Source organism: Methylibium sp., assembly GCF_013817365.1.
Taxonomy (GTDB): Bacteria; Pseudomonadota; Gammaproteobacteria; order Burkholderiales; family Burkholderiaceae_C; genus Methylibium.
The window spans coordinates 1-48,746 of sequence record NZ_JACDCU010000001.1; the positions used below are offsets into that span (position 1 = coordinate 1).

42 protein-coding genes are annotated in these 48,746 nt (G+C 64.5%); 37 read left to right on the forward strand and 5 right to left on the reverse strand.

Annotated features, from left to right (window positions below; translation table 11 throughout):
* The 15 genes from H0W38_RS00005 to H0W38_RS00075 all read left to right on the forward strand — a co-directional run.
* On the forward strand, nt 1-1,580 hold a 1,580-nt coding region (locus H0W38_RS00005; RefSeq protein ID WP_292450463.1), incomplete at its 5' end, for a DUF3400 domain-containing protein.
* Nucleotides 1,577-2,035, forward strand: coding sequence for an HIT family protein (locus H0W38_RS00010; RefSeq protein WP_292450464.1), 459 nt, complete (start codon nt 1,577-1,579; stop codon nt 2,033-2,035). The genes H0W38_RS00005 and H0W38_RS00010, both read left to right, overlap by 4 nt.
* 31 nt (nt 2,036-2,066) lie before the next feature.
* Nucleotides 2,067-2,483, forward strand: coding sequence for a DUF971 domain-containing protein (locus H0W38_RS00015; protein WP_292450465.1), 417 nt, complete (start codon nt 2,067-2,069; stop codon nt 2,481-2,483).
* A 10-nt stretch (nt 2,484-2,493) separates the two neighbouring features.
* A complete protein-coding gene (gene ubiE / locus H0W38_RS00020) occupies nt 2,494-3,225 on the forward strand; it encodes a bifunctional demethylmenaquinone methyltransferase/2-methoxy-6-polyprenyl-1,4-benzoquinol methylase UbiE (protein ID WP_292450466.1) in 732 nt (243 codons plus the stop codon).
* Nucleotides 3,226-3,452: 227 nt separating this feature from the next.
* The gene (locus H0W38_RS00025; RefSeq protein WP_292450467.1) at nt 3,453-4,421 is read left to right on the forward strand and encodes an EpsD family peptidyl-prolyl cis-trans isomerase; all 969 of its coding nucleotides are present in this window, start codon (nt 3,453-3,455) and stop codon (nt 4,419-4,421) included.
* The gene (epsE, locus tag H0W38_RS00030; RefSeq protein WP_292450468.1) at nt 4,418-5,254 is read left to right on the forward strand and encodes a polysaccharide export protein EpsE; all 837 of its coding nucleotides are present in this window, start codon (nt 4,418-4,420) and stop codon (nt 5,252-5,254) included. The genes H0W38_RS00025 and epsE overlap by 4 nt, the downstream gene beginning before the upstream one ends.
* Before the next feature lie 15 nt (nt 5,255-5,269).
* Nucleotides 5,270-6,679 (forward strand): chain length determinant protein EpsF, encoded by a 1,410-nt coding sequence (gene epsF, locus H0W38_RS00035; protein WP_292450469.1) that lies wholly within the window; start codon nt 5,270-5,272, stop codon nt 6,677-6,679.
* Nucleotides 6,680-6,684: 5 nt separating this feature from the next.
* Nucleotides 6,685-7,575 (forward strand): chain length determinant protein tyrosine kinase EpsG, encoded by an 891-nt coding sequence (gene epsG, locus H0W38_RS00040; protein WP_292444898.1) that lies wholly within the window; start codon nt 6,685-6,687, stop codon nt 7,573-7,575.
* Nucleotides 7,572-8,471, forward strand: coding sequence for an exosortase B (gene xrtB / locus H0W38_RS00045; RefSeq protein ID WP_292450470.1), 900 nt, complete (start codon nt 7,572-7,574; stop codon nt 8,469-8,471). The genes epsG and xrtB overlap by 4 nt, the downstream gene beginning before the upstream one ends.
* A 27-nt stretch (nt 8,472-8,498) precedes the next feature.
* Nucleotides 8,499-10,067 (forward strand): O-antigen ligase, encoded by a 1,569-nt coding sequence (locus H0W38_RS00050; protein WP_292450471.1) that lies wholly within the window; start codon nt 8,499-8,501, stop codon nt 10,065-10,067.
* 176 nt (nt 10,068-10,243) lie between these two features.
* A complete protein-coding gene (locus tag H0W38_RS00055; protein ID WP_292450472.1) occupies nt 10,244-12,145 on the forward strand; it encodes a hypothetical protein in 1,902 nt (633 codons plus the stop codon).
* Complete coding sequence (locus H0W38_RS00060) at nt 12,142-13,485, forward strand: oligosaccharide flippase family protein (protein ID WP_292450473.1); 1,344 nt, start codon at nt 12,142-12,144, stop codon at nt 13,483-13,485. Before H0W38_RS00055 ends, H0W38_RS00060 begins: the two co-directional genes overlap by 4 nt.
* Before the next feature lie 286 nt (nt 13,486-13,771).
* Nucleotides 13,772-14,962 carry a glycosyltransferase gene (locus H0W38_RS00065; protein WP_292450474.1) on the forward strand — a complete coding sequence of 397 codons (1,191 nt, stop codon included), beginning with the start codon at nt 13,772-13,774 and terminating at the stop codon, nt 14,960-14,962.
* A 54-nt stretch (nt 14,963-15,016) separates the two neighbouring features.
* The gene (locus H0W38_RS00070) at nt 15,017-15,970 is read left to right on the forward strand and encodes a DUF535 family protein (protein WP_292450475.1); all 954 of its coding nucleotides are present in this window, start codon (nt 15,017-15,019) and stop codon (nt 15,968-15,970) included.
* Between the two features lie 40 nt (nt 15,971-16,010).
* Nucleotides 16,011-16,526, forward strand: a complete 516-nt coding sequence (locus H0W38_RS00075; protein WP_292450476.1) for a serine acetyltransferase — start codon at nt 16,011-16,013, stop codon at nt 16,524-16,526.
* A gap of 8 nt (nt 16,527-16,534) precedes the next feature.
* Here H0W38_RS00075 and H0W38_RS00080 read toward each other — a convergent pair whose 3' ends face one another.
* Nucleotides 16,535-17,224, reverse strand: coding sequence for a methyltransferase domain-containing protein (locus H0W38_RS00080; protein ID WP_292450477.1), 690 nt, complete (start codon nt 17,222-17,224; stop codon nt 16,535-16,537).
* Nucleotides 17,225-17,507: 283 nt separating this feature from the next.
* Between H0W38_RS00080 and H0W38_RS00085 the strand changes: the two genes are divergently transcribed.
* The 15 genes from H0W38_RS00085 to H0W38_RS00155 all read left to right on the forward strand — a co-directional run bounded on the left by H0W38_RS00085 (nt 17,508) and on the right by H0W38_RS00155 (nt 35,145).
* A complete protein-coding gene (locus H0W38_RS00085; RefSeq protein ID WP_292450478.1) occupies nt 17,508-18,545 on the forward strand; it encodes a glycosyltransferase family 2 protein in 1,038 nt (345 codons plus the stop codon).
* On the forward strand, nt 18,497-19,519 hold the full coding sequence (locus tag H0W38_RS00090; protein ID WP_292450503.1) for a glycosyltransferase family 2 protein: 1,023 nt from the start codon (nt 18,497-18,499) through the stop codon (nt 19,517-19,519). Before H0W38_RS00085 ends, H0W38_RS00090 begins: the two co-directional genes overlap by 49 nt.
* Nucleotides 19,520-19,526: 7 nt before the next feature.
* Entirely contained in the window at nt 19,527-21,728 is a 2,202-nt protein-coding gene (locus H0W38_RS00095; protein ID WP_292450479.1) for a glycosyltransferase, read from the forward strand.
* Complete coding sequence (locus tag H0W38_RS00100; RefSeq protein ID WP_292450480.1) at nt 21,706-22,803, forward strand: WecB/TagA/CpsF family glycosyltransferase; 1,098 nt, start codon at nt 21,706-21,708, stop codon at nt 22,801-22,803. Before H0W38_RS00095 ends, H0W38_RS00100 begins: the two co-directional genes overlap by 23 nt.
* On the forward strand, nt 22,800-24,077 hold the full coding sequence (locus H0W38_RS00105) for a polysaccharide pyruvyl transferase family protein (RefSeq protein ID WP_292450481.1): 1,278 nt from the start codon (nt 22,800-22,802) through the stop codon (nt 24,075-24,077). The genes H0W38_RS00100 and H0W38_RS00105 overlap by 4 nt, the downstream gene beginning before the upstream one ends.
* Nucleotides 24,074-25,489: a Coenzyme F420 hydrogenase/dehydrogenase, beta subunit C-terminal domain gene (locus H0W38_RS00110; protein WP_292450482.1), complete on the forward strand. Its 1,416-nt coding sequence runs from the start codon at nt 24,074-24,076 to the stop codon at nt 25,487-25,489. Before H0W38_RS00105 ends, H0W38_RS00110 begins: the two co-directional genes overlap by 4 nt.
* A gap of 194 nt (nt 25,490-25,683) precedes the next feature.
* Nucleotides 25,684-26,382 carry a hypothetical protein gene (locus H0W38_RS00115; RefSeq protein ID WP_292450483.1) on the forward strand — a complete coding sequence of 233 codons (699 nt, stop codon included), beginning with the start codon at nt 25,684-25,686 and terminating at the stop codon, nt 26,380-26,382.
* On the forward strand, nt 26,379-27,500 hold the full coding sequence (locus H0W38_RS00120; RefSeq protein ID WP_292450484.1) for a glycosyltransferase family 4 protein: 1,122 nt from the start codon (nt 26,379-26,381) through the stop codon (nt 27,498-27,500). Before H0W38_RS00115 ends, H0W38_RS00120 begins: the two co-directional genes overlap by 4 nt.
* Complete coding sequence (locus tag H0W38_RS00125) at nt 27,497-28,747, forward strand: hypothetical protein (RefSeq protein WP_292450485.1); 1,251 nt, start codon at nt 27,497-27,499, stop codon at nt 28,745-28,747. The genes H0W38_RS00120 and H0W38_RS00125 overlap by 4 nt, the downstream gene beginning before the upstream one ends.
* Before the next feature lie 20 nt (nt 28,748-28,767).
* Nucleotides 28,768-30,111, forward strand: a complete 1,344-nt coding sequence (locus H0W38_RS00130) for a glycosyltransferase family 4 protein (RefSeq protein ID WP_292450486.1) — start codon at nt 28,768-28,770, stop codon at nt 30,109-30,111.
* A 7-nt stretch (nt 30,112-30,118) separates the two neighbouring features.
* Nucleotides 30,119-30,496, forward strand: a complete 378-nt coding sequence (locus H0W38_RS00135; protein ID WP_292450487.1) for a hypothetical protein — start codon at nt 30,119-30,121, stop codon at nt 30,494-30,496.
* Between the two features lie 17 nt (nt 30,497-30,513).
* Nucleotides 30,514-31,929 (forward strand): UbiA family prenyltransferase, encoded by a 1,416-nt coding sequence (locus H0W38_RS00140; RefSeq protein WP_292450488.1) that lies wholly within the window; start codon nt 30,514-30,516, stop codon nt 31,927-31,929.
* Nucleotides 31,930-31,938: 9 nt separating this feature from the next.
* Complete coding sequence (locus tag H0W38_RS00145) at nt 31,939-33,243, forward strand: glycosyltransferase family 39 protein (RefSeq protein WP_292450489.1); 1,305 nt, start codon at nt 31,939-31,941, stop codon at nt 33,241-33,243.
* 22 nt (nt 33,244-33,265) lie between these two features.
* A complete protein-coding gene (locus H0W38_RS00150; protein WP_292450490.1) occupies nt 33,266-34,693 on the forward strand; it encodes a GMC family oxidoreductase in 1,428 nt (475 codons plus the stop codon).
* 8 nt (nt 34,694-34,701) lie between these two features.
* Nucleotides 34,702-35,145 carry a hypothetical protein gene (locus H0W38_RS00155; protein WP_292450491.1) on the forward strand — a complete coding sequence of 148 codons (444 nt, stop codon included), beginning with the start codon at nt 34,702-34,704 and terminating at the stop codon, nt 35,143-35,145.
* A 41-nt stretch (nt 35,146-35,186) separates the two neighbouring features.
* Here H0W38_RS00155 and H0W38_RS00160 read toward each other — a convergent pair whose 3' ends face one another.
* Both H0W38_RS00160 and H0W38_RS00165 read right to left on the reverse strand, forming a co-directional pair.
* On the reverse strand, nt 35,187-36,836 hold the full coding sequence (locus tag H0W38_RS00160) for a right-handed parallel beta-helix repeat-containing protein (protein WP_292450492.1): 1,650 nt from the start codon (nt 36,834-36,836) through the stop codon (nt 35,187-35,189).
* A gap of 149 nt (nt 36,837-36,985) precedes the next feature.
* Nucleotides 36,986-37,666, reverse strand: a complete 681-nt coding sequence (locus H0W38_RS00165; protein WP_292450493.1) for a fibronectin type III domain-containing protein — start codon at nt 37,664-37,666, stop codon at nt 36,986-36,988.
* Between the two features lie 170 nt (nt 37,667-37,836).
* On the opposite strand from H0W38_RS00165, the gene epsI reads away from it, so the two are divergent.
* Nucleotides 37,837-38,856, forward strand: a complete 1,020-nt coding sequence (epsI, locus tag H0W38_RS00170) for an exosortase-associated protein EpsI, B-type (RefSeq protein ID WP_292450494.1) — start codon at nt 37,837-37,839, stop codon at nt 38,854-38,856.
* A 44-nt stretch (nt 38,857-38,900) separates the two neighbouring features.
* Here the strand turns inward: epsI and H0W38_RS00175 are convergent, their stop codons facing one another.
* The gene (locus H0W38_RS00175) at nt 38,901-40,244 is read right to left on the reverse strand and encodes a hypothetical protein (RefSeq protein ID WP_292450495.1); all 1,344 of its coding nucleotides are present in this window, start codon (nt 40,242-40,244) and stop codon (nt 38,901-38,903) included.
* 34 nt (nt 40,245-40,278) lie between these two features.
* On the reverse strand, nt 40,279-41,670 hold the full coding sequence (locus H0W38_RS00180) for an undecaprenyl-phosphate glucose phosphotransferase (protein ID WP_292450496.1): 1,392 nt from the start codon (nt 41,668-41,670) through the stop codon (nt 40,279-40,281).
* A gap of 179 nt (nt 41,671-41,849) precedes the next feature.
* On the opposite strand from H0W38_RS00180, the gene H0W38_RS00185 reads away from it, so the two are divergent.
* From H0W38_RS00185 to aspS, 6 genes are all read left to right on the forward strand, one after another.
* Nucleotides 41,850-42,410, forward strand: coding sequence for a hypothetical protein (locus tag H0W38_RS00185; RefSeq protein WP_292450497.1), 561 nt, complete (start codon nt 41,850-41,852; stop codon nt 42,408-42,410).
* Nucleotides 42,407-43,978 carry a ubiquinone biosynthesis regulatory protein kinase UbiB gene (gene ubiB, locus H0W38_RS00190; protein WP_292450498.1) on the forward strand — a complete coding sequence of 524 codons (1,572 nt, stop codon included), beginning with the start codon at nt 42,407-42,409 and terminating at the stop codon, nt 43,976-43,978. The genes H0W38_RS00185 and ubiB overlap by 4 nt, the downstream gene beginning before the upstream one ends.
* 76 nt (nt 43,979-44,054) lie before the next feature.
* Nucleotides 44,055-45,512, forward strand: coding sequence for a sodium:solute symporter family protein (locus H0W38_RS00195; protein ID WP_292450499.1), 1,458 nt, complete (start codon nt 44,055-44,057; stop codon nt 45,510-45,512).
* 28 nt (nt 45,513-45,540) lie between these two features.
* Nucleotides 45,541-45,915, forward strand: a complete 375-nt coding sequence (locus H0W38_RS00200; protein WP_292450500.1) for an FmdB family zinc ribbon protein — start codon at nt 45,541-45,543, stop codon at nt 45,913-45,915.
* A 37-nt stretch (nt 45,916-45,952) separates the two neighbouring features.
* Nucleotides 45,953-46,609, forward strand: coding sequence for a DUF502 domain-containing protein (locus H0W38_RS00205; RefSeq protein WP_292450501.1), 657 nt, complete (start codon nt 45,953-45,955; stop codon nt 46,607-46,609).
* Nucleotides 46,610-46,748: 139 nt separating this feature from the next.
* Nucleotides 46,749-48,542 (forward strand): aspartate--tRNA ligase, encoded by a 1,794-nt coding sequence (gene aspS, locus H0W38_RS00210; protein ID WP_292450502.1) that lies wholly within the window; start codon nt 46,749-46,751, stop codon nt 48,540-48,542.
* The last annotated feature ends 204 nt before the right edge of the window (nt 48,543-48,746 follow it).

Here is a 48,746-nt window from a genome sequence, read left to right on the forward strand (position 1 = left end):
CCCTGCGCGCGCTCGGCGACGACAACGTGCATGCCGCCGATCTCAGCCATGCCTACACGCCGAGCTTCGGCCTCATGGGGCACGAGTCGCTGATCATGCAGCAGAGCGACATCGGCGCCATCTCCGATTCCATCAAGGACTGCCTGCGCTGCGGCAAATGCAAGCCGGTGTGTGCCACGCACGTGCCGCGCGCCAACCTGCTGTACAGCCCGCGCAACAAGATCCTCGCCACCTCGCTGCTGGTCGAAGCTTTCCTGTACGAGGAGCAGACGCGCCGCGGCGTGTCGATCAAGCACTGGCAGGAGTTCGAGGACGTCGCCGACCACTGCACGGTCTGCCACAAGTGCCTGAGTCCGTGCCCGGTCGACATCGACTTCGGCGACGTGTCGATGAACATGCGCAACCTCCTGCGCAAGATGGGGCAAAAGACTTTCCGGCCCGGCAATGCGGCGGCGATGCTGTTCCTGAACGCGCGCAATCCGGACACCATCAAGCTCATGCGCGGGGCGATGGTCGGCGTCGGCTTCAAGGCCCAGCGCCTGGCCAACGATCTGTTGCGCCGCCTCGCGAAGAAGCAGACCGCCGCGCCGCCGGCGACGGTGGGCACCGCACCGATCAAGGCGCAGGTCATCCACTTCATCAACAAGAAGATGCCCGGCGGCCTGCCGAAAAAGACCGCGCGCGCACTGCTCGACATCGAAGATGCCGATTACGTCCCGATCATCCGCAACCCCCAGGCGACCACGGCGGACAGCGAGGCGGTGTTCTATTTCCCCGGCTGCGGCTCCGAGCGGCTGTTCTCGCAGGTGGGCCTGGCCACCCAGGCGATGCTCTGGCACGCCGGCGTGCAGACGGTGCTGCCGCCCGGCTACCTGTGCTGCGGCTACCCCCAGCGCGGCTCGGGCCAGTTCGACAAGGCCGAGAAGATCATCACCGACAACCGGGTGCTGTTTCACCGCGTCGCCAACACGCTGAACTACCTCGATATCAAGACGGTCGTGGTCAGCTGCGGCACCTGCTACGACCAGTTGCAGGGCTACGACTTCGACAGCATCTTCCCCGGCTGCCGCATCATCGACATCCACGAATTCCTTCTCGAGAAGGGCATCACGCTCGACAAGGAGAAGGCCGGTGGCTACCTCTACCACGACCCCTGCCACAGCCCGATGAAGCTGCAGGCGCCGATGAAGACCGTCAAGGCGCTGGTCGGCGATGCCGTGCTCCAGAGTGACCGATGCTGCGGCGAGAGCGGCACCCTGGGCGTGACCCGGCCCGACATCGCGACACAGGTGCGTTTTCGCAAGGAAGAGGAACTGCGCAAGGACGAGGCGGCGCTGCGAGCGTTGACGCAAGGCGCTGGCGCTACGGGCGCGGTTGCTGAGCAGGGGCCGGTGAAGATCCTGACCTCCTGCCCGAGCTGCCTGCAGGGCCTTTCGCGCTACGGCAACGATCTGAATAACGGCCTGCTCGAAGCCGACTACATCGTGGTCGAGATGGCCCGGCTGATCCTCGGCGAGGACTGGCTGCCGGCTTACGTGAAGCGCGCCAACGACGGCGGCATCGAGCGGGTGCTGGTGTGAATGCAAAGCCGCTTCGCAGCGACTGCGAGTTGTGCACGCAGCCGGGCGGGTTGCTGGTTCACCGGACCGAGGAATGGCGCGTTGTGCGTGTCGCCGATGCTGCCTTTCCCGCCTTCTACCGATTGATCTGGAACCGGCACGCGTCCGAGTTCACCGACCTCGATGCTGGCGCGCGGCAGCGCTGCATGGACGCGGTGGCTGCGGTGGAGCGCGCCTTGCGCGCCGCGCTGCAGCCGACCAAGGTCAACCTGGCGAGCCTGGGCAACGTGGTTGCGCACCTGCACTGGCATGTGATCGCCCGTTTCGACTGGGACAGCCACTTTCCACAGCCGGTCTGGGGCAGCGCGCAGCGCAGCGTTGAGCCGCCTGCGGCCGCGCGCCTGCCGCTGGCGCTCGAGGCTCTCGACGCGCAGGTGGGCCAAGCACTTGCGTCGCTTTCATCCGCACGCGACTAAACTTTGCGGGCACCCGCACCGAAAGCGACCCATGGCTGGCCTCAGCAAAGACACCCCCACCCCCACCGCTCTGACCGTTCATCAGCAGTCGCGCGTGCTGGAAGTTGCCTTCTCCGACGGCGCGCAATTCAAGCTGCCGTTCGAGTTGCTGCGCGTTTATTCGCCTTCTGCCGAAGTCCAGGGCCATGGCCCTGGCCAGGAAGTGCTGCAGACCGGCAAGCGCGAGGTCGAGATCGTGGCGCTCGAGCCGGTGGGCAACTATGCGGTCCAGCCGACCTTCTCCGACGGCCACAGCTCGGGCCTGTACGCCTGGGATTACCTGTACCACCTCGGCGCGCGCCAGGACGAGCTGTGGAAGGACTACCTCGCCCGCTTGGAGACGGCCGGGGCGAACCGCGACGCGGCCATGGCCCAGGCCGGCGGTTCGGCCTGCGGGCACCACCATTGATGAGCCGTTCATGAGCCGCACGCACTTCGGCTTCGAGTCGGTCGAGGAGGCCCACAAGGCGGCCCGCGTGCGGGGCGTGTTCGATTCGGTCGCCGAGCGTTACGACCTGATGAACGACCTGATGTCGATGGGCCTGCACCGCGCCTGGAAGGCCTACGCCGTGGCAGTGGCCAATGTGCGCGCCGGCCAGCGCGTGCTCGACATCGCCGGCGGCACCGGTGACCTCGCTCGCGCTTTTGCGCCGCAGGTCGGCAGCACCGGCCTGGTGGTGCACACCGACATCAACGAGAACATGCTGCGCACGGGGCGCGACCGGCTCATCGACGCCGGCGTGGCGCTGCCCACCGCGTTGTGCGACGCAGAAACACTGCCCTTCGCCGAAGCGAGCTTCGATCTGGTCAGCGTTGCTTTCGGCCTGCGCAACATGACCCACAAGGAGCGGGCCTTGACCGAGATGTGCCGCGTGCTCAAACCGGGCGGTCGGCTGATCGTGCTGGAATTTTCCAAAGTGACCCCGGCGCTCGCCAAGACATACGACTGGTATTCCTTCCAGCTCTTGCCTCGGCTCGGCCGCTGGGTTGCGAACGACGCGCAAAGCTACCGCTATCTTGCCGAATCCATTCGCGTGCACCCCGACCAGGCAGCCCTCAAGGGCATGATGAAGAGCGCCGGCTTTGGCCACGTCGACGTGCACAACCTCGCCGGTGGTGTGGTCGCGCTGCACGTCGGCATTCGCTGCTGACTTTGCCCTTTGAGGGCGGAGTGTGTGGTGCGCCGCAGAGCGTTCGTTTTTTCCGTTGGCCAGCTCACATAAAGCAGCAGGTTGTGCGGTTTTAACGGCCGCAAACGAGGGGGGAAGCCACGGCGAACCCCAAAGGCGGCGGCTTACACTGATGCGCTTTCCGGTGTGCGAATTTCGTGGGTCCGGCGCATCGAAAACGGGTGAACGAGTTGGGAGACTCTTTGAACATGAAGCATGCATTTTTCGAAGCGGGCGCAACCGCGGTGCGGCGCACTGCCAAGCTGGTGATATCGGCCCTTGCGCTCGGTGCACTCGTTGCCTGCGGCGGCGATGACGAGGCCGAAAAGCCGGCCTCGCAAGTGGCCGCCAAGGTCAACAAGGAAGAGTTGTCGGTCCATCAGGTGAACTACGTGCTGCAGCGCCAGCCCGGTCTGCAACCCGAGGAGGCGCCGGCCGCGAGCCGCCACGTGCTGGAGCGCCTGATCGACCAGGAACTGGCGCTGCAACGGGCCGAGGAAACCAAGATCGACCGCAGTCCGCGCGTCATGCAGGCCATGGAGGCGGCACGCCGAGAGATCATTTCGCGTGCTTACCTCGAGAAGCTCAGCGAGGAGGCGACCAAACCCACCACCGAGGAGATCCGCACCTACTACGACGCGAACCCGGCGCTGTTCAAGGAACGCCGGATCTTCAGCTTTCAAGAGATCGCCATCGAGGCCAAGCCGGAGCAGGCAGAACCCCTGCGCAAGCAACTCGAGTCCGCAAAAACCGTCAACGAGTTTCTCGAGCACCTCAAGGCCAACGACATCCGCTTTGCCGGCAGTCAGGCCGTGCGTGCCGCCGAGCAGTTGCCGCTCAACCGCCTGCCGATCGTTGCCAAGATGAAGGACGGCGAGTCGATGTTTAACGTGCTGCCGAGCGGCGTGCAGGTCGTCGTGCTGGCCAGCTCGCGCAGCCAGCCGGTCGACCTCGAACGAGCGACGCCGGCCATCGAACAGTTCCTGCTGAATGAACGAAAGCGCAAGCTGATCGAAGAAGACGTGAAGGCGATGCGGGCCGGCGCGAAGATCGAATACGTCGGCGCGTTTGCGAAGGACGGCGCGTCCGCCCCGCAGGCGCCGGCGGCAGCGCCCGCCGCGCAAACGCCGGCATCGGCCGGTCTCGACATCGAGAAGGGCTTGAGGGGTCTCAAATGAACGATTGGAGAATGGGCATGCAGATCGTTTTCCTGCGGTTTTTGGCGGGTTTAACGTTGTTGCTGATGGTCGGCACCAGTGCCGTTGCGCAGACGGCAGCGAACAAGTCGGAGCACCTGCTCGGGCCGGGCGACGTCATCCGGATCACCGTTTATCAGAATCCCGATCTGACGTCGGAGGCGCGTCTGTCGGAAAACGGCAGCATCACCTTTCCGCTGCTGGGCTCGATCGAGCTGGACGGGCTGGGACTCAACGCGGCCGAGCAGAAGATCGCCCGGATGCTGCGCGAGGGCAAGTTCGTCATCAAGCCTCAGGTCGCCGTGCAGTTGCTGGAGATCCGCAGCGCGCAAATCTCCATCATCGGCCAGGTCGGCAAGCCCGGCCGCTACCCGATCGACACGACGAACAGCAAGGTCTCCGAGATGATCGCCAGTGCCGGCGGCATTGCCGCCACCGGTGACGACGTGGTCACGCTGGTCGGCACCCGCAACGGTAAGCCGGTGAAGATCGACATCGACCTGCCGGCGATCTACGAGACCGGCGAGTCGCAACTCGATGTGCGTGTCGCCAACGGCGACATCATTTACGTGCACAAGGCGCCGAACTTCTACATCTACGGTGAGGTGCAGCGACCGGGCGTCTACCAGCTCGAGCGCGGCACGACGCTGCTCAAGGCCCTGGCGCAAAGCGGTGGCGTGACGACGCGTGGCACCGAGCGTGGCATGAAGCTGCACCGGCGCGACGAAACCGGAGCCGTGACAGTGCTGGAGCCCAAGATGAACGATGTTCTCGAGGCCGAGGACATCATCTACATCCGCGAGTCTTTGTTCTAGATTCAGGAGACTCACATGTCCGTTTGGCAAATTTTGCGCATCGTCTGGGCGCGGCGCTGGCTGGCGCTGGGCTTGTTCGTGTTGACGACTGCCGTGGGCATCGGCTTCATGCTGAGTCTGCCGAAGCAGTACACGGCCGAGTCGACCCTCGTGTTCGACGTCAAGCCCGATATCGTGGGCATATTGGCGCCGAACATGGCGACCCCCGCCTACATGCTCACGCAGATCGAGATCATCCGGAGCGACCGGGTGGCCTCTCGGGTGGTCAAGGCCCTAGGGCTGGAGAACTCGGCTACGGCGGTCCAGCAGTGGCGAGAAGCGACGGACCGCAAGATTCCGCTGGACCGTTATTTCGGCGGGCTCCTGCAACGCGGGTTGCAGGTTCAGCCGGCGCGGGGCAGCAACATCGTCGCGGTGCTGTACTCCGCGCAGGAGCCGGTGTTCGCCGCGACCGTCGCCAATGCCTTCGCACAGGCGTACATCGAGATTTCCATAGACATGCGTGTCGAGCCTGCTCGGCAATACGCAGGCTGGTTCGACGAACAGTCGAAGGTGCTGCGCAACAACCTCGCTCAGGCGCAGAGCAGACTGTCGCAGTACCAGCGCGATAAGGGCATCATCGTTTCGGCCGACCAGGTCGATCAGGAAAGCGGGCGGCTTTCGGCGCTCAACGGTCAGTTGCTGGTCGCGCAGGCCGAACTGGTAGAAGCGGCGGGGCGGCAGCGCAGCAGCGGCACCGCGCTTTCACCCGACGTTGCGCAAAGCGGCTTGGCACAAACGCTCAAGGGACAGCTGGCGCAAGCCGAGACCCGGATGGGCGAGATCAGCAGCACCTTGGGCACGAACCATCCGCAGCGCCAACAGCTGGACGTGCAGATCCGAGAGCTCAGGCAGCAGTTGGCGACCGAGATCCGGCGCGTTTCGGGCGGCACCTCGGTCATCAGCCGCAGCAGCGCGCAGAAGGTCGAAGAGCTGCGCAACATGGTCGAGGCGCAGAAGAAGCAGGTGCTCGCCTTGCGCAACGAACGTGATCAGGCGGCCGTCCTGATGCGCGACGTCGAGACGGCACAACGCGCCTATGACGGTGCCAGCCAGCGCGTGAGCCAACTCAACCTGGAAAGCCAGACCAATCAGGCCAGCGTGCGTCTGCTCAACCCTGCCATCGAACCGCTCACTCCGTCGCAGCCGCAGATTCCAAAGGGCGTGGCGCTGGCTCTGCTGGCCGGCTTGGCCGTGGGCTTGGGTGCCGCGATGGGCCTGGAGCTGCTCGACCGGCGCGTACGCAGCCCTGAAGACGTGATCTCGCTCGAAGGCGTGCCGGTTCTGGGTGTGTTGCACCCGGTCGGCTCCAAGGTGCCTGTCTTCCGCAGGCTGGCGCTCGGCGGTATGCCGCGTCCGGCGGCGCTGCCCATGGGAGCACGATGATGCGAATGAGCGTCGCTACCGTTCCGACGCTGCCGCGTGCGAACCGCACGATCGGCGCGATCCTGATGGACGCAGGCCTGCTCTCGGCAGAAGACGCCGAGCAGATCCTGCGCCTGCAGCGCCAGAACAACCTGCGCTTCGGCGAGGCCGCCATTCGGCTGGGCCTGCTCACCGAGGCCGACATCCAGTACGCGCTGGCCCGCCAGTTCGACTATGCCTATCTGCGCATGAGCGAACACAAGGCGGTGAGCGAAGAAGTCATCGCCGCCTACCAGCCGTTCAGCGCCACGGTGGAGCGGCTGCGCGCGGTGCGCAGCCAGCTCATGCTGCGCTGGTTCGACAAGGCCGAGCACCGGCAGACGATGGCGATCGTGGGGCCGTCTCGCAATGACGGCCGCAGCTACCTGGCCGCCAACCTCGCGGTGGTATTTGCGCAGCTCGGCGAGCGCACCCTGCTGATCGACGCCGACATGCGTCAGCCGCGCCAGCACGAGCTGTTCATGCTGCAGAACAAGGTAGGCCTCTCGACGCTGCTGGCACACCGCTCGCGCGAGGAAGCCATCGTGCGCATCACCGATCTGGTCGGTCTGTCTGTGCTGCCGGCTGGCCCGGTGCCGCCCAATCCTTCGGAGCTGCTCAACCGCCCCGCCTTCGATGAGCTGATCTCGCACGTGCGTTCTTCCTACGACGTGGTGCTGATCGACACACCGAGCCTGTCGAGCGGCGAAGATGCCGCCATGATCGCCGTGCGCACCGGCGCCGTGCTGGCCGTGGCCCGCACCAAGCAAACGCGCGTGGCGGCCTTCGACGACATGGTGGTCGGCCTCACCAACGCCGGCGTGGCGGTGGTCGGCACGGTGCTCAACGATGTGCCGCTGAAGAAGCCCGCCAAGTGAGCTCCCCTGCTTTTCCGCTCGAATCGCGCTCATCCTGGCTCGGTGCTCCGAATGCCGGCTGGGTGATCGCGCTGCTCGGTTGGGCGGCGATGTACCTGCCGGTGTACTGGTGGGCCGGCAACACGATCTGGCAGTCCGACGAACACGCGCACGGCCCGATCGTGCTGGCGGTGCTGGTCTGGCTGCTTTGGGGCTTGCGCGAGTCGCTGGCGCAGTCGCCCGATGAAGTTCAGTTGGGCTGGGGATGGGGCTGGCCGGTGCTGGCTTTCGGCCTGCTGCTCTACGTGCTGGGTCAGGTTCTCAATTTTTCGATTTTCTTGTTCGCTTCGCAGACTTTCGTGCTGGCTGGCGCGCTGCTGCTCCTGAAGGGCACGCGAGCCCTGCGCCTAGCCTGGTTCCCCATTTTCTACACCATCTTCATGATCCCGCTGCCGGGCGTGCTGGTGGACGCGATCACCGGGCCGCTCAAGCAGTGGATCTCGGCGATCGTGGAGAACATTCTTTACGGCGTGGGCTATCCGATCGCCCGTACCGGCGTGGTCATCGTCGTCGGCCAGTACCAGATGCTCGTGGCCGACGCCTGCTCTGGCCTGAACTCCATGTTCAGCCTCTCGGCGCTGGGCACGGTGTTCATGTACCTGATGGCGCGCAAGAGCGTGCTGCACAACGCCATCATGCTGGCTTCTATCTTGCCGATCGCTTTTGCGTCGAACATCATCCGCGTGATCATTCTGGTGCTGATCACTTACCACTTCGGCGACGAGGCGGGGCAGGGCTTCCTGCACGGCGCGGCCGGCATGGTGCTGATGCTGGTGGCGCTGGTCATCTTCTTCCTGCTAGACACGCTGCTGGCCTGGGTTCTCGGCTCGCGCCGCAAGCCGGCAGCCACCGCCTGAGCTTGCGTTTCGGCCGGGAGAGCGTTAATGCCTGAGCATCTACGGGCCCTCGTCGTCATCCTCGTGTTTGCCAGCGTGGTGTTCGCGCTAGGCCGACGGCCCGCAACGGACCTTTCGGTGTTGCCCCAGGATTTCGCGCGCCGGCGCAACCTGTGGATCGCGGTGACGGTCATTGCATTTGTTTCGCACAACTACTGGCTGTTCGCCGGCTTCACCGGGCTGGTGTTGTTGATGGCGGGGCGAAAGGAAGCCAACGTCGTTGCGCTTTTCGTGTGGCTGCTGTTTGCGGTGCCTGCTTTTTTCAAGGAAGTTCCCGGCTTCGGTGTCATCAACTATCTGATGACGATGGAGTACATACGGCTGTTGACGATTAGCCTGCTGGTCCCCGCCTACATCGGCCTGCGCAGGCAAGCTCGGGTCGAGCGGAGCGGTTGGTTACCGACGGACTATCTGCTCTTGGTCTACATGCTGATCCAGCTGACGCTGCGCTTAAACGTAGATACCGCCACCAATACCGCGCGCTACGCCGTCTACGCGCTGCTCGACGTCGGCCTGCCCTACTACGTAGCCAGCCGGTCCTTGCGTGAGCTCAGCCAGTTCCGGGACGTCGCCATGAGCTTCGTGGTAGCGGCCATGGTGCTTGCACTGATCGGAATTTTTGAATCGGTGAAATGGTGGCTGCTGTACTCGAGCCTCGAAAGGGCGCTGGATGCGAACTGGGGGTACAGCAACTACCTCGGCCGCACGGCCATCCTGCGCGCCCAGGCCAGCACGGGTCAACCCATCGTCTTCGGTTATGTAATGGTGGTGGCGCTGGCGCTATATGCATACCTCCGTTGTTGCGTCAAAAGCCGGGCACTTTGGTGGCTGGGTTTTGCCCTTCTCGGCGGTGGGCTGCTCGCCTCGTACTCCCGCGGGCCTTGGGTTGGCGCTGCGGTAGGCCTCGTCGTGTTCAGATTGGCCGGGCCGAATGCGGTGGGCGGGCTCTTAAAGGCGGCCCTCGTTGTGGGTGCGATTTGCGCGCTCGTGCTTGTGTCGCCGATGGGCGATACCGTGATCGACCTGCTGCCTTTTATAGGAACGGTGGACAAAAACAACGTGGACTACCGAGAGGAGTTGTTGACGACCGGGGTGAGGCTAATCCTGCATGAGCCATGGTTCGGCGTCACCGGTTACATGAACCAGTTGGTAGACAACGAACTGGTGATCGGCGGCATGGTCGATCTCGTGAACACTTTCCTCGGTATCGGCCTGGCCTATGGCGTGATCGCGCTGGCCTGCTTCGTCGGTGTTTTTGCAGTCACCGCTCGTAGCGCTTACATGGCGATGCGCCGCTTGCCCAACCCGCAAGACGAAGCACGCATGCTCGGTTGCGGCATCCTGGCTTGCTTCACAGGCATCGGCGTGACCATCTTCACCACCAGCAGCATCACCGTCATACCGGTCATCTACTGGATCATGGCCGGCGTCGGCGCCGGTTACGTCGCGATGCTGCGCCGGCAGGCTGCGAGTCGCACTGCGGACCGGCAGGGCCTTGCCGCTGCGTCCGCGCGCTCTCGTCGCTTCGTGCCGCGAGCGGGCGCGCGTGTTTCATGACGCTTGGCCCGCATTTAAGAGCGCTAATCCTACCGAGCCTCTTCGTTTCGTTGTGCGTGGTCGGGTCGGCTGCCTGGGCGCAAGCCGCGCAAGTTCCCGACGCGGGCGCCTCACGGCCGAGCGCTGCCGATGCATGGCCGGAGCATGTCGTCGATTGGCGTGACACCCAGGTTGACTTGTCTTTTCTGAACGAAGACGAGAAGCCGGCTGGCCGGCGCGGCTTCGTCCGAGCGCAGGGTGACGCACTCATGTTCGGAGATGGCAGCACGGCCCGCTTCTGGGGCACCAACCTGACGGCAGCGGCGCTGTTCGGCACCGAGCCGCAGGCGGTACGGCAACAGGCCCGGCGCCTGTCGCGGCTGGGCTTCAACCTGGCGCGAATCCATCATCATGATTCGCACTGGGTCAAACCCAACATCTTCGGCCCTGCCGGCCAGCACGACACGCGCCGTCTCGACCCTGCCATGCTCGAGCGCATCGACTGGTGGGTGAAATGCCTGAAGGACGAGGGCATCTACGTCTGGCTCGATCTGCACGTGCAGCGCCAGTTGCGCGCTGGCGACGCCATTGCCGGCTTCGACGAGATCGCGAAGGGTCGCCCTGGTGTCGAGTTCAAAGGCTACAACTACGTGAACCCGGAGATCCGCCGGTCGATGCAGCGCTTCAACGAGGCGTATCTCGGCCATGTGAATGCCCATACCGGCCTGGCCTACAAGGACGATCCGGCCATTGCCGCGGTGCTCGTCACCAACGAGAACGACCTGACGCACCACTTCGGCAACGCCTTGCTGCCGGACAAGAACGTGCCGCACCATACCGCTGCCTACCTGCGCGAAGCGCGAGCCTTTGCCCGCGCCCATGATCTGCCTGAAAGGCAGGTGTGGCGCTCCTGGGAGCCGGGACCTTCGAAGCGCTTCCTCAACGACCTGGAGCATCGCTTCAATGCGGAAATGATCGCCCACCTGCGCCGCATCGGCGTGAAGGTGCCGATCGTCACAACCAGCCTGTGGGGCGAGCAAATGGCATCGCTGCCGGCGCTGACCGACGGCGACATGATCGATGTCCACGCCTACGAGACGCCGGGCCCCCTGGCGCGTGACCCGCGCACCGCCGCCAATGTGGCGCACATGATCGCCGCTGCGCAGGTGGCCGACAAGCCGGTGTCGGTGACGGAATGGAACATGAGCCCTTTCCCTGCCTTCGACCGGCATGTGCTGCCGATGTACATGGCCGCCAATGCAAGTCATCAGGGCTGGGATGCGTTGATGCAGTACGCCTACGCGCAGACGCCGTTGCAGCAGCCGGGCCCGCCGTCGAACTGGCACGCCTTCAACGATCCTGCGCTGCTGTCCAGCCTGCCCGCGGCCGCCCTGCTGTTTCGCCAGAAGCACGTTCAGGCGGCAAAGACCGTCCGTGTTCTGCAGCCCACTGCATCGCAGTTGTTCGATGAGGGCCTCACGGCCGGCGGCACGGCGGCTATGCGAATCGCCGCCGAACGCGGCCGGCTGCTTACCGTGCTGCCCGAGGTGCCGCAGTTGCCCTGGCTGCGGCCGGGCGTCGTTCCGATCGGTGCACGGCATGTTGACGACGGCGCGCGGCAGCTCGCCGATGTGCGCGGGAGCGAACTGCGGTCCGATACCGGCGAACTGGGGCGCAATTGGAAGCAGGGCGTCTTCACCATCGAAACGCCTCGCACCCAGGCTGCGCTCGGCCGCGTTGGTGGGCGCAGCATCGACCTTCCGCAGGTACGGATCGCTCTGACCAATGCCGAGGCGAGCATTGCGGTGCAAAGCCTCGACGGCAAACCGATTGACGTCGCGCACAAGCTGTTCGTGTCGATCGCAACCGCGTCGTTGCCGAAGGGACCTAAACAAGCTCCATTCTTCACCGAGCCTGCCGTGGGCGTAATCGAGATCGAGGCCGCGGCCGGCATGGCGCTGCAGCGCGGACCGCATGGGGCCGGGAGCACCAGTGATCCGCAGCTCGACTACGGCGACGGGAAGTACACACTGCGCTTCGCTGGCAAGGATGTGGTGCAGTGGGTCGTGCTGAGCAGACCGGAACAAACCGCGCCATGAGCCAAGCGGCAGCAACGGTGAGCTTGAAGCTTCGCACCTTTCGCGCTGCCGGCTGGACGGTGGGCGGGCATGTCGCCAGCCAGTTGCTTCGCTTCGGCAGCAACCTGATCCTCACCCGGTTGCTGTTTCCCGAGGTGTTCGGGCTCATGGCCATCATCCAGGCGGTGATGATGGGCGTGGCCATGCTGTCCGACATCGGCGTGAGTCAGAGCATCATCCGCAGTAACCGCGCGCACGACGAGCGGTTCATGAACACGGCCTGGACGATTCAAATCGCCAAGGGCGTGTTCGTGTGGTTGGTGCTGTGCCTGATCGCCGCACCGCTGGCCTCCGCCTACGACGAACCCTTGCTGGCGTGGATGCTGCCTGTGGCCGGGCTCGCAGCCGTCATCTCGGGCTTCTATTCCACCAATGGCGCAATGGCATCGCGCAACATCGACGCCAGGCGGATCACGTTCATTTCTCTCGGCGGCTACTCGCTGACCGTTGTGGTCTCGGTCCTCCTGGCTTGGTATGAGCCGACACCCTGGGCCCTCGTGTGGGGCAACCTTATCGGTGCCGCCGCGCAGATGCTGGCCAGTCACGTGCTGTTGCCTGGCGCACGCAACGGTCTCGCCTGGGAGCGGGAGTCGGCCCGCGCCATTATTTCTTTCGGGGGCGCGGTATTGTTGAGTTCGTCCCTCAGCTTCTTTGCTGGCGAAGGCAATAAGCTCGTTGCCGGTCTGCTGCTCGACATGCGCATGCTGGGTCTGCTCGGGCTAGCCAGCACGCTCAACCTTGTCATCTGGAGTGCAATCCAATTGGTTGGCAGCCGAGTGCTGTATCCGGCCTACTCCGAGGTGATGCGGACCGAGCCGGCGCGGCTCTCCAGCATCGTCGAGCGTTCGCGCTTCGTTCAAGTGCTGCCCACGTGGGGTGCCGCCATGTTTTTCGCCGTTTTTGGGCGGCAGGTCATCGAGTTTCTGTACGACCCTCGCTACGCCGATGCTGGCGTTATCCTGCAGATTCAGGCGCTAGGTCTGATGGCAGGCGTACTGTCGATGTCATACACCGGCGTCCTTTGGGCGACTGGCAAGATCGGACTAAGCACGGCCCTGTTGGCAGCACAAGGTGTTCTACAAATCGGCGGTATGTTCGTTGGCAGCCAGATTGCAGGCCAATTCGGTGTGTTAGTTGGCAGCGCACTGTCCGGGGTACTTATGTACCCAATTACCGCAGTGGTCTATGCTCGCCAAAAACTGTTCCACGCCAAGGTGGATGTGCCGGTGATACTTGCGTCGATCGCGGCAGCAGTCGGAGTGGTGCTGAGTAACGACTGGGCGGGGGCGCGCGCATGGTGAGTGCGCCCCGATGGCGGGTCGTCCGGTCTCGCATGCAGGATGTGTGTCGGTGCGCTCACGCTGACAGTTACGCCGACGGCATCTCTCCGCTCGCCTCCGCCGAGTCGAAACAAGGCCTCACAATGAAAGTCAGGGTAGTGCGACGCATGGGTGTCAGCGTGCCGAACCACGTCGCCGTCCACAGGCGCTCGGCGGTCGAGCGCGGATACCGGACGATACGGACACAGCCACCTCTCATGAACAGTCTCGCGTCTCCGGTTGGTCCGCGGCGCATGCGGAGTGGATCATGAGAATTGCTTTCCTGATCGGCTCGGTCGACGTTGGCGGCGGTAACTACGTGGTGTGTCAGCACGCCATGCATGCCGCAGCTATGGGTCATGAAGTCGCCGTGGTCGTGCAGACATCTTTCACGAAAGCTCAGCTTGCTTGGCATCCAGGCTTTGAGCAGTTGCGATTGATACCCCTCGATCAGCTGCGCAGCGAGCGTTTCGATATCGCGGTGGCGACTTTCTGGAAAACGGTGTCGGAGCTGCACCGGTTGAACGCCGGGCAGTATGTCTACTTCGTTCAATCGATCGAATCTCGCTTCTACCCTGCCGAGCAAGTGCATATGAGGCGGTTGGTGGATCGTACTTACGATCTGCGACTGCCATCCATCACCGAAGCCACCTGGATTCGCGAGCATCTGCGGCATTTCCATGGCAGCGAGTGCCTGCTGGCGCGCAACGGCATCCGCAAAGATGTCTACACGCCGCACGGCGAACGCCACGCCCCGCGTATCTCGGGGCGGTTGCGTGTGATGGTGGAGGGCAGCTTCGGCGTGCCATTCAAGAACACGGCGCGAACGGTTCGTTTGGTGCGGCGGGCTCGCCCATGGCAGAGTTGGCTTCTCACGACAACCGGAATGTCGTGGTATCCAGGAGTCGATCGCGTGTTCTCGCAACTGCCGATCGCCGAGGTGCCGAAGGTTTATCGGTCATGTGATGTGATCGTCAAGCTGAGCTTTGTGGAAGGCATGTTCGGCCCACCGATGGAAATGTTTCACTGTGGGGGAACTGCTATCGTTTATGACGTGTCCGGCCACGACGAATACATCGTTCACGGACACAATGCGCTCGTCGCGCCGATGCACAACGAAGCCACCGTACTGGACCATCTGCGCCGACTTCAAGATTCGCCGCGGCTTCTTGAAGATTTGAAATCCGGTGCGACCGAGACGGCGTCGAAATGGCCGGATTGGCCGCAGAGCTCCGCACGGTTTTTCGAACATCTCGAGGCTTGCTACGCGGCGCCGAAGGTTTCGAGGCAATGGCTGGAAGAAGCAACGCGCGAATTGCGTGAATACTTCCAAGCCCAATCGCAGAGTGCGACGTTCGTCAAAGAAGGTCATCGCCGCGTCGGATGGTTGCGTCGCCTTAAGAATGACACGCGCGTCTATTCCAGTTTGCTTCGGTATATTGCCGATGGCTATCGATAAAGCAAGTCTGCTACAAGGTATTGTCCTAGATCGTGTTCTCAGAAGGAGTATTGGTTGACTAACGACTGGTCGGTTCTGTGGAAGCTGTCCGCAGCTGCATGCGGCCGCAGTGGCCTGGGTGCTCTCAAGCGCAGAATTGTCTTCATGGTTGAATCTTCCAAGGTCACCAGACCGCTGCAGGCGCTTCTGCATCCGGCGCCCGGCAGCCCTCTTCAGCGTGCGATAGAGCAGCGCCCGGACATGGCCGGTGTCGTCATGTGGCCCTATATCTGCGCCAACTGGAGCACCGCTGAGCGTCTGCGACGCGTCGCAGGCCACTTCGCCGTCATCGAAACCCGGCTTCCTGTGCTTGACTTCCCCGCCCAAGCCAGTTTGGTGCTTGTCGACCTGGGTGCTGTTTTCGAAAGTTTGAGCGTCGTGCTCGATCGGCCGAAGTGGTTCATGCGGGAGGGGCAGATGGCACTCAACCTGTTTCTCGGGGACGTTCGAATCTATTCGCTGGCTTTCGCGCTAGACACCGAGGCAGGACGCACGATCGCCCATGTCGGGGCGATCCAAGGCGTCGCCACCGAAGGCATCCAAGCAGACTACAAGGAACTGACCAAAGCCCTGCACGGCATGCGACCGCGCGATTTTCTTGTCGAACTGTTCCGCATTTTCTGCCGCTGTGCCGGCGTGATGACCATCCTTGCCGTGGCCGATGCCAGCCGCCAGCACCGCAGCGCCTACTTCGGTGCCGCCAAGGCGGAGAAGTTGACGCTGAACTACGATGAAATATGGATTGAACGCGGGGGCGTGCAGTCGACGCCCGATTTTTTCCTGCTCGGCCTGCAGACGCCTGCAAAGGATCTGGAAGAGATTCCCTCGAAGAAGCGGGCGATGTACCGGCGTCGTTATGAGTTCCTGGCCTCCCTCGAGGAGCGCATGCACGAAGCGCTCGGCCAGCCTCCCGCCGTGGGTGCATCACCGCAGGTCGCGGAGCCGGCGCTGGGCGTCGCGGCGGCATGACGCGAATGCATGGTTTGAGCGACATGATTGGTCATTGCGCATGAACAGCGATCCCACCGAAGCGAATGAGCAGTCGTGGAACGGATGGAGTCCGAGTGATTCGCTCGTTGCCAGCATCCGCACGTACCAGCGATATCACGAGCAAGCAGGCTTACGCGCGAGGTTGCTGCGAAGAGCAGCGCGGATCACGCATACTTTCTGGAGCATCGTGACCGCTTCGGACATCCGTCCGCAGGCTCGACTGGGACAGGGCTTGCGCATGCCGCACCCAACGGGTGTTGTCATCCATCACGATGCGGTCATTGGGAATGACTGCATCCTCATGCAGCAAGTGACGATCGGCCAATTGACCAAGCCGGGTGCGCCGGTTCTCGGCCGGAATGTCTATGTCGGCGCAGGTGCCAAGGTGCTCGGCGCCATCACAATCGGCGACGGTGCGCGCATTGGTGCGAATGCCGTCGTCCTGATAAGCCTTCCGCCTCATTGCACCGCGATAGGCATCCCTGCACGGATCGTCAGAACCGACAATTCCGGGCAGGACGGCATCGCTCAGTGACCCGTTGCTTATATTGCGGCGCTGAAATGCGAAACGCCTGCGAGGTCCGCGTTGCCCCCCGCAGCCCAAAAGCCGACGTCATATCGGCTGTTGCGCGACAGGATGTGTCGCTGCGCCGGCCAGTGATCGATCCGCACCAACTGCTCGGAAGCGTCGAGCACTCGGCTATGCACCGGATTGAGGTAAGCGATGCGCAGCCGGCGCGGTTTCTGGGCGAGCGTTTGGTCCAGTCCGCGAATCACGCTTGTCATCGTCCCTTCGCCGAAGGGATGAAACATGAAGATCACGGTCGTTTCCGCGTGCGCATAACTTTCGGCCGACTGACAAACGAATTCGACATTGCGATCACGCCAGCGGTCCTTGGCGCGATTTCGATCGGCCTGCTCGACCAAGCTCCCTTCGATTTCGACGCCGATGGCGCGTTTGGCGCCGAGCCACGCGGCACTGAACACGGTGCGCCCCAGCCCGCAGCCCAGATCGACGAACACGTCGTTCGCTGCAAGGCCGATGTGACTCAAGATCCGAAAGAGGATGCTGTAAGGCACCGGCGTGTAGTGAACCCGAAAGTTGGGGTGATCCGCCATTCCAACGGCCGGGTGATACCCGAACGTCGAGATGCCCAGCCGCAGATCCCAGAAATGGTCGTAGGGATGCATGGCTCGATCCTTCAGCCCCAAGCCCTTCAGCGCCGCCACCATCTTGGTCATCCTTTCATAAAGAATCTGCAGTGGCCTACAGCGCGCCGGAGTGTGCCGCCGAAAGACAGCGGCGTCTTCCCCCTTGGTCCGGGTGCTCGGGCAAGCAAGCCCTCGTTCAGCGAAATCATTTCCCTCGCTCCCAATTGCAGACAGTTCTTGCTTCTCGCAAGGAGGTTGACCAATCGGAAGAGCTGCTCCGTCTGACCCCCGATACTGACATTCGATGTGTTGATGCAGTCGCCTGAACACAGACAACATTCCCCACCCTAACGAAGCATTATCGATGGAGGCCAATCACGTTTCAGCCAATGGCACGCTTGGCCCCGGCGCATGCTGCGCTGCGCCCAAGGGTGTCGCAGCCTCGTCAATGGCCGTCGACGTATCCGTCATTGTCGTCAATTACAACACCGCGCATCTGCTGCACGATATGCGCACGGCACTGGTTGCCTCGCGCCGTGATCTGACCTTGCAAACGATCGTCATCGACAACGCGTCTCGCGACGATTCTCTGGATTTGCTGAAGCGCGACTTTGGCGAAGTCGACCTGATCGTCAATCAATCCAACGTCGGTTTCGGGCGCGCCAACAACCAAAGTTTGGCGCTTGCCAAGGGCCGCTACATCCTGCTGCTCAACACCGATGCATTCGTTGCAGCCGACACGCTGCACAAGACGGTGAGCTACATGGATGCGCATCTGGATGTCGGCGTCCTGGGCGTGCGGCTCGTCGGCCGCGACGGCTTGCTGCAGCCGAGTTGCCGTTATTTCCCCACGCCCTGGAACGTGTTCCTTGCACGCACGGGGCTCGCGCGCTACTTTCCGAAGGTGCGGATGGTCGATGACCTCGAGTGGAGCCATACATCAGTACGCGAATGCGACTGGGTGACGGGTTGCTACTACCTGGTGCGTCGCGAAGTGATCGATCAGGTCGGTCTGTTCGATCCTCGCTATTTCTTGTATTGCGAAGAGATGGACCATTGCCGCGCGGTCAAGCGGGCCGGGTGGAAGGTGGTTTACTTTGGCGGCACGAGCGTTGTCCACTTGGGCGGCGAAAGCGCCAAGTCCGATGGTCAACTCACCTCGGCCGGCAAGCAGATCTCCGCTTTGCAGGTGGAGAGCGAACTGCTCTTCTTCCGCAAGCATCATGGGCTGCTCGGCGTTTGCGGTTCGGTGCTGCTGTCGACGGCTACGGATGTGGCCTTGATTTTGAAGTCCTGGTTCAAGCGGTCGGCAACGCAGCGGGCGGGTATCGAAGCCGGCCACCTGAGAACTCTATGGAGCCTGTGCCTGAGAACCCGCATGGGTTCGAGGCCGACGAGGTGAATCGCTCGAACATCGGGGTGGTGGTCATTGGCCGCAACGAAGGCGAACGCCTGGGCCGCTGTCTGCGCTCGGTGCAGTCCGATACAGCGGCAGTGGTGTATGTCGACTCCGGCTCGTCAGACGACTCGGCCATGCTCGCTAGCGCTATAGGCGTGGAGGTGCTCCTGCTCGACATGAGTCTGCCCTTCACGGCGGCACGGGCTCGCAACACAGGCTTGCGCCGCTTGCGTGAACTGCAACCTGACGTGCAATACGTTCAATTCATCGACGGCGATTGCGAACTGATCGGAGACTGGCTGGCAACCGCATGCCGCTTTCTCGATGAACATCACGACGTGGCCGTGGTGTGCGGCCGGCTGCGCGAGCGCTTCCCGCAGCGTTCCATCTACAACCTCCTGTGCGACATGGAATGGAACCGGCCCGCAGGCGAGGTGCGCGCCTGCGGCGGCATCGCGATGATGCGAGTCGAGGTGCTGGCGGCCGCGGGAGGTTTCCGGGAAGATCTGATCGCCGGTGAAGAGCCAGAGCTGTGCGTGCGCATCCGTGCCGGGGGCGCACGGATCTGGCGTCTGGCCGACGACATGGCTTGGCACGACGCCGCGATGCTGCATTTCGGGCAGTGGTGGCGGCGCGCTATCCGGGCCGGCTATGCCTATGCCGAGGGTTCATTGCTGCACGGGGGCCCACCTGAGCGCCACTATGTGCCAGAAGCGCGGCGCGCGCTGGTCTGGGGTGCGGGGCTGCCGCTGCTCATCGCCGTGCTGTCACTGAACAGTCCGTCCTGGTGGGTACTGCTGCTGATCTATCCGGCGCAGATGCTGCGCCTCGCCTGGCGCGACGGCATTGGCCAGCGCGAGCGGCGCTGGCGGGCGGTGTTCCTGGTGCTGTCACGTTTCCCGGAAGCGCAGGGCATGCTCAGGTTCTGGCTCAACCGTTGGCGCAGGCAGCGCGGCGCGTTGATCGAATACAAGTAACGCGAGCATGCAACTGTCTGTCCACGAGCCTGGCGCAGCGGCCATCGTGGCCTACTTGGCACCGGAAATTCCGGCGCTGTCGGCCACCTTCGTCTACGAAGAACTGCTGGCGCTGGAGCGATGCGGCGTGAAGGCGGTACCATTTTCGGTTCATCGGCCGACACACCCCGCTTCGGCTCAGGCCTCGCTGGCAGCACGCACACGTGTCTTGTATGGCGATTCGTCGGCCCGCGCGGTGTTGCAAGCGCTTGCCGCGCTGCCGCACTTCGGTCGCGGCAGCCTGGAGTCGTTCTCATGGCTGCTGAGCGACATGCTCGCCGTCAAGCCGTGGCGCCTGCAGGCCTGGAAGCTGGCCTACCAGTGGCTCGCCGCCGCCCGCCTCGCCCGGCTGCTGCAGGACGCGAGCTGCACTCACCTGCACGTGCATTTCGCGCACGTGCCCACGCAGATCGGCATGTATGCGGCCGCCTTCACCGGGCTGCCTTTCACCGTGATGGCGCACGCGAACGACATCTTCGAGCGCGCGCTGCTGCTGCCGCAGAAGGCCCGCCGAGCCCAGAAGATGCTCACCATCTCTCACCACAACGTCGTCTACCTGCGCTCGCTCGGCCTGCCGGCCGACAAACTGGCGGTCGTGCGCTGCGGCGTAAGTTTTCCGCCGCGGGCCGACCGGCCCGTCTTCGAGAAGCGCCCGCGCTATCGGATCGGGACCTTGGGCCGGCTGGTCGAGAAGAAAGGTGTCGACGATCTGCTGCGTGCCATGGCAAGGCTTCGCCATGACACGGAAGTCGAGTTGAGCATCGCCGGCGACGGCCCGCTGCGCACCGAGTTCGAAGCGCTGACCCGGCAGCTTGGCCTGCACGACCGCGTCCGCTTCGAAGGAGCGCTGGAACATGCGGCGGTCACTCCGTGGCTCCACACGCTCGACGCCTTCGTGCTGGCCTGCAAGACCGACGCGCAGGGCGACATGGATGGCATTCCGGTGGTGCTGATGGAAGCCATGTCGCAGGGCGTTCCTGTCGTGTCCACACGCTTGTCCGGCATCCCGGAGCTGGTGGTGCACGATCGCACCGGTCTGCTCGCCGAGCCCACCGACCCGGCCAGTCTGGCCGAGCAGTTGCAACGCCTGCTCGACGAGCCCCTGCTGCGCGAACGCCTGGCCACGGCGGCACAGGCCCATGTCGAGGCCGAATTCGGGCAAGCCGTGAACATCGATCGTCTGATGACGCACTGTGGCCTCGTGCCCGCTGCGGCAGACTCCCAGCCTTCGCCAACGAGCCCCGGCTCCATGAACCGCCGATACGTCCTCATATCGCCCTGCCGCAACGAAGCCGATTTCATGCGCCAGACGCTCGACACGGTGGTCGCGCAGTCGGTGCTCCCTGCGCGCTGGGTCATCGTCGACGACGGCTCTACCGACGCCACGCCGGCCATTCTGGCCGAATACCAGGCGCGGCACGACTGGATCACCGTGGTCACGCGCAAGGACCGTGGCCGCCGGGCGGTGGGCCCGGGCGTGATCGAAGCCTTCTACGACGGCTTCGATTCCATCGATCCGAACGACTACGACTATCTGTGCAAGCTCGACCTCGACCTGAGCCTGCCGCCCCGCTACTTCGAGCTGCTGATGCAGCGCATGGAAGCCGATCCCCGCCTCGCCACCTGTAGCGGCAAGGCCTATGTGCGCAAGGGCGATGCACTGGTCAACGAGAACCACGGCGACGACATGTCGCTCGGCATGACCAAGTTCTACCGCGCGCAACGCTTCCAGCAGATCGGCGGCTTCGTGCGAGAGGTCATGTGGGACGGCATCGACTGCCACCGCTGCCGCATGCTGGGTTACAGCGCCCGCAGTTGGGACGATCCCGACCTGCGCTTCGTCCATCTGCGGCCCATGGGCTCTAGCCAGACAGGCATCCTCACCGGCCGCATGCGGCACGGCTTCGGCCAGTACTTCATGGGCACCGGCTTCTTCTACATGCTGGCCAGCGCGCTGTTTCGTGTTCGTGAGGCGCCGGTTGTCGTGGGCAGCGCGGCCATGCTGTGGGGCTGGCTGAAGAGCGCGCTGCAAGGCAAGCCGCGCTACGGCGACCTGGCGTTTCGCCGCTTCCTGCGGCGCTATCAGTGGCGTGCCCTGATGGTCGGCAAGGAAAGAGCCCTGGCCGAAATTCACCGGGAGCAGGGCGTTGCAGCCGGACTTCAACCGTGAGGTCTACTGCCTGCTCGGCCTGCCCTTCGACGCGATCGGCCTGGACGCCGCGGTGCAGCGGGTCCAGCAGGCCGCGCGCGAGCGCAAGCCGTGTTTCCTGTCCACGCCCAACCTCAACTTCGTGGTCGCGGCGCAAACCGACGCGGCGTTTCGCAATTCGGTGCTGCACAGCGATCTGAGCATCGTCGACGGCATGCCGCTGGTCTGGGTGGCGCGGCTGCTCGGGTTGCCGCTGCGCGAACGAGTGGCCGGTGCCAGCGTGTTCGAACGCCTGCGGCGCGACGCCGGCACGCCCATCAAGCTCTTTTTCTTCGGCGGCGCCGATGGGGTGGCCCGTGCCGCATGCGAGAGCTTGAATGCCGAGCCGGGCGCATTGAGCTGCGTCGGTTTCGACGCGCCGGGCTTCGAGTCGGTTCAAGCGATGAGCGGCGAAGAGCGAATCGCCAGGGTCAACGCTGCTGGCGCCGATTTCGTGGTCGTCGCGCTGGGTGCGCGCAAGGGGCAGGCCTGGATCGAACACAACCGCTCGCGCCTGCGCGCGCCGGTGATCAGTCACTTGGGCGCCGTGATGAACTTCGTGGCCGGCAACGTGAAGCGTGCGCCGCCGTGGCTGCAACGCGGCGGGCTCGAATGGGTGTGGCGCATCAAGGAAGAGCCGGCGTTGTGGCGGCGATATGGGAGCGATGGGCTGGCGTTTGCCGCCTTGCTGATGCGGCGCGTCCTGCCGCTTGCGCTGCAATCCTTTCTCCGGCGGCCGAGCCGGCAACAACTCGGTGCTGCGAAAGTCAGTCTCGAAGAAGGCCCGCAAGCTGCCGTGCTGCGTCTGGAGGGTGCGTGGACGGCGGCGAATCTCGCGCCTCTGCGCAAGGCCTTCACTGACGCGGCCGGCAGCCGCGAGCCCCTACATCTCGATCTGTGGGGCGTTTCGCATCTCGACAGTGCAGCGATCGCGCTGATGAGCCTGCTCTGGGCCAGCCGCACCGGCAATCCCGGTGACGCGCTCCTCTTCGGCGTTCAGCCTCGAGTGCGTCGCCAGATCGAACTTTCGTGTTCGACCTATCTACTCGCCGAATGATCTCCACCCTCTTCAAGTCGCTTCGCAATCGGCTCAGCATTGCCCGCTTGAGGGGCTGGGCGGCGTGGTGGTCAATCGCCAACCCGGAGCCGGTTGCAAGTGAATCGGCCCTTCGCCTGCTGATCCTGCCGAGCGATCCGTGGACCCTGATCGGCGCAAAAGGCGACGAGGCGATGATGATGGCGGTGACCTCGCAGCTCCGCGAGAAGCACCCGCGCCTCACTGTCGGTGTCGTCACCGCGACGCCTCAGGCGCAAAAGGCCGCCGAGGGCCTCGGAATGATTGCTGTGCCTGCCTGGAGTTCGCACTTCGCGCAGGACTACGCCTGCATGCGGCGGTTTCGCCCGAACCGCGTTGCGATCGTCGGCGCAGATGTGATGGACGGCTACTACAGCCCGGTTCTCACCGCCAAGCTGCTGGTCCTGGCCGATGTCATGGCGCGCCGCGGAGTCAGGGCGATGATCCTCGGCTTCAGTTTCAACGCCCAGCCGAGCGGCTTGCTCAAGGCCGTGTTCAACCGTCTGAGCCCCGAGGTCGCGGTCAATGTGCGCGACAAAGTGTCCCTGGAACGTTTGCGCAGCTTCTGCCGAACGCCGGCCACCCTGGTGGCCGATGCCGCATTCATGCTCGAGCCGGCGGAGCCGACACCGGACATCGCGGCGGTGCACGCCTGGGCGTCGAGCCGCCGGGCGGCGGGCGATCGGGTGCTGGGCTTCAACATCCACCCGATGCTCGTGCGCTCGTCCAATGCGGATGACATCGCCGCGTTGGTGCGTGCCGCGGTCGATGCCCTGCGAACGGTCATGGCCCGGCGCGCCGTGTCGGTCCTGCTGATCTCGCACGACTACCGCGGCGCACAGAGCGACGACGCCTGCCTCGAGCCGCTTCATCGGGCCTTGGCCGACGAGCTGGGCCCGCGCCTGATGTACTGCACGCGCAAGTTCAGCGCAGCCGAACTTAAGGCCATTGCTGGCGAGATGGACGCCGTGGTCACGGGACGAATGCACCTGGCCATCGCAACGCTGGGCATGGGCAAGCCCGTCGCGGCCCTGACCTATCAGGACAAGTTTCACGGGCTTTTCGAGCATTTCGACTATCCCGAGAAGTACCTGCTGGCCCCCGCAGCGCTTGCCGATGGCGAGTCGCTGGTCCGCATGATGTGCGAGTTGATCGACGAGCTGCCGGCCCTTACGGCGCGGGTCGCCGAGCGATTGCCGGCGGTCATCGACGCGTCGCGCCGCAACGTCGACACCTTGCTTCAGGGGGCGCAATGACGGCGGGCCGGTTCGGCATACGCCAGGTGATAGACGGGGGCTTTTGCGTCGGCTGCGGCGCCTGCGCGGCCGCAGCGCGCGATCCTGCCGTGATGCGCTGGACGCCTTTCGAGCTTTATCAAGCCGACCTGACGCCGCTGGGCGAGCGTGCAGTCGATGCGCTCTCGCCGGTGTGCCCTTTCTCGGACGATGCTCTCGACGAGGACCGATTGGCCGAAGAACTGTGGCCCGACATGCCCGCGGCTCGGCCGGGAGTGATCGGGCGTTATCTGAGCGTGGGGGCCGGGCGAGTGGTCGATGCCGGCCTTGTCAAGCAGTCGAGCTCTGGCGGCCTGACCAGCTACGTGCTGCGCCAGTTACTCGAACGCGGGCTCGTGGACGGAATCATCCATGTCGGCGACACGGAAGGGGGCCCGAATGGCGCGGAGGGCACTCTCATGGGCTACCGCTTGTCATACCGTGCAGAAGACGTGGCGCGCAACAGCAAGTCTCGCTATTACCCAATTGAGATGTCGCGGGTGCTCGCGGCCGTGCGCGGGGACGGCAAGCGTTATGCGCTGGTCGGCGTGCCTTGCTTCATCAAGGCCGCCCGCCTGCTGTGCCGCGAAGACGATGCCTTGCGCGAGCAGCTCGTTTTCATGGTCGGGCTGGTGTGCGGCCACCTGAAAAGCGGTGCCTTCGCCAGGAACTTCGCCTGGCAGATGGGCGTGCCGCCCGAGCGGCTGGGCCGTTTCGATTTCCGGGTGAAGGACGAGCATCAATCCGCCAACGCCTATTCGGTCGCGGCCACCGAAGCAGGCACCGGGCGGGTGGTACAGGCCCCCTCGAGAACCTTGTTCGGCAGCGACTGGGGCCTCGCGATGTTCCGACCTCGCGCCTGCGATTTCTGCGACGACATCGCCGGCGAACTCGCCGACGTGTGCTTCGGCGACGCTTGGCTGCCCCAGTACGAAGGCGACTGGCGTGGCACGAACATCCATGTGCTGCGCAACGAGCAGGTTGCGTCCATCCTGAAAGAGGGCGAGCAGCGCGGCGACATCGTCCTGTTCGATTCCGACGCCGACGAGTTCGTCGCCAGCCAGGGCGGCAACTACCGGCATCGCCGCGAAGGTCTGCAAGTGCGCCTCGCGGACCGACACCGCGTACGGCAACCCGCGCCGCGCAAGCGCCAGTTCGGCGTCGAGCACCGGACTGCCCTGTTCAAGAGGTTTGTCTATCGCGCCCGCGTGGAGCTCGGCGATCACAGCCACGGCATGTTCCGCCGTGCCGTCGAAGCAGGCGATTACGGCGCGTTCCGCGCGGGGATGAAGCCTGCCCTCAGGCGTTACCGCCTGTTTGCTATGCTGAGTTCGGGGCGTGTGCTTGCGCAAATGATCGGCTTCGTGACGCGCCGTTTCGGCATGCGTCGTTGAGGCGCGACGTGCTCGGCTGCCGATAAAACAAGAATCGTCGACGTTCACCGTTCATGCCGCGACTCGCCATCGTCTCCGTCCACTACTACCCGCAATGCTGCGAAGCGAGTCTGCGGGAGTTGTCGAGAATCGCCGGACGGGCACCGCCTGCGCATTGCATCCTGGTCAACAACAATCCGGCGCTGCAGGACCGCTTGCTCGGGCTCGCAGGGCGTCATGCGTTCATCGATGCGGTGGCGCTGCACGACAACAGCGGGCACGAGTTCGGCGCATATCAGTTCGGCCTGAATCGGGTGCTTTCCAACGGCGAGTTCGATTGGGTGCTTTTTCTCAATGACACAGTCGCGACCCATCAGTTTTTTTGCAGTCGGCATCGCAAGACCTTGGCTTCGTATGTGACTGAGCCGGTCAGCCACCATGCCCCGGCGGCGGTGGGAAGCCTCGAGACCCTGCCTCGTCCGTATTGCATCGCAGGCGCCCGCTCGCATCGCTGGATCACGACCAACATCTTTGCTCTGAACCGACTGGCGCTCGGGGTTCTGAAGGGGCGTGTACATCATCCGCAACTCGATGGCCTGATCCGGGGCGTGGGGGACATCGATGCTTTCTTCTCCGACGATCTGGACGAAGCCCTGAAGAATCACTTGAAGGCCTGGCTCTTCGGTGCGCTGCCCGGTTCCAGGTGGCGCGAAGCCGCGCCGCTGACGGCGAGCAACGCAGGGCACTTCGCCGACAAGGCGCGGTCGATTCTTCAGGAGAAGTACCTGTCGGCATTGCTGGAGGAGGGCCGCACCTGCTTCATGAACTTGCGAAAGATGGACCCCTTCGACCGCGTCAGATGCCGGGCGGAGCAGGTCGTGTTCGACATCCGCAAGAGCTTGGGTCAGGCATGACCGCCCCTCGCATCCTTTTTGTCAGCCCGACCTCGCCGGACGACCGCTCGTACGGCGGTGCCTTGCGCAGCAATGTTTTGCTGCAGGCCTTGCGCAACTGCGGCGACGTCACGACGCTCGTGCTGACCCCCGGCAATGCGAACCGCTTCGTGCCGCATCCAGCCCCCGGTGTGCCGGCCAGCATCACCTTCCGGCATGCCTTCTTTCCCTGGCCGCAGCGCAGCCTGAATGCCGTTCGCAAGATGATCCGCGCAGCCCTGGAAGGCCGGAGCTTCGATTTGGTCGTGGTGCGCTACCTGTTGCTGGGTCTGTACGTGAGGCCCTGCGTGAATGCGCCGTTCATCCTGGACGCTGACGACCTTTCTAAACGCCATGCCAAGGAATCTGCGCCGCCCTTGCGACGCGCCGTGGCCGCTGGCAGGAAGCTGGCGCGCGACACAGTAACGAGGCTGGGCTTGCCGCGCTATTCGCACGTCTGGTTCGTCAACGAAGCCGACATGGCGACGTTTCGGGTCGTCTCGGGTTCGATGCTGCCGAACATCACGCCGGTGGTGAGCGTGCTGCCGTGCGCCGAACCGGGGCAACCGACGGTGCTCTTCGTCGGAAACCTGGAGTACGGCCCCAATGTGCAGGCGGTCGAGTACTTCGTCGCGCATTGCTGGCCGGACATCTACCGCTCCATGCCGTCCGCCCGGTTACAGATCGTCGGCAAGCGGTCTGGCGAGAACGGCAAGCGTTGGAGTGCCGTGGCGGGCGTCGACTCGCCCGGCTTCGTCGACGATCTCGTGGCTGAGTACGCCTGCGCGTCGCTGGTGATCGCGCCGGTGTTCAGCGGCGGCGGCACGCAGATCAAGGTGCTCGAAGCTTTAGCTCATGCGTGCGCGGTAGTGGTGTCGGATTTCGTGTGTTCCGGCTTCAAGCCCAAGCTGGAAGAAAACGTCCACTTCCTGGTTGCCAGAACACCGGCCGAGTGGGCGGCGTCGTGCATCGGCCTGATGCAAGACAAAGCGCGTGCCCGAACCCTGGGGGAAGCGGGCCGCGAGGCGGTCCGCCATCACTATTCGCCCGACAGCGTTGCCCGTTCGGTCGAAACCACCGTGGCGGCCTTGCTTAAATGAAGGTACTCGTCTTCGAGCAGTGGCATGGCGGCCACTACGACAACTATCTCGAGTGCTTGTTGCCGCGCCTTGCCGGGCTTGTGGACGAGGTCGTCGTCGCCGTGACGCCCCGATTCATGGCCTCACCCCAATCGCCTGGCAAGCGCGCCGGCCTCGCAGCTTTGGGCAACGTCGCGTTCACCGTCTCGGTTCCTGAGCTTTCGCCCCGGCTGCGGCCGGCCGACCGATACCGTGCGGCGAAAAACTTGGCCGACGCCATCCGGACGGTGAGGCCGGACTACACACTGCTGCCCTCGGCCGACGCTCAGAGCTGGGCCATCGCCGGGTCCCAGTTTCTGGGCCTCGACCTGTTGAAGGGTGCAGGCCCCGTCGAGGCCACCTTCCACACCGGCTACGGGCCTTCGTTGGTCACGGGCAAGCAGCGCTTCAAGGAACTGGTCTATGGCCGGATCTACGGCCACCTGCGGCTCGCACGCATGAACTTCGTCAACTTCAACTATTACGAGCACCTGAAGCGCAAACGGCACGAAGGCAAGACCGAGGTCAGGCTGGTCGGCGACCCGGTGCCCTCGCTCGAGCCCATCGGGCGCGAGGCGGCTTGCCGGCTGCTCGGCATCGACCCGGGCGGTCGTTACGTCGGCTTGCTCGGCTCGCTCGACCGCCGAAAAGCCATTCCGGAACTGCTCGCCGCTTTTCGCGACGCCAGGCTGGCCGCCACCGACCGGCTGCTGCTCGGCGGCCGGTTGGCGCCGGAGTTCGCCGCCCTCATCCGCGATCGGTATGCGGATTTGCTGGCGAGCGGGCGGCTGGTTGTGATGAACCGTTTTCTGTCGGTCGAGGAGCTCGGGCATGGGTTCGAAGCGCTCGATCTGGTCACTCCCGTCTACTACGACTTCCCGGGCCTGGCCTCGCTCGCGTTGAAGGCCGTGGCGGCCGGCCGACCCGTCGTCGTCAACGACCTGGGCTGGTCGCGCAGTCTGGTGCTGAGATTCGAAGTAGGCCAGCGGGTGAACATTGCCGACAGCGGCGCGTTTGCGCGAGCGCTCGAGAGCGGGCTCGAGGCGGCTGAGGATTACCGAAACAGCGAAGCGGTTTCCCGGTTGCTGCAGTTCCATTCGGTTGAGAACTTCACCGACAACATGCTCGAAGGCGTCACCCTTCATTGCGGCGGCAAACTGCCGCCCAAGCGCTGCGATTGGTCCTGGGTTCTGGAGGCCTTGCCCCCCGAACGCCGCCACCTGCAGTAGAGCGCCGGAGCTTCGAGCACATGAGCGAGCAAAGTGAATCACCAGCGCAGGAGCGGTCCGCGTTGCGCCTGCTGATCGTGGCGGAGCATGCTTCAGCCCAGTTCGGTGGCGAGGCGGCGCTGGCGCTGCATTACTTCCGCGTCTTTCGTCAGCGCGGCATGGCCGTCTGGCTGGTGACCCACGCCCGACGGCGGGAAGAACTGACCGGGCTTTTTCCGGGCGAGCAGCGCATCCACTACATCGAAGATACGCCGCTGCACCGCTTGATGCACCGCCTGGGCAGCAAGCTGCCGACGCGCATCGCCTTTTTCACCCTCGGGTTTGTTTCGCGTCTTTCCACGCAAGTGGCGCAGCGCAAGGTGGTCCGGCGTCTGGTCTCGGCCGAAGGCATCGACGTCGTGCACCAGCCCATGCCGGTGTCGCCGCGCGAGCCCTCGATGATGTTCGGCTTCGGCGTGCCGGTGCTCATCGGCCCGATGAACGGCGGCATGGACTATCCCCCGGCGTTTCGCCGCCACCGCGGCGCGGTCGAACGTGCAATGTTTGGCGTGGGCACGCTCGCCTCGGGCGTGCTGAACCGGCTCATGCCCGGCAAGCGCCAGGCCGCACTCTTGCTGGTCGCCAATGAGCGCACGCGGCGTGCTCTGCCTGCGGGGATCAATACGCGGGTGCATGAGGTGGTTGAGAACGGCGTGGATTTGGCGCTGTGGCAGCCGGTCACGGCGAAGCGCCCCGAGCCCGCGGAAGTGACCACCTTCGTCTTCATGGGCCGGCTCGTGGCATTGAAGGCGGTTGACATTCTGCTGCGCGCGTTCAAGGCGGCGTCGGCCCGGGTGCGCATACGCCTTGTCGTCATCGGCGATGGCGTCGAGCGGCAGCGTCTGCAAGCGCTGGCCTCGAGCCTGGGCTTTGGCGACGGCAAGCAGGACGGCGAAGGGCAGGTGTGCTTCACGGGTTGGCTCTCCCAGCGAGCCTGCGCCGAGAGCCTCGTGCGAGCGGATTGCCTGGTGCTGCCCAGCATTCATGAGTGCGGTGGCGCCGTGGTGCTGGAGGCCATGTCGATGAGCAAGCCGGTCATTGCCACCGCCTGGGGCGGGCCGCTCGATTACCTCGATCACAGCTGCGGCGTGCTTGTACAGCCGGCAAACGCAGAGGGGCTGGCCGAAGGTTTTGCTGAGGCGATGGTGCAGCTCGCCAGTTCGCCCGCGGAGCGGGGACGCATGGGTCGGGCCGGGCGGGCTAAAGTGCTGCGCGATTACGACTGGGAGGTCAAAGCCGACCGGATGTTGGAGTTGTACGACGCGGCTCGCCATGCGCGCACCCTTGAGCCATCGATCGATCCGAAGCGTCCCCACCCGACCTGAGCACGTCATGCAAGCAAGCACCTTCTTCCTGATCATCGGCAGTGTCGCCATGTCGGCCTTCGCGCAAATCCTGCTCAAGACGGGCATGAGCAATGCCCAGATCGGCGCCACGCTGGCTTCGCGGCGCTGGGGCGAACTGGCGTTGCAAGTCGGTACCAACCAGTGGGTGGTGCTGGGCTTGCTGCTCTATTTCCTGAGCGCCGTCGTGTGGCTCGGCGTGCTGGCCCGAGTGGAGGTGAGCTTCGCCTACCCGTTCGTCGGCATCGGTTTCGTCTTCACCATGCTGCTCGGCTGGCTGGTGATGGGCGACGCCCTCAACGTGCAGCGCGTGGCAGGCACGCTGTTGATCGCCGGCGGCGTGGTGATGATCGCGCGGGGCGGCTGATGACGGCCGAATCGCGCTTGCCTCTTTGCATCGACTGCGACGGCACGCTCATCCGCACCGACCTGCTGCATGAGTCGGCGCTGTTGCTGCTCAAACGTTCCTGGTTGTCCGTTTTGCTGCTGCCCTTGTGGCTGCTCAAGGGGAAGGCCTTTCTCAAGCAGCGCATTGCCGAGCGCGTGGAACTCGACGCGGCGACGCTGCCCTACAACGAGGATGTCGTGGCACTCACGCGCCAAGCGCGCAGCGAAGGCCGCACCACCGTGCTGGCGACCGCCTCGCCGCGCTGCCAGGCCGAGGCCGTGGCGCGGCACCTCGACGTCTTCGACCAGGTTGTGGCCACCGAAGGCGAGGTGAACCTGTCGGGCCGGCGCAAGGCCGCCCGGCTCGAGCAGATGTTCGGGCGAGGCGGCTTCGTCTACGCCGGCAATGGTCCGACCGATCTCCCCGTTTGGGCGGCCAGCGGCGGCGCCATCGTGGTCAGTTCATCGCGCGCCCTGCAGCGCGCCGCCGCGCTGGCGGCCACCGTGGTGCAGACGATCTCGCTGCCCCGGCCTTCGCTGAAAATCATTGCCAAGGCGGTGCGACTGCATCAGTGGGCGAAGAACTTGCTGGTTTTCATCCCGCTGCTGGCCGCCCACCAGACGTCCGACGGCGCGGCCGTCATGGCGGCGCTGCTGGCCTTTCTGGCCTTCGGGCTGTGTGCCTCGGCCGTCTATGTGATCAACGACCTGCTCGATCTGCCGGCGGACCGGGTCCATTCGCGCAAGCGCAATCGGCCCTTCGCTTGCGGCGCAATGTCCATTGCACAGGGGGTGGGCATGGTGCCGCTGCTGTTGGCCGGCGCGGTGACGATCTGCACGCAGTTGCCGCTTGCTTTCGCCGGCACCCTGCTGGCGTACTTTGCAATCACCTGCCTCTACTCTGTTTGGCTCAAGAACCAGGTGGTCGTGGACGTGATGCTGCTGGCCTCGCTCTACACCTCGCGCATCATCGCCGGCGCGGCGGCGACGGCCATCGTGCCCTCGTTCTGGCTGCTCGCGTTTTCGATGTTCATGTTCTTGAGCCTGGCCATCGTCAAACGGTATTCGGAAATGCTGGTGGTACGCGAGCAGCACAAGGACAAGGCCGCCGGGCGAGGCTATCTGGTGAGCGACATGCCGGTACTGCTGAGCCAGGGCACGGCGGCCGGCTACATCGCCATTCTGGTCATGGCGCTGTACGTCAACAGTGCCGATGTCGGCGGGCTCTATCCCAACCGCTGGGCCTTGTGGATGGTGTTGCCGCCGCTGCTCTACTGGATCACGCGTGTGTGGATGAAATCGCACCGCGGCGAGATGCACGACGATCCGGTGGTGTTCGCCGCGACCGACAAACAAAGCTGGCTGCTGGCGGCGTGGATCGCCGCGGCGCTTTGGTTGGCGACGGTGCATTGAGGAATGGGCATGACGACACAAGCGCAGCGATCGACGTTCGGCGGTAACGAGATTTCGCTTCGCCAGTTGGCGTGGGTGCTCGCCGCGGCCCTCGCTCTGCGCATCGGCTGGGCGGTGCTGGTGCCGGTGGTGCCCTTGTCGGACAGCGTGGCCTACGAGACCTTCGCCCGCAATCTGGTCCTGCACGGCGTTTACGGCTGGACGCCCCACGAGCCCTTTGCTTTCTGGCCGCCGGGAACGTCTTTCCTTTACGCCGCCGTCTACAAGCTGTTCGGCTTCGGGCACTTCAACATCGTGCTGCTGAACCTGCTGATCTCAGCCGCACTGATCGTCACCTCGGCGCGGGTTGCCGCGCGGTTCTTCGGCGCGCAGGTGGCGCTGTTCACCGCAGCGGTGCTTGCCGTGTGGCCCACGCTCGTGTTGTTCACGACCGTGCTGGCCAGCGAGCTGCCCTTCCTGCTGTTCACCATGCTGGCGCTCGACGTCTGGACTGCACCGCGCGGCTCCGTCCTGTTTCGCGGCCTGCTCGCCGGCGTGCTGCTGGGCGCTGCAGCCCTGGTGCGGCCGCTCGCGCTGGCCCTGCCGGTCGTGTACGGTGCGGCGGTGCTGTTCAGCTCGGCGGTCCCGCGCCAAGTGCTGCGTTCGCAAATGCAAGTGACCGTGCTGGCCCTGGCCGCCATGGCCTGCGTGGTGTCGCCTTGGACTTGGCGCAACTACCAGCTCTATGGCGCGCCGGTGCTCATCTCGACCAACGGCGGCATCACGCTGTGGATGGGCAATTCACCGGGAACGCGAGGCGACTACATGCCCATTCCGGAACGCCTCAACCACCTCAACGACCACGAGCAATCGGTCGTGCTGGGCGACGAAGCCAAGCGCTACATCCTGGACGACCCGGCCGGATTTGCGGTGCGCACACTGCGCAAGCTGATTTTCCTGTACGGCAACGAATCGATCGGTGTGATCTGGAACGCAGGCGGTATCAGCGAGTCCTTTGGTGAGCCTGCCGTGCTCTGGTTGAAGCGCTTCACGCAGTTGAGCTGGGTGCTGATTTTCCTGACCGCGGCGTGGGGCGCCTGGGTGCTGCTGCGACGCCTGGGCTGGCGCCGATTTATCCTGTCGCCGCCCGTTGTCACCATCGCCTTCTACAGTGCGGTGCACAGCATCGTGGTGTCGCAAGACCGCTATCACCTCGCCTTCGCGGCGCAGTTCGCCATGCTGACGGCAGCCGGGGTCGCTCACCTGAGCCGGCCTGAGAGCCGCGTGCGGCGAGCGATCGGCCGCGGCCGCAGTGCTGCCGCCACATCGGCGTGAGCCTCGAAGGAATTGAACCGGCATGAGCCAGAAAAGTTTTTCGCTCGCAGTGGTCGGCACGGGTTTCGCGTCGACCTTCTTCCTGCTCGAGTATCTGAAGTACGCACGGAAGGACGAGCGCATCCTGGTCCTGGAACGCGGCCGCCGCGTCGATCCGGCGCTGCGCTTGCAGCGCCGTGGCATTTTCGGCGGCCCCGGATTCAACGACCTGATCATCAACCGCACACCGCAAAAGGGGTGGGTGCAAAACATCGCTTTCGGCGGCGGTTCGTGCTGGACCGGCAACACGCCGCGCATGCACCCCAACGATTTCCACACACACAGCCTTTATGGCGTGGGGACCGACTGGCCGCTCACCTACGAAGACATCGAGCCCTACTACGTTCGCGTCGAGCACGCGATGGGGATCGCCGGCGCGTCGGAGGGCCCGTTCCCGCGGTCCGAGCCTTATCGATATCCGGCGCATCGTTTCAACGCCTTCGACGAGGTGCTTGCCGCCAAGTACCCGGGCCAGCACATTCATTTTCCGAGTGCGCGCTCGAGCAGCGTCGAGACGGGCCGCCCCGTCTGCTGTGCTTCGGGCGTGTGCTCGGTGTGCCCCATCAGCTCCAAGTTCCAGATCGACCTGCACATGGCGCAGCTCTACGACGACCCTCGCATCACGCTGCTGCTGGAGGCGGAAGTCGAGCGGGTGGACATCGAGGCGGGACAAGTCACCGGCGTGCAGTACCGTCGCGATGGCCGGGAGCAGCACGCCGCCGCCGATCTGGTGGCGGTGGGTGCACACGCCATCATGACGCCGTTCATCTTGCTGCGATCCGGCCTGAGCGACCCGGCGCTGGGGCGCTACCTCAACGAACAGATCTCGCGCGACGTGCAGATCGATCTGGTGGGCGTCGACAACTACGGCGGCGGCCAGGCCGTCACGGGGCTCGGAGCGATGTTCCTCGACGGTGCGTTTCGCAGGGACCGGCCCGCGTGTTTGGTTGAGAACTGGAACGTGCCCTGGCTGCGGGCCGAGCACGGCCGTTGGCGACAGCGGGCGCTGCTCAAGTTCGTTTTTGAAGACCTGCCCAGCGCCGACAACCATGTGGCGCTGGCGCCGGAGGATGGGTCGAAGCCGGCAATTCACTATCCGCGGGCGTCGAGCTACATGCAGGCAGGCTTCGATTCGCTCGAGGGCCGGGTGACGGAGCTGCTCAGCGGCCTGCCGGTGGAGTCATTCCACATCCTGCCCAAGCAAGGCATCGGTGGCTCGGCGCATATTCAGGGCACCACCCGCATGGGCACCGACCCGCAAACGAGCGTGGTCGATGCCGATCTGCGCCATCACGCCTTGCGCAATCTGCTGGTGCTGGGCGGCGGGAGTTTTCCGACTTGTCCCGCGGCCAACCCGACCTTGACGCTCTCCGCGCTGTCGATGCGTGCGGCCGAGCGCCTCTTCGTCTGAGGTTCGCCATGACGATTGCACGGCGCAAGTTCCTGGGTTTGGGCGTGAGTCTGGCGGCAGGCGCCACCGCGCTGTACACGGCCTACAAATGGCGCTGGGGAGAGCCGACGGAGGTGATCGTCGCGATCCTTCATCGCCGCGTCGGTGACCTGCGTGTCGATGCGGCAAGCTTCGACCGCTTTGCTACTGAGTACGTCGACTACCGGAAGGATTACCGGCGCCAGCTCTCCGTCCTGTCCATCGTTTCCCTGCCCTTCCAGTACGTCACCCCGTACGGCTGGATCGAACAGGGCGGCGCACTGCGCCGGCTCGAGGACAACGTGGTCTCGCTCTATCTGTTGTCGACGGACTTTTTCCTGGGCGGTGCTGACGAAAGCCGGCCGGTAAGCTATCTGTCGTTCTACGATCCGTACGCGTCGGTATGCCGCAATCCGTTCATGGGGCCTGCGTAGCAAGCGCTTCCTCGAAATCCTAGGGCGCCGGCTGGGCGAGCCTATTGGACGACGATCCCGGTGGGCGCCGCCGGTACAGGAGGGGGCGTGTTGCCGTTCTCGAACGCGCCGATATCAGGCAGGGCATCGCGCGGTTTACCCAAAATATCGGTAGAGGCGCTTAGCGCTCGGCTACCCGCGTTGATAGCAGGCGAACCGAGACGTACCGTCATGCTCCATTGATTTGCTGCGCCGGGTGCGGCCACAAGCAAGGGATCGGTATTTCGGCTACCGCTATCCCAGCCTCCGGCTTGCGCCGCGGTAAGTGTTGAATGCTGATCGCTCCACTTGCCTGCGCCGCCAGTGCGAAAACAGATGTTGTCGCCGAACGCAGCAAATGACGACAAGGTCCGATCGCCGGTTTTGAAGCACTTCGCCTCCGAATGCGAGCGGGGGCCGAGATAAATCATGTTCGAAACGACCTTGTCATTCGAAGACGCGGCCGAGTTGACTCGAATCGCTGCACTGTTTCCCGAGGGGCTGTTCACGTACACGGAGTTGTTGCGTACGGTGATTGCGTAGTCCTTCGCGCCTGGAGAAGTGAAGCTGCCGTCCGGTACCGCGATGCCGGTGAAGTCAGAGTCCACGAAACCCACGACGGTGTTGTTCTCTATCACGCAGTTAGGACAGGCGTTGACGCCAATGCCGATCGCACCGGCCGCGCCGCCCAGCACAACTGTGTTGCCGCGAATGACCGTGCCATCGAAACCCATGTACTTGGTGCTGCTCTGATACCCATTGATCTGAATGCCGTAGCAACCCCAGTTGGCGGTCAACTCAATGATGGTGTTGTTTTCGATCAGGGTGTTTACCAAGTGATCGTGACCGACCAGCGAGACTCCCGTACAACGGCCGTTGACCATTGCGCTGTTGGTCAGCGTGTTGCCGCGTAGAACCATGTTCTCGGCGTAATCGCTCAGATAAATGTTGTGGTAACGGGAGCCACCCTTGAAGCCGTTGTTGTCAAACACGTTATTTTCGAGCACGGTTTTATAGCCGCCGCCAAGAAAACCCTGCGCGAAATTGTTGATGATGCGTGAATTCCGGATCGTGATATTTTCGATCCGCGTCGGTGGATTGTGCTTTTGTTGAGCCACATAGACGCCAATTCCAAAATCTCGGATGGTGACGTTTTCGAGCAGGACGTCGGACACGTTCTGATAGAAAAAGAAGCCGCTACCGTAGTAGTTGGGCGCACCCGTGCCGGTGATGTCCAGGTTACGGAACTTGAAACCGCTGCCGGCGCGGGTCATGTTGAACCCCGCTGAATTAAGAGCGTTCACATTGGTCGAAGGAGTGAACCTGATGATGGGCAGTGTTTCGCCGCCCCAGGAGGGCCTGTAGTCGGTGAGCACCAAAGATTGAGTGGAGCTCTTGAGTTGCCCAAGGTAGAGCATCCCGTTGAACTCGAGTGCACTGCCTCGCGCGAATGCCAGTACATACTCGCCGTCAGCCCGGTTCTTCACGGTGAAACCCGCCAAGGTGCGTCGCGGCTTGGCGGGATCGTCACCGACGTTGGTGTCGTTGCCAGGCACGCATGCGGCGCTGGCGCCTGATGCGCAGTCGCTGAAGTAAAAGACGGTAGCGTTTGCGGCCATGCCGCTTGAGGCCAAAGCTAGCGCGACGCCAAGACGGTTAAGAAAAAGTTTCATTGGTCTTTCCAGGTTGCCGTGTCACCGAAGACGCGGTTTCAAGCAGATCGCCTCGATCTGATGCCGCGCGCATTCACGCGATGCTGCCGTGAAACGGTCTCATGAATTCGGATTGCGCTGACGTGTTGGTCTCTGGAAGCAGCGGACACTTACTCAATCGACTTGCGGACCTCGGCCGACGCTAGGCTCTCGATATTGGCGGAGTTGTACGCGGCAACGACCAGATAATAAGTGCTTGCGGGCAACCCCTTCAGCACGTGGTTCAACTTGTGAGGATCGTCGATCTCAACAGTGTTTGAGTAGCTGCCGCTACTCGTGCCATACCGAACCCGGTAGCCCGCCAGATCGGTCAGCGGTGACCCGTCTGCATTGGTCTGGGGTGCGATCCACGCCAGCGTGATGTTGCCGCTCTGCGTCGTGGGCCGTGTGTGCGGCGCTGTCGGCGCTTCGACGTCGCCAGTCTGCGCCACTGAGACGCTGCAGGTCTTCACCTTCCCAGGTACTGGGTCGCCGAAAACGCTGTTTGTGCAACGAACCTTGCCGTTGTAGGTTGCGTACTTGTACAAACCACCGCTGCCATAGCGGACTTTGCGCGTGCCGCTGAAGCTGCACATGCCCTGCTCACTGGAACAGAAGCTCCACGCAGCTGCCATTGCGTCAGAAGAGTCTTCCCTGGCCAGGCTGGCTTCGGCAGGCCCGTCGCTGTCGTTTAGGGCGGTCGTCGCCTTGGCGTCACCACCATTGCTCCCGCCGCAGGCGGAAAGCATGAGGACGCAAGCGGTCAGAAGCGATGCAAGGATTGAAGTTCGATCGTGGCGTAGCTCAGTCATGACTTTCCTCGGGCGCAGAGTCCTCCTAATAACGGCGGCTTCCGAGGCGGGCTTAAACGCTCTTGCGTTACAAAACGCAGTGACTGCGTAATGATGGGCGTGTCGGTGCGGCCTAGCACCGTGCCGACGAAGGGCGAGCGGACAGCAGCGAACGCTGGCCGCTTCGCCCGGTGGCTGATGAAATTCACGAGGAGCCTCCGCAAAGCCGCTTCGAATCTGTGTCGAAACTGGTGCGGAGGATGGTGACTGCACCCGGCTCTCCGTACGGTAAGCACCTGTTGGATGTGCGACTGCGCGCAAGCATCAGCCGGGCAAGGCTCGGATCGACACTACTGCGGCATGGCGGCGTTTGCGTGACCGATTTCATGTGCACCTCGGTCAGGTGCCCCGATTCACCAATGCTTCGCCGCCGCCACCTCGGAACGTTATGTTGCAATCCTCGTCATATCATCCGCCACGCAAGATTCGAAACCTGGATATGGAAGGCTGATTCGATGATGTTTGCTCCGACCCGCCGCGCCCTTTTGATGTCGACACTGATGTGTACGGCCGCTGCAGGCGCCTATGCGCTGCGCCCAAGCAAGAACCGGACGTCTTCCGCCGTCGAACCGACCGTTGACCTCGAACTGCTGGTTCCGAAGCAATTCGGGGATTGGCGTGAAGAGGCGCAGCAAGTCGCCCAGGTGGTCAACCCGCAGACGCAGGAACTGCTGGACAAGCTGTACAACCAGATCCTGTCGCGCAACTACGTCAGCAAGGGCGGCGAGCGCATCATGTTGTCGCTGGCCTACGGCGGCGACCAGCGCGGCTCGCTGGAGGCCCACAAGCCCGAGGTCTGCTATCCGGCGCAAGGCTTCCAAGTGCTCGCGCAGTCCGACGGCACGCTCGGCACCGCCTACGGGAGCATTCCGGTTCGGCGCCTCAACACCAGCATGGGTCGCCGGGTCGAGCCGCTGACGTACTGGTTCACCGTGGGCGAAAGCACTGTGCAGAGCCGTTGGGAGAAGCGACTGGTCGAAATCAGGCTTACCCTGACGGGGCAGATTCCCGACGGCTTGCTGTTCCGGGTCTCGTCGATCGACCCCGACCCTGCTCACGCCTGGAAGGTGCAGGAGCAGTTCGTCAATGCACTGCTGAGCGCCGTCGAGGCCAAGGACCGGGCCCGGCTCGCCGGCTTGTCCGTCGCCTGAGGACCGAGCTGGTCAATGCCCGCTTCTGGGGCCGCGACCGGCCCTTACTGCAACCGCAGCGCCGCCGAGCAGTAAGCGGTGGTGGCGTCGTAGCCGAACGAGCCGGTGCTCGTGGAGATTTCGGTGTCCCGGCTGTAGTACGCCAGGCCGCAACCGAGGCTCCATGCGCGGCTGATTGCATAGCTGGCCGCCAAGCGCAGGGATTTGGTGTTGCCGGTGCTGTCGCTGTCGTCGTCCGCGCCTTCGACGAAGCGGGTGTCGTAGCGATCGCGTGAATAACCGACGCTGGCATTCACGACGATCTTCGCCGTCGCCTCCCAGTTGGCGCTGACGTTTAGGGAATCGCTGCGCCGGGCGTCGGTCAGGTAGGAGACTGTGCCTGTCTGCGTCGGTGCCGGTGCCAGAGGATCGCTCGGTGCGAGGAACTCGTCGGGGAGAAAGCGGCTGCCGGTGCCCGTTCCCGTGTTGCGCGACAGGCTCGTCGTGACGGTGGTCTTGCCGGTGGCCGCATATACCCAGTTGAGCGCGCCGGTGATCCCGTTGAAGTCGCGCGCCGTCACCAGATCGTGTTCTTCGTCGGTATGGCTGATCCGCGCACTCAGGACGCTGCGGCCGGTCGCTTGGTATTGAGCGGTCAGGTCGATGTCGCGGCGATCGTAGTCGTCGGGAACGGTTTCTCCCGTGTTGAGGTCGACCGTGTCGGGATACTCGCCTTCGGTGAAGCGGGCGGTCAGGCCGAACGACCATGGCCCGCCCGGGCGAAAGCGCAGGCCGCCGCCCACCGTGGAACTCTTGCGATCACGGCTGGAAAAGCCGCCATCGGAGTAACTGATGTCGGTGTGGTTGGCGAGCGCCTCGAGACCGACGACGCCGCGGCCGTACTGCGCGCTGAGATCGAGCACGTTCGCCTGCTCGCGGTTCTTGCCTGTCCGGTCGGCCGAGAAACTGCCGTAGTCGGCAAAACTGGCCTGGTTCTGCGAGGCGCGCACGCGCGCAGTGCCGTTCAGGCGCGAGCCGGCTTCCCAGGCCAGGCCGAGCATCAGGTTGTAGCCAAGGCCGTTGAGCTGGTCGTTGTCCTGGTAGACATTGCCGCTCACGCCGGCGTTGCCGAAGACGCGCTGGCGCCCGATCTGCTGGTCGAAGCCACCGGTCAGCGCCGTGCTCGAAATGACGTCGCTGTCCTCGTCGCGCTGCGCTCGGAACAAATTGGAGTCGTAGCTCAGCGTCTGCGATACCTGAACGTAGTACGGCCTCAGCGGCGAATCCAGGCCTTCCGGAAGCACCAACTGCGCGCTCACCGGGCCGGCGATCAGCAGCGAAGCCATAGCGCCGGCCAGGGATGCCAAAGGTAGTTTGCGAAAGCTCGTGCGGCGGGGCGTGCGGTTCATCGGGTCTCCTAGATTGGTTCGGCGTTGTTCTTCTTCAATAGGCGTGGCTGTCGAACAGCAGCAGCCGCACGGTGCGCGCAATGATCTGCAGATCGAGCCCCAGCGACCAGTTGCGCAGGTATTCCAGATCGAACTCCACGCGCGCACGCATCTTCTCGATCGTATCGGTTTCCCCGCGCAGGCCGTTGACCTGCGCCCATCCGGTGATGCCCGGCTTGACCTTGTGGCGAACCATGTAGGCCTTGATGAGCTCGCGGTAAAGCTCGTTGTGCGCAACCGCGTGAGGCCGCGGCCCGACGATGCTCATGTGGCCTTGCAGCACATTGAAGAACTGCGGCAGCTCGTCGAGAGAGGTGCGCCGCAGGAAAGCGCCGAAGCGCGTGACGCGCGGGTCATGGCGCGTGGCCTGCGGCACCGTGTCGCCGTCGTCCTGGGCGGTCATCGAGCGGAATTTATAGACCGTGATCTCCTCGCCGTCCAAGCCGTTGCGGCGCTGCTTGAAGATCACCGGGCCGGGCGAGCTGAGCTTCACGCCGATGGCAATGAGCACCAGCAGCGGCGAGATGAGCACCAGGATCAAGACGGACAGCGCGACGTCCGACAGGCGCTTGACCATGTCGTTGGTGCCGGTGAAGGGCGTCTCGCAGATGCCCACGACCGGCACGCCGTTCATGTCCTGCAGGCGGCCCTGGATGATGCTGATGCCGAACACGTCCGGCACGAAGAACAGCGACGCCGTGGTGCCTTGCACCGACTCGAGCAGGCGCACGATGCGCGGCTGCGAGCCGAGCGGCAGGGTGATGTAGACCTCGCGGATGCCGTGCGCCACCACGTAGGGTGCCACGTCGGCCAGCGTGCCCAGCCGCCGGCTCGCGGTTTCAACGTCGACGCGCTCGTCGGTGCGGTCGTCGAAGTAGCCGATCACGTCGATCAGCGCGTCGTCGCGGCTGGCCAGGGCCCGCGCCACCTTGACGCCCAGCGGTCCCGCCCCGACGATGATGGCGGCACGGCGGTTGTGCGGAAGCCGCGCGCTGTGCCGGATGGCGAGCCGCCCGATCGTCACCGCGATCCAGAGCAACACCGGCGTCGCCACCGTCCAGACCAGGAGCACTTCGTTCTCGAAGTAATTCAGACTGCGCGTCGCATAGCCGCACAAGGCGAGCACCAGCAGCAGGCTGATCCACGATTGCAGGATGTCGACCGCAGCGGCCAGGCCGCTGTCGCGGAAGCGGTTGCGGCCGGGAAACGTCAGCGCGAAGACCAGCAGGCAGACCGTCAGCGTCGAGCGCAGCACCGGCTCGTCGTAGGCGAGGGTCACGCCCAGGAAGCAAGCGACGGTGATCGAGGGCTCGAGCAGCGCGGCCACGAACGACGTGACGGATTGCGGGGCGCTGTAGAACGTCCTCTTGTTGCGGTCTTCGAACATGCAGGTGGTCGGTGGCGGTTCGTCTCGGTCGGCACGGCCGCAGACGCACACGGGCCGGCCTTGACCGAAAGGGATTGTCGCTAAAAAGCGGGGGCGGTCCTCCCCGTGCACAGGGGTGCGGGTTGCGCGCCACAGTTACGGTGTGTTGCCGCACGCACCCGGCCCCTACAATCTTTTTCGTGCCGATATCACTACCGTTCTCGCTCATGCCGCCCGTGCTGGACCGCGCGCTGTTGTGGCTCAACCATGTGTTGGCCGCGGAGCCGGCGGCGACCGCACGTCTGGCTGCGCATGCCGGGCGCAAGGTCACCGTGCAGTGGCAGGGGCCCGCAGGTCCGTGGCCCTTGCCCTTGCCCCCCGATGTGGTGCTGCGCATCACGCCCGCCGGCTTGTGCGAAAGCGTCGAGGGCGAGCCCGACACGGCTCTCCCGTCGGCGACAGGCCTGCGCGTCACGGTCGTCTTGCCGGCGCCGCACCAGTTGCCGGGCCTGTGGCTCACCGGCAAGCGGCCGCCGGTAAATGTGGAGGGCGATGCGCAGTTCGCCGCCGATGTGGCCTGGCTCGCGGAGAACCTGCGCTGGGATGTCGAGCACGATCTTTCGCGCTTCGTCGGCGACGCGGCGGCTCACGAGCTGATGCGCTTCGGCGCGGCACTGCGTGACGGGTTGCGCGGCGCCGCGCGCGGTGCGGGCGACCTCTGGAGTCAGCGCCCTGGCGCCCGTGCAGCGACCTCGCGATGAGGCACTTGCTGCGCCTGGGCTTCATCACGCTCACGGTTCTGCGTTTCGGGCTCGACGAGCTCGCGCTGTCAAGCTTCAAGCACCGTTGGTTGCGCGCGCTGGCGCGCATCGTGGCCACCGGCCGCCGGCTCGATGCGCCACGCGGGCAACGCCTGCGCCATGCGCTCGAGCGGCTCGGGCCGATCTTCGTGAAGTTCGGGCAGGTGCTGTCGACGCGGCGCGATCTGCTCCCTGAAGACATTGCCGACGAGTTGACCAAGCTGCAGGACGCGGTGCCGCCGTTTCCCGCCGAGCAGGCCGCCGCGTTGGTCGAGGCCGCGTTCCGCCGGCCGCTGACCGACATCTTCGCCAGTTTCGACCGCGAGCCCGTCGCCAGCGCCTCGATCGCGCAGGTGCATTTCGCGGTGCTGCGCGACGGGCGAGAGGTGGCGGTGAAGGTGCTGCGCCCCGGCATGCTGTCGGTGATCGACGACGATCTGTCCTTGCTGCGCACCCTGGCCGGCTGGGTCGAGCGCAATTCGTCCGACGGCAAGCGGCTCAAGCCGCGCGAGGTGGTGGCCGAGTTCAGCAACTACCTGCACGACGAGCTCGACCTGGTGCGCGAGGCGGCCAACGGCGCGCAACTGCGCCGCAACATGGAGCCGCTGGGCCTGCTGATGATCCCGGAGATGGTGTGGGATCTGTGCACCTCCACCGTGATCGTGATGGAGCGGATGACGGGCGTGCCGATCGGCCAGACCGCGCGTCTGCGCGCCGCCGGCGTCGATTTCAAGAAGCTGGCGCGCGACGGCGTCACCATCTTCTTCACCCAGGTGTTTCGCGACGGCTTTTTCCATGCCGACATGCACCCCGGCAACATCCAGGTCAGCCTCGCGCCGCAGACCTTCGGGCGCTACATCGCGCTCGATTTCGGGATCATCGGCACGCTGACCGAAAGCGACAAGGACTACCTGGCGCAGAACTTCATCGCCTTCTTCCGACGCGACTACAAGCGCGTGGCCGAGTTGCACCTCGAGTCGGGCTGGGTGCCACCCGGCACGCGGATCGGTGACCTCGAAGGCGCGGTGCGCGCCTGCTGCGAGCCCTATTTCGACCGGCCCCTGAGCGAGATTTCGCTCGGCCAGGTGCTGCTGCGGCTGTTCCAGACCTCGCGCCGCTTCAACGTCGAGATCCAGCCGCAGCTCGTGCTGCTGCAAAAGACGCTGCTCAACATCGAAGGCCTGGGCCGCCAGCTCGACCCCGAGCTCGACCTGTGGAGCACGGCCAAGCCTTTCCTGGAGCGCTGGATGGCCGAGCAGATCGGCTGGCGCGGCTTGCTGGAGCGCTTCAAGGACGAGGCGCCGCGCTACGCCAAGCTCACGCCCGAGCTGCCGCGGCTACTGCACGATGCGTTGGCCTCGCACATCAAGCTGGGCAACCAGAACGAACTGGTTGGTCTGCTCAAGACCCTGCTGAAGGAGCAGCACCGCACGCATCGCCTGATGCGCGCAATCCTTTACGGCAGTGTCGCCTTGCTGCTCGGCGCGCTCGCCGTGCAGTTCATGCCGCCGGGGACGTTCTTCCGCTGAAGCTTGCAGGGCACCGCCTTACACTGCCGCCGCACCGAAACGGCCGACGGCTGGCGTCGGCTTCCGGAGAACCCAAGTGCTGATTGCCTTCGTCGTTGTCTACATGCTGGTCACGATCGGCATCGGCCTTTTCGCCGCACGCAAGGTGCACAGCCCGAAGGACTATCTCGTTGCCGGGCGCAGCCTGCCGCTGTACATGAACGTGGCGACCGTGTTCGCCACCTGGTTCGGGGCCGAGACGGTGTTGTCGGTATCGGCCACTTTCGCCCAGGACGGCCTGGCCGGCATTCCGGGCGATCCCTTCGGCGCCTCGTTTTGCCTGGTGCTGGCCGCGCTGCTGTTCGCGCGGCTGTTCTACCGCATGAACCTGCTGACCATCGGCGATTTCTACAAGCAGCGCTACGGCAAGTCGGTCGAGGTGCTCACCAGTTTGGCCATCACGCTGTCCTACCTGGGCTGGACCTCGGCGCAGATGACCGCGCTCGGCCTGGTCATGCACGTGCTGTCCGGCGGCGCGCTCGACCTCGATACGGCCATTGTTTGCGGCGCGGCGGTCGTGCTGATTTACACCGTGTTCGGCGGCATGTGGTCGGTTGCCTTCACCGATTTGTTCCAGACCGTCATCATCGTGATCGGCCTAAGCCTGGTGGCGGCGCTGGTCGGCGACTTGGCCGGCGGCCCGGCCAAGGTGATCGCTCAGGCCGCCGCCGAGGGCAAGTTCGACTTCTTTCCCGCCGCCGGCGACAGCGCAGGCTGGTGGGCCATGGCCGGCGCCTTCTTCGCTTTCGCCTTCGGCTCGATTCCCCAGCAGGACGTGTTCCAGCGCATGACCAGCGCCAAGGACGAGAAGACCGCCGTGCGCGGCACCCTGATCGGTGCGCTGATCTATTTCTGCTTTGCCTTCGTGCCGATCTTCATCGCGTATTCGGCACTGGTCACCGACCCGTCGCTGGGCGGGCTGTTCGCCGACGAGGACGGGCGCGTGATCCAGCGCATCCTGCCGGACCTGGTGCTGAGTCGGATGCCGCTGTGGGCTCAGGTGATGTTCTTCGGCGCACTGCTCTCGGCCATCTTGTCCACCGCCAGCGGCGCGCTGCTCGCCCCCACCGCGACCTTCACCGGCAACGTGCTGCGGCCTTTCTTGCCCGGCATGACCGAGCGGCGGTTCCTGCTCGTCCTGCGTGTCGTGCTGGTCACCTTCACGGCCTGCGCCTTGCTGTTCGCGCTCAACAGCACCAGCACCATGTACGAGATGGTGCAAAACGCCTACAACGTCACGCTGGCCGGCGCTTTCGTGCCTTTGCTTGCGGGCGCCTACTGGAAGCGCGCGACGACGCAGGGCGCCTTGCTGTCCATCGTGTTCGGCATCGGCAGCTGGCTGGTCTGCGACCACCTCTTCGCCGATGCGCTGGTGCCGCCGAACCTCATCGGCCTGGCGTTCTCGACCGTGTTCATGCTGGTCGGCTCGCTGGCCCCGCAGCTTGTGGCGGATCACCGGCACGATCCCCTGCCGTTACGAGGGCGGCCTATATAATTTCTGGTTTATTTTCAAGGGCCTGGCCATGCCGATCTACGCTTACCGGTGCGACGCCTGCGGCCACGCAAAAGACGTTCTGCAGAAGGTGTCCGATCCGCTGCTGAGCACCTGCCCGGCCTGCGGTGCCGAAGCCTTCAAGAAGCAGCTCACGGCTGCGGGGTTCCAGCTCAAGGGCTCCGGCTGGTATGCGACCGACTTCCGCAACGGCACTCAGCCCAAGCCGGCGGCGGACGCCGAAGCGGCCAAAACCGACGCTGCAACCCCCGCAGCGGATGCCCCTGCCGCGCCGGCCAAGGCGCCTGCGGCCGAGGGCGCCGCCTCCGCTCCGCCGAAGCCGTCGGCGCCGCCGGCTTCCACGGCGGGCGGCAGCGATAGCGGCAGCTCCTCTGCGGCCCGCTAGCGCGACCACGCAACCGCGCTGCGGCTGAAGGAAACGCGTGAAGAGATACCTGATCGCCGGCCTGCTGGTCTGGCTGCCGCTGGCCATCACCATCTGGGTGCTGCACTCGGTGCTGGGCCTGCTCGACGGCCTGTTCGCCTGGCTGCTGAGCGGCTCGCAGGCGCTGCTGCCCAATGCGGCGCACACGCCGATCGAAATGCTCAAGCAGGTGCCCGGCCTGGGGGTGATCGTGATGGTGGCGGGGCTCATCGCCACCGGCATCTTCGCCACCAACATGGTCGGCCAGTGGTGGCTGACGCGCGGCAGCCGCTTGCTGGGCCGCATTCCGATCGTCAAATCGATTTACAGCTCGGTCAAGCAGGTTTCGGACACGCTGTTCTCGAGCAGCGGCAACGCCTTTCGCGAGGCGGTGCTGGTGCAGTACCCGCGTCAGGGCTCGTGGACCATCGCCTTCGTCACCGGCAAGCCGGGCGGCGAAGCCGGCGAGCATTTGCGCGGCGACTACCTGAGCCTGTACGTGCCGACCACGCCGAACCCGACCTCGGGCTTTTTCCTGATGGTGCCGCGCTCCGACGTGATCGAGCTGGCGATGAGCGTCGATGAGGCGCTCAAGTACATCATCTCCATGGGCGTGGTGGCGCCGCCGCCTGCGCTCGCCACGACTGCGGCGATGCCCCGCAACCAGACCGGCTGAGCGCGCAAAAGGCCGGCCGCAGTTGCGGACGGCCGGCCCGCGCGAAGGCTTTCGTGCTTGCAAGCCCAGAGGCCGGGTCTGCCGGCATCGCACGGCCTCTTCGACCGCAGCACTGCAAACGAATTTCGAAAGCGACCCCATGAGAACCACCTACTGCGGCCTCGTCAGCGAAGCGCTTCTGAGCCAGACCGTCACGCTCATGGGCTGGGCCCACCGCCGCCGCGACCATGGCGGCGTCATCTTCATCGATCTGCGCGACCGCGAAGGCCTGGTGCAGATCGTCTGCGACCCCGATCGCGCCGAGATGTTCGCCGCCGCCGAGGACGTGCGCAACGAGTTTTGCCTCGAGATCACCGGCCTCGTGCGCGCGCGCCCCGCCGGCACCGAGAACGCCAACCTCACCAGCGGCAAGATCGAGGTGCTGTGCCATGCGCTCGAAGTGCTCAACCCCAGCGTCACGCCGCCGTTCCAGATCGACGACGACAACTTGTCGGAGACCACGCGCCTGACGCACCGCGTGCTCGACCTGCGCCGCCCGGCAATGCAGAAAAACCTGATGCTGCGCTACCGCGTAGCGATGGAAACGCGCAAGTTCCTCGACGCCAACGGCTTCATCGACATCGAAACGCCCATGCTCACCAAGAGCACGCCCGAAGGCGCGCGCGATTACCTGGTGCCCAGCCGCGTGAACGAGGGCATGTTCTTCGCGCTGCCGCAGTCGCCGCAGCTCTTCAAGCAGTTGCTCATGGTCGCGGGCTTCGATCGTTACTACCAGATCACCAAGTGCTTCCGCGACGAAGACCTGCGCGCCGACCGTCAGCCCGAGTTCACGCAGATCGACATCGAGACTTCCTTTCTCACCGAGGAAGAGATTCGCGAGATGTTCGAAGGAATGATCCGCACGGTGTTTCGCCTCACCATCGACGTGGAGCTGCCCACCTTCCCGGTCATGAAGTACTCCGAGGCCATGCACCGCTACGGCTCCGACAAGCCCGACCTTCGGGTCAAGCTCGAGTTCACCGAGCTGACCGACGTGATGAAGGATGTCGATTTCAAGGTCTTCAGTGCACCCGCGCAGGCCAAGGGCGGCCGGGTTGCTGCGCTGTGCATTTCCGGCGGCGGCGAGATGAGCCGCGGCGAGATCGACGGCTACACCGAGTTCGTCAAGATCTACGGCGCCAAGGGGCTGGCGTGGATCAAGGTGAACGACACGGGCAAGGGCCGGGAAGGCCTGCAGAGCCCCATCGTCAAGAACCTGCACGACGCGGCCATCGCCGAGATCGTTGCGCGCACGGGCGCGGCGAGCGGCGACCTGATCTTCTTCGGCGCGGACAAGGCCAAGGTCGTCAACGACGCGCTCGGTGCGCTGCGCGTGAAGATCGGCCACAGCGATTTCGGCAAGGCCCGGGGCCTGTTCGAGGACAAGTGGGCGCCGCTGTGGGTGGTCGACTTCCCCATGTTCGAGAACGACGAGGAGAACGGCCGCTGGGCCGCCGTGCACCACCCCTTCACGGCACCCAAGGACGGGCACGAAGACCTGATGGACACGGACCCCGCTGCGTGCATCGCCAAGGCCTACGACATGGTGCTCAACGGCTGGGAACTCGGCGGCGGTTCGGTGCGCATCCACCGTGCCGAGGTGCAGAGCAAGGTGTTCGCGGCGCTCAAGATCGGCCCCGAGGAAGCGCAGGAAAAGTTCGGTTTCCTGCTCGATGCGCTGCAGTACGGCGCCCCGCCGCACGGCGGCCTGGCCTTCGGCCTGGACCGTATCGTCACCATGATGGCGGGGGCCGAAAGCATCCGCGACGTGATCGCCTTCCCGAAGACGCAGCGCGCGCAGGATCTCCTCACGCATGCGCCCAGCGCCGTGGACGAGAAGCAGTTGAAAGAGCTGCACATCCGGCTGCGCAACCCGAAGGTCGCGCAAAGCTGAGCCTCGGCAGGTTTCCGCGTCGCGATAAGACGGTGCTGGTGTTGCCCCCTCTTCCTGGGAGAGGGCGGGAGTGAGGACCGGCCGGCACTCCGCCGATGCGATCAATGGCTAAAATGGCCAACGCCCGTTTGCCTTCTTTTCGCCATGAACGTCACCGCCACCGAAGCCAAGAACCGTCTCGGCCAAGTGCTCGAGCAGGCCCAG

Excerpts from the sequence above, each read along its gene's own strand:
- H0W38_RS00065 (WP_292450474.1), top strand. The coding sequence starts at position 13,772 with ATGAGAATTGCTTTCCTGATCGGCTCGGTCGACGTTGGCGGCGGTAAC.
- H0W38_RS00200 (WP_292450500.1), top strand. The coding sequence starts at position 45,541 with ATGCCGATCTACGCTTACCGGTGCGACGCCTGCGGCCACGCAAAAGAC.
- H0W38_RS00135 (WP_292450487.1), top strand. The coding sequence starts at position 30,119 with ATGCAAGCAAGCACCTTCTTCCTGATCATCGGCAGTGTCGCCATGTCG.
- H0W38_RS00155 (WP_292450491.1), top strand. The coding sequence starts at position 34,702 with ATGACGATTGCACGGCGCAAGTTCCTGGGTTTGGGCGTGAGTCTGGCG.
- H0W38_RS00080 (WP_292450477.1), bottom strand. The coding sequence starts at position 17,224 with ATGGTGGCGGCGCTGAAGGGCTTGGGGCTGAAGGATCGAGCCATGCAT.
- epsE (WP_292450468.1), top strand. The coding sequence starts at position 4,418 with ATGAACGATTGGAGAATGGGCATGCAGATCGTTTTCCTGCGGTTTTTG.
- H0W38_RS00105 (WP_292450481.1), top strand. The coding sequence starts at position 22,800 with ATGATCTCCACCCTCTTCAAGTCGCTTCGCAATCGGCTCAGCATTGCC.
- H0W38_RS00145 (WP_292450489.1), top strand. The coding sequence starts at position 31,939 with ATGACGACACAAGCGCAGCGATCGACGTTCGGCGGTAACGAGATTTCG.
- H0W38_RS00120 (WP_292450484.1), top strand. The coding sequence starts at position 26,379 with ATGACCGCCCCTCGCATCCTTTTTGTCAGCCCGACCTCGCCGGACGAC.
- H0W38_RS00130 (WP_292450486.1), top strand. The coding sequence starts at position 28,768 with ATGAGCGAGCAAAGTGAATCACCAGCGCAGGAGCGGTCCGCGTTGCGC.
- H0W38_RS00015 (WP_292450465.1), top strand. The coding sequence starts at position 2,067 with ATGGCTGGCCTCAGCAAAGACACCCCCACCCCCACCGCTCTGACCGTT.
- epsG (WP_292444898.1), top strand. The coding sequence starts at position 6,685 with ATGAGCGTCGCTACCGTTCCGACGCTGCCGCGTGCGAACCGCACGATC.
- H0W38_RS00165 (WP_292450493.1), bottom strand. The coding sequence starts at position 37,666 with ATGACTGAGCTACGCCACGATCGAACTTCAATCCTTGCATCGCTTCTG.
- H0W38_RS00150 (WP_292450490.1), top strand. The coding sequence starts at position 33,266 with ATGAGCCAGAAAAGTTTTTCGCTCGCAGTGGTCGGCACGGGTTTCGCG.
- H0W38_RS00160 (WP_292450492.1), bottom strand. The coding sequence starts at position 36,836 with ATGAAACTTTTTCTTAACCGTCTTGGCGTCGCGCTAGCTTTGGCCTCA.
- ubiB (WP_292450498.1), top strand. The coding sequence starts at position 42,407 with ATGAGGCACTTGCTGCGCCTGGGCTTCATCACGCTCACGGTTCTGCGT.
- H0W38_RS00060 (WP_292450473.1), top strand. The coding sequence starts at position 12,142 with ATGAGCCAAGCGGCAGCAACGGTGAGCTTGAAGCTTCGCACCTTTCGC.
- H0W38_RS00125 (WP_292450485.1), top strand. The coding sequence starts at position 27,497 with ATGAAGGTACTCGTCTTCGAGCAGTGGCATGGCGGCCACTACGACAAC.
- aspS (WP_292450502.1), top strand. The coding sequence starts at position 46,749 with ATGAGAACCACCTACTGCGGCCTCGTCAGCGAAGCGCTTCTGAGCCAG.
- H0W38_RS00025 (WP_292450467.1), top strand. The coding sequence starts at position 3,453 with ATGAAGCATGCATTTTTCGAAGCGGGCGCAACCGCGGTGCGGCGCACT.
- epsF (WP_292450469.1), top strand. The coding sequence starts at position 5,270 with ATGTCCGTTTGGCAAATTTTGCGCATCGTCTGGGCGCGGCGCTGGCTG.
- ubiE (WP_292450466.1), top strand. The coding sequence starts at position 2,494 with ATGAGCCGCACGCACTTCGGCTTCGAGTCGGTCGAGGAGGCCCACAAG.
- H0W38_RS00175 (WP_292450495.1), bottom strand. The coding sequence starts at position 40,244 with ATGAACCGCACGCCCCGCCGCACGAGCTTTCGCAAACTACCTTTGGCA.
- H0W38_RS00095 (WP_292450479.1), top strand. The coding sequence starts at position 19,527 with ATGCAACTGTCTGTCCACGAGCCTGGCGCAGCGGCCATCGTGGCCTAC.
- H0W38_RS00050 (WP_292450471.1), top strand. The coding sequence starts at position 8,499 with ATGCCTGAGCATCTACGGGCCCTCGTCGTCATCCTCGTGTTTGCCAGC.
- H0W38_RS00090 (WP_292450503.1), top strand. The coding sequence starts at position 18,497 with ATGGAGCCTGTGCCTGAGAACCCGCATGGGTTCGAGGCCGACGAGGTG.
- H0W38_RS00075 (WP_292450476.1), top strand. The coding sequence starts at position 16,011 with ATGAACAGCGATCCCACCGAAGCGAATGAGCAGTCGTGGAACGGATGG.
- H0W38_RS00180 (WP_292450496.1), bottom strand. The coding sequence starts at position 41,670 with ATGTTCGAAGACCGCAACAAGAGGACGTTCTACAGCGCCCCGCAATCC.
- H0W38_RS00085 (WP_292450478.1), top strand. The coding sequence starts at position 17,508 with ATGGAGGCCAATCACGTTTCAGCCAATGGCACGCTTGGCCCCGGCGCA.
- H0W38_RS00110 (WP_292450482.1), top strand. The coding sequence starts at position 24,074 with ATGACGGCGGGCCGGTTCGGCATACGCCAGGTGATAGACGGGGGCTTT.